The sequence below is a fragment of the Phascolarctobacterium succinatutens CAG:287 genome (assembly GCF_000434895.1).
In the GTDB taxonomy this organism is placed as follows: Bacteria; Bacillota; Negativicutes; order Acidaminococcales; family Acidaminococcaceae; genus Phascolarctobacterium_A; species Phascolarctobacterium_A succinatutens_A.
The window spans coordinates 1-53,126 of sequence record NZ_FR892828.1 but is presented as its reverse complement, the minus strand read 5'-3'; the positions used below and the strand labels follow the sequence as shown (position 1 = coordinate 53,126).

Genomic DNA, 53,126 nt, shown 5'->3' with positions numbered 1-53,126 from the left:
CATCGCCCATTTTATCCAAGCCCTCCTTCTCTTCTCTAAAGTATCTAATTTTTTCGGCAACAATTATTTATATATTATAATAACAAACGTAAAATGCAAAGTCAAATAACTGCACATCATACTTTTTGTGTTAAATAGCTGTTCTTGTATACAAAAAGGCGGCGCAAACGTGCCGCCGTAAAACTATACGCCTGCAAAAATTACAGATACGAAATCGGTATAACCTTATCATTATCTTTCAACGCAACTATTCTATCATACGTGCAAATAACACCGCCACTGCCACGCTTAACTCCAGGGATAGAATCCAACACAGAAAAGGCTTTGATGTCTGCTGCTTTAGGATCAGCATGTTTTTTCATTTCCAAAGGATGGAGCACTCCATTACATTCGATAAGTAAATCTATTTCCTTTTGCTCCTTATCTCTATAAAAATATAAAGGCGGCTCTGCTATCCCCTTATTGTAATAACTCTTAACTATTTCAGCAATGACAAACGTTTCAAAAAACGCTCCTGCCATGGCTCCGTTTTTCAGCACATCAGCATTGGTCCATTTCGTCAGATAGGCTGCCAAACCAGTATCCATGAAATAAAGCTTCGGCGTTTTGACCACCCTTTTTAACACATTATTCGCATATGGACGCAACAAATACACTATATTGCAAGTAACAAGAATAGATAGCCAGCGTTCGGCGGTTGATACACTAATTCCCACATTCTTGGCAAGTGACGAAATATTAAGCAACTGGCCGGTAATACTTGCTACAGCAATCATGAACGTAATGAATTTCACTTCATCACCAACCTGTGTCAATTCACGCACATCACGTTCAATATAAGTTTTTACATAAGAAGCGTAGAAAATCTGCCAGTCATAATCCTCATTAAGCAATAAATCCGGCATGCTGCCCCTATGAATTACTTTCCATAAATCTTCATAGGTTATAGGCTTTAGTTCCTTTTTGCGTGCAGTAAAATACTCTTCAACTGGCAAAAATGCATCATTAAATTTAATCTGCTGATACTCACGCAGCGAAAGCCCCAAAAGATTAAGAATGCCTAAGCGACCGGCAAGCGATTCGCCCACATTCTTCATCAGTTTAAACTGTTGTGACCCGGAAAGGTAAAACATCCCTTTGCCGTTCTGTTCATCTACCTGCATTTTAATATAAGGAAACAGATTAGGCGCATACTGGATTTCATCCACAAAAACCGGTGGAGTATTATCTTTAAAAAAAGTAGCCGGCTGCTCAACTGCAGCATGAAGCTGCATGGGATCATCTAAGCTTATGTAATTAGCACTGTTGGCGAACCTGCGTAGCAAAGTTGTTTTACCAACCTGACGCGGACCTGTTACCAAAACTGCGCCAAACATTTTTGAAGCTTTTTCAAGTATGCTTTCCAAGTGACGATGAATATACATAAGGTGCTCCTTTCGACTAATTTATTTTTTAATAATATATTAGCCGTTTTTTTCTAAGAACGCAAGTTTTTTTAGAAAAAAAGGCGGCGCAAGCGCGCCGCCATAGGTGTTAAGTATTATTAAAACTTATAGGTGTAAGTAAGCAGGAAGCTTGTCGGAACAGCATAATAATCAGAACCAGAATGGTTCAAATTATCTTGTCTGTTAAGCAAGTTATCAATGGTTAAAGTGATGTCGCTGTTCTTATCAGGGCTATAAGTGGTATTTAAGGTAGTAAGGAAATAAGGTTTAGTCTTAGAAGAATGCGAACTGCTTGGAGTATTAACACGATCAGCCAGATAACTGCCAGTTAAGCTAGTTCTCAGTTTATCTTTAGCATAGGTAATACCGCCATTAAGCTGCCAACGACCAAATTTTCTATCCCAGTAAGTTTTGCCTGTTTTAGCTTTAACCTTAGGATCCCCGTAATTTACGCCATAATTGTAAGAGAAGCCATTGTCCCCTTGAATATCACAAGTAAGCTCTACACCAGTATTTTTAAAATCTTCGTTTTTATACTTGTATTCAGCCTTGCTTGGAGTCCATGTAGCAGAAATATTATCTTTTATATCAATATGATACAATGCTGCTTTCCAGCTATGGCTATCAGATACTTTTTTCCAACCCAATTCGTAGTTTTTACCTGTTTGTGGTTTTAAATCAGGATTCGGTTTTGCAGTTTCACTGGCGCCATTCATCTGAGCATAAGTCGGCATAATGAAAGATTCTGTATAGCTTGCATAAATTGTCTGATCATCATCTAATTTATGGATGTATTGTACTGCACCACTAAAGTTGTTATAGTTTTGATCTCTAAACGCATTAGTTGTCCAAGTTTCACGCGCACCAAAAATCATAGAATTTTTATCATCAAACTTTTGATCCCACTGACCGAAAACTGCCCAAATATCACGACTTAATGACCCACCACTGAATACTGATTTCTCATACATTTCATGTTGATAATCTACACCAAGAACTGCTTGAGCTTTTTCTCCAATTTTCCAATTACGTTGCAAATCTGTACCAACTGTAGAATTTCTCTCTTTAGTATGATACATACTAAATTCCTTTGCACCACCACTTGTCGTACTTGTATTGTAGAAAGTCGGACCTTCTGATTCTACGTTATTGATATTATAGTAAATACTAGCTTTATAGTCATCATCCTTATAATTTAATTGAATGTTATTTTGTTTTGTTGTATATAGTCGACCATTAAACTGATCATCGATTTTCGCATCACCCTTTTCAACATCAACAAATATTCTCTCATAGTTAACTTGAGACTCATAGTAATTATAAGCTAAGCTAAGTCTATCATTAAAATTATACCCTAAATTAACGCTCTGTTTCTTAATATCATCCGCATCAGTTCTTGTTTTACCTTTCAAAACTGGTTTTTTGCTAGGATAATTAACATCACTTATGCTACGATAATTAACTCTTCCCATTTTTTCCAAAGAGTAACCAGCAGTAAATTTTTCGTCGCCAACATTTACTCTATAATTCTGATGGCTTCTGTTACCATAACCTACGCTAATTTTATTACTGCCTTTTTTCTTAGTAATGATATTAACAACGCCACCCATTGCCTCAGAACCATAAAGTACAGAGCCACCACTCTTTACAATTTCGATACGCTCAATACTGTCCGTAGGAATAGATTCCAAATTATATTTACCACGCCAAGAAATAGGATTACCATTGACTAATACCAATGTACCATTACTGATACCACGAATATTAACCTCATTAATCATTGTACCCATCGAAGTACCCAAAGGGCCAAAGGATTTGTACTCAATACCTGCTTGTTTGCCTAAAACTTCAGCAATACTATTGGAACCAGAATCCTCCAATTGTTTTGAAGTAATTACAGTTGTACTTGCAGGAACATCGACATCACGTTTCTCCGTTCTCGTCGCCGTTACAACCATCTGGTCCAGCGAATACTCCTGCAGCTCTTCAGCAAATACGTTTGTGCCCCCCCATATTACACTACCGGTAATGAGGGCCGTCATCAATAAACCCTTGGAAAAATTACTCTTCATGTTTACTCATACTCCTAAAAAATATATTTTGACCACTCTTCCCCTGCCCAGTCTTGCATGGTCACAGGCTACTAAGTGCATCAAGCAAAATTGTAAGCTATACGGCAATATAGCTATAAAAAAGCGCCCTTGCTTTTATAATCAGCAAAGGCGCAAGTTACTCTTCTGATATTATATAGAAAGCTTCTTTGTAAAGTTATATTTCGCTTTAGGAATCTCTCTTTTTGCATGTCTATAGTATACTACACAAGTCTTATGTATTCAATATATATTCTTATTATTAAACTAAATTCTACTAGGAAATTTTTCTTTCAACCACAAAAACAGTATTGGCAGCACCAACAGCGTAAACACCGTTGATGTTATCATACCGCCGATGATAACCCACGCCATGCTCACGCGCGTTTCCGAGCCTGCGCTCAGCGAAAGCGCTGTCGGCAGCATACCCACCACCATCGTCAGTGCTGTCATAAAGATAGGCTTCAGACGAGTTTTGCCTGCTTCGATTACCGCAGCCTTCGCCGTCATGCCTTCATGCATCAGCGTCAGCGTATAGTCCAAAAGCAACGTGCCGTTTTTCGCTACCAAACCATCCATAACCAGAATACCGATGAGTGAATACAAATTGATTGTATTATGCGTCAGCAGCAAACAGAAGATGGCACCGATAATGCCCAGCGGCAGCGAGAACATACGGATGAACGGCGTAAATACCGATTCATAAAGCACTGCCAGAAGCAGGTATATCAATAGCAGTGACAGCGACAATGCCATAGCCATTTCGGCAAAGGAATCGTTCATCGTGGTCGCCTGACCGGAAAAAGCATAGCTACTCTTAAGACCTGCGGCATTGAGCTTCTGCGTCAGCTCCTTGACTACCTCGTTCAGCGGTCTGTCCGTCAGATTACACTGGATGTTGATGATGCGCTCCTTATTCACGCGACGGATAGTAATCGGGCCTACGCCCTCTTCTACGTCGGCAAGGTCGCCAAGAAAGACGCTTCCTCTGCCTGTCTGCACCGGAATAGCGCGCACGTCTTCAATATCATAGCCACTGCCGCCGGCAAAGCGTACTGCAATATCGGTGTCATTGCCATGGTTTTGCACATCGTTCGCCAGAACGCCGGCGCTGCGTCCGCCAATAGCGGCGTTAAAGGACTGCGCCACGTCATTGACTGTCGCGTGATAATATTTCAGCTTGTCGCGGTCTACCGTCACCTTCAGCTCTGGCATGCCCTTTACATAGGAATTTTTGATATCCTTCAGGCCTGCAGTCGAAGCAAAAATCTGCTCCACCTTAGCGGAATCAGCCACAAGCTGATCCATATCGCTGCCCTTAAGCTCCACCTGTACTGGCGAGCGCACGAGGTTGCGACCGCCCGAAACACCGGTAACGGATGACTGAATCTCATTGACGCGCACCTTGATTTCACCCATGTTCTGCTTGGCGAAGCTGCGGATGCCCTGTGCTACCTGCCACACGTCCCTGCTGCGCTCGTCGCTGCTTTTGAGCGCGATAACCAGCTTGCCCATGCTCTGCGTGGTCGTTACATTAGTCATATAATGCTCGATTTCCGGCACCTTGGCCAAATAATTCTCAAACAGCAGCAAGGCCTCGTTGGTTTGGTCAGCGTTAAAGCCTGTAGGCAGCTCAATATTCACCTGAATCGCGCTTTCGTCGGTACGCGGCATGTATTCCGAGCCAACTATACCGAGCGGTACCAGCGCCACCGCCACCGCGAAGGCTGCCAGCACTCCCAGCACCAGCTTCTTCGGCTTTTCTATGCATTTGCGCAGCAGAACATCATATTTGGCGATTGTCTGCGCTTCCAAAGCATCCAGCCTGCTCCACAGGTTGCCCTTAGGCTCCTCTACGCCGTTTTTATAAAAGCGCGAAGCCAGCATCGGTGTCAGCGTAAAGGATACGACAAGCGACATCAGCGTAGCAAAAACAATCGTCATGCCAAACTGCTTGAAGAACTGGCCTGTCGCGCTCTGCATAAAGGCAATCGGCAAAAACACCACCACGTCACAAAGCGTCATAGCGATTGCCGCCATACCGATCTCATTGCGGCCTTCCTCCGCTGCCACATCGGCGCTTTTGCCCATCGCCAGAAAGCGATGGATATTTTCCAGCACCACAATCGAGTCATCGACAAGAATACCGATACACAGCGCCATACCCATAAGTGACATCATATTGAAGGTAAAGCCTGCCAGATACATCAGGAAGAAGGTTGCAATAAGTGAGGTCGGAATGGCAATCATAACTGCCATAGAGGACTTCCAGCCACGCAGGAACAGATACAAAACAAGTCCCGTGGTAACAAGTCCTTCGAGCAGCGTTTTTAGCGTATTGCTCAGGGAATCGCGCACGAAATGCGACTGGTCATAGACAACAGTGAAAACGTAGTCAGGATAATCCTTGCGCAACGTTTCCAGCTGCTGCAGCACGCCGTCTGCTGTGTCGACGATATTGGCACCGCTGGCCTTGTATACCTCCAGTGATACCGCCTCGTTACCGTCAACACGGCTATAGGCCACAGCACGCTTATCCTTGGCCTGCACGTTGGCCACCTGCCCCAGCTCGATGTATCTGCCGCCTGCACCCTTAAGCTGCAGATGCTGAATCTCCTCCGGAGCCTTATACTGCGCCTGCAGACGCACGGTTTTTTCCAAAGCATCGGTATAGACGGAGCCGGAAGAAACAATAACGTTTTCCTTGCGCACCGCTGTAATAATATCCTGCAGCGTCAGTCCGTAATAATTGAGCTTATCCTTATCAACCTCGATTGCGATTTCCTTGGCACGTCCGCCGGTAACGTCAACATCGGCTACGCCGGCTGCCTGCTGCAAGCGCTCCTTAAAGCTGCTGTCTGCCAAGGCAAAAATATCGTCCAGATTATCCTTAGACGTTGCTGCAATCTGGATAATCGGATATTCTTCGGAAGAACGTTTGAGCACTGCAGGCTCATCAATATCCTCCGGCAGATTTTTACGAATACGGCTGACCTTTTTGGTTGCCTCAATCGCTACCATATCAGCATCAGCCTGACTGTCCAGCTCGACAAAAATCTCCGCACGTCCGGGACGTGTAGCGGAACGCACCTGCTTAAAGTGCGAAATTGAGGACAGCTCGTCCTCAATCGGCTTCGTCACCTGCTGTTCAACGGATTCCGTACTGGCGCCGGGATAGTTGACAATGACGCTGATAAATTTAGAGTCTACGTCCGGCAACAGCTCCACGCCAATGCGAAAGAAGCTGATAAGACCGAGGACGCAGACTAATATGTAAATCATGCAGATACCGATAGGCCGTTTAATAGAAAAGCGTGTAATATTCATTACTTCGCCTCCTCCTTGGCCACCTCAACCACCATGCCGTCACGCAGACGCGCAAGATTATCAAGGATAACCGTTTCGCCTATCTTCACACCCTGCACTATTTCAATACTTTCATTATTACTTGCACCGGTAGTAACAGGCTTTTTCAGAGCTTTATTACCCTTGCCCAGCACATAGACAAAATATTTGCCATCCCGTTCGAGAACGGCATTTTTAGGTAAATATATAGTGGATGGCTTTTGCAGAAAACGCAATTCACCCTTGACAAACAAGCCTGCCTTTACGTTGGAGCCAGGCTCATCCAGCCTGATGCGGAGGGTAAATTTGTTTGTTTCCCTGCTTCTTACAGGGCTCACATAAACAACAGTACCCCGGCATATTTCGCCAATCGCCTCCAGCTTCAGCTCGACCTGCGTGCCAACGGTCACAGAAGCAGCCTCGGCCTCTGTAATATCGCAGTCCACTGTAAAACCACTGTCATCTAAAAGGGTAAGCAGCCTGCTCCCTGCAGGCGCATAGCCACCCACTTCTGCATCGCGGTAGGTAATAATACCTGCGCGTGGTGCCTTAAAAATCAGATCGTGATACTTGTTTTGCGCAATAATGTACTCATGCTCGCGTCTGGCAGCAATCTGCTCCTGACGGTAAACCTGCGACGGTGTGCCATCATAGCTTTCCTGCTGCGCCAAAGCATCGTACTGCGCTTTTTTATTAGCCAGCGTCTGCTCCATGCTGTCCAGCTCGGACCTGGAAACAGCGCCCTGCGCATACAGCTTGCGGTAACGCTCCGCATTGACCTGCGCCAGCTTATAATCTGCCTCATAACGGGTAAGGCTGGTGCTGTAGCTCACGTCCGTTGTTGCCGCATTAGCTCCGGCCTCGGCATAGCGTGCCTTGGCCTTGAGCATTTCGGCGCGGGCATCATCAAGATGCTGCACCAGGAGGATATCTCCGGCCTGCACCTTGCTACCCAAATCCACATTAATCTCATCGACGATACCGGCATACTTGTTGACAATATCAATCTGTGCCTTGGCCTTGAGCTGTCCAAAAAGATTAATGCTTTTATACAATGGTCGCCTGCTCACTACCTGCGTGTGCACAATAGGTTTCATTACTGCTTTTTTTGACGTAGACTGGTTGGAGAGATGCCTGAGGCCCAGTGTCAAGGTAATGCCTATCACACAGATAGCAAGCAGACTAAGGAGTTTGTGTTGTAATATATAGTTTTTTGCCTGAGTAAAATCGGGGCGCAGCATTATTTCGCTGCTGCTTGCGCATCAGCAGCCACTGCCTGTTGGCAGACTTCCAGCATAGCCTCAGCAAAGCTGCCTGCCGGAACCGGAACAAACTTCAGCTCTTTGGCCTGATGGCTCAGCAGAGTTTTCTTGCTGCCATATACATCCATGCCCTCTACGCCGTAGGTTTTATCCTGCAGATTAAAAGTCATAACGATTTCGCAGTACTGCACCTTCTCTTTTTTAGCCAGAGAAGCCTTGTATTTTTCATTGAGCTTTTTCAGTATATCCTTATCAGTGAAGACGGTTTTGGTCAGCACAGTGACAATATTTTTATCTGCTACACCGTTAGTAACCTTGCTGAAGGTCAGGGAATCCATATCGTAAGCATAAATGCCAACGTTGTTTTCTACAACGATAGACCAACGTGCCTGCTCCTGCTCTTCTTCGCTCGGTTTAGGCATCATGCTGATTTCCCAGTTCATACCCTCCTGAGTTGCAGGCTTTTTGTCTGCATCAGCAGCAAATGCGGTTGCGCAGCAAAATAAGGTCATTAATAAAATAAGCAATTTTTTCATAAAAGCTCCACTCCTTTGTATGCTAATATATCTATTAGTATACTATACTCTTATCTTTAATTCAAATTTCTTACAATACGAATTATATTTTCTTTAGACAGCTTCTGCAGCGTATAATAATTGGCCTGCATAGCGGCGGCAACCTTCTTTGCCAAGCCCAGCTTGATAAAATCGCTTTCCGTATCAATCACTACAGAGGTAATTTTAGCCTTGGCGATTTTTTCAGCAATGCTGATTGCTGCAGCTACAGGATCCTTTTCACCCTCATGCACGGCATTCGCACGTCCGTCGGTAACAACAATCAGAATCGGCTCCAGCTCGCTGTCACGCTTGTTCAGCATGGCCAACGTCTGCAGCGACAGCGCCAAGCCGTCTGCCAGCGGCGTTTTACCACCGGTCGGCATTTCTGCCAGACGCTTCTGCGCCAGGTCCACACTGCGGGTAATCGGCAGCAGCATATCCGCCTTATCACGACGGAAAGCAATCATACCTACGCGGTCACGCTTTTGGTACGCCTCCTGCAGCATGTAGAAGATGGCACCCTTAACGGCGCGCATACGCTCACGTGCACCCATGGAGCCGCTGGCATCCACTGCAAACAGGAAGGTGTTGCCGATGCGTTTTTCGCGCACCTTCTGACGTAAATCCTCCTCCTTGATGTTCAGCGCACAGCCGTTATCCTCACGCAAACGCTGAAACGGCGCTGCAGCACGGATGGTTGCGTCAAAGGCCAAGTCCGTAACCTTGCTCTTGGGCTGTTCGGCGCGCACATAACGTCCCTGCTTCAGGTCAGTCTTGGTCACGCTGCGTTTGCCGCTGCCACGGCGCACATTGCGGTCCTTGCCCAAATCCAGCAGCATCTTCGGCAAGCGGAAGCTTTTGTCGATATCGGCAAGCTGCTCCTCCGGTGCCAGATTACTGTTATTGTGCTCCTGCTGCTGCTCGTCCTCGTCGCTTTCGTCGTCCTCGTCCTCATCGTCGGAAGCATCGTCATCTTCGTCATCATCGCCGTTATCCAAGGGCGGTGGTGGTGGCGGCAGCTGGTTATCTTCGTTGTCCTCGTCGTTATTTTCATCGTCAGGATTATCTTCGTTGTCCTGCTCGTTTTCATCTTCGTTTTGGTTATCGTCCTGTTGCTCCTGCTCCTCGGGCTGTTGCTCGGGCGGCTTGCGCATACGGTGCGGCAGCACGAACTGCGCTGCCTCCTCCACGTCCTTCGGCAGCACGTAAGCGCGCCCCGCCATGGCGGCGATAGCGCGCGCAGCCTCGAGCAGATAAATTTCCGCACGATGGCCGGCACAAAAGGCCTGAGAGCACAGCTGAGCGACAAGCATCAGCATCGCATCGCTCACCTCAACCTGCGGCAGCAGCTCACGCGCTGCCTTAACCTTCGCTGCCAAGGCAGCGGTTTCTTCCGCATACTGCTCACAAAACGCAAGGGTATTGTTACTATATGCTAAGGCACGTTGGATAACCTCCACGCGCTGACCGATATCCTGCAGTGCCTGCATATCTGCGTACATGCCGAAGCGGTCCAGAATATGTCCGGGCAGAGTGCCCTCCTCCGGATTCATCGTAGCAATAACGGTCGTGCGCACCTCATGGCTGCAGCTGATACCGTCACGCTCTACATTATTTATACCTGCGCTGTTAGCATCCAATGCCGCTGTCAGCAGCTCCTGACGCAGCAGATTAGCTTCATCAATATAAAGAATGTTATCCGTAGCACGCGCCAAAATGCCCGGGGAAAAGCGTTTTTCACCCAAGCTCACGGCAGCCTCCAGGTCAATGCTGCCAAAAAGCATATCCTCTGTTACATTCAGCGGCAGCGTCAGCATCCTTTGCGCACCAATCAAACTCTGCACACTGCGGGCCAGCACGGATTTTGCCGTACCCTTGGCACCGCCTATGAGCAGGCCGCCTGCTCTGCGGTTGACCAGAGCAATGAGCAAGGCCTTTTTTGCCTCCTCCTGCCCCACCACCGCAGCAAAGGGATAAAGATTATTTTTCAGCATAGTCAACGCTCCTTAGGCTTCGGCAGCCAAAAAGCTCTCTACCTTATTCCAATCCAGCTCGCCCTCTTCAAACGGGCGGCGGCGCATACGGTGCGGCAGCACCAGCTTAGCTGCTTCCTTCAAATCATCAAGGTTAGCCTGCTTGCGACCATTGAAGGCAGCCAGAGTCAGCGCTGTTTTGATCACAGTAATATCTGCACGGTGACCGTCTACGCCCAGCTCAACAGAAAGCTTAGCTACGGTTTCCAGCAGCTTATCGTCAATGGTCACCTCCGGCAGCAGTTTGCCAGCAGCGATAATTTTTTCTGCCAGCTCCTCCTGCGCTTCCTTATAGCCTGCAATAAAGCTCTCAGCATCGTTTTCATAAGCCAGACGGCGTTTGATTACCTCTACGCGCTGCAGCGGGTCATGTTCGCCGGTCACAACAACGCTCAGACCAAAGCGGTCCAAAAGCTGCGGGCGGATGTCACCCTCTTCGGGGTTCATAGTGCCAACCAGCACAAAGCGTGCGGGGTGGGAATAGGAAACGCCCTCGCGTTCAACGGTGTTTACGCCCATAGCAGCGGCATCCAGCAGAACGTCAACAACATGGTCATCCAACAGGTTGATTTCATCTACATATAAAATATTGCGGTTAGCCTGCGCCAAAATACCTGGTTCAAACTTTTTCTCACCATGCTTAATCGCATGCTCAATATCCAGAGTGCCGACAACGCGGTCCTCGGTTGCACTTACAGGCAACTCAACCACGCGCATGTTGATGGTTTCCTCCGGCAAGGTGCCCTCTGCCTGCAGCTTGGCAGTGCAGTCATCGCACAGCTGGCTGCTGTGCGGGTCACAGTGGAAGCGACAGCCGTGCACAGCCGCCATCGGCGGCAGCAGCTCGGCAAGAGCGCGCACAGCGGTGGATTTGGCCGTGCCCTTTTCACCTTTAATCAAAACACCGCCCAAGGCCGGGTTAATAACATTCAAAATCAGGGACAGCTTCATTTCCTCCTGTCCTACAATCGCAGTAAAAGGATATACAGCAGTACGTTTCATTTATATTCCTCCGTTTATTAAAAAGAGCTATCAATAAAATATGTATCTAATTATACAGTGTCTACTAGGTATACACGCAAGCGATTTAGGGAAAAAATTTATGCATCGCCGCGTTCTTCGATTTCGCCTTCGATATTCAGCAACAACTCCTGCAGTGACTGCTTAGTCTGCGACTTGGCGTTCCACAGCCGGCGCTGCTCCGCCTCCAGCAAAACCTCCGTCAGTCTGCGCAAAGCCCAAGGATTAACCTCAGCAAACCATTTTTGCATATCTTTGTCCAAAGCGTACTTTTCCGCAAACTTTTCATACATCCAGTCCTCCATAACAGCGCTGGTAGCATCCCATTGGAAGCAATTGGCAACATATGTTGCCAAATCGCCTGCTCCCTTATAGCCAAACTCCTTCATGCCCCGTATATATTTGGGATTAATCGCTTCGCCTCTGAACAGGCGCTTGACCTCCTCTGCCAGCGTGCGAATCACCACATGCTGACGGTCAGAGCTGTCACTGCAATAGTTTTTCGGCATCTTGCCGCTGAAATTACGCACTGCAGCAATCATGCCGCCGCGGTAAGCGTTATAATCATCGGAATTCAACAAGTTAGACTCGCGGTTATCAATATTGCTTACAGTAACCTCCAGCTTTGCCATCCGCTCTGTAAACAGCTGCGGCCTGTACTGACCTTTTTCGCCCTCGCCATAGACATGTGCACCCCAACGCACATACACATCAGCAATATCGCCCAGGTCATCCCAATTGCGGGAAGCCAAAAGTGCGCTCACGCCCGCGCCATGCGCTCCCGGCGGGTCGCCGAAAATGCGGTAGGATGCCTGCCGCCAGGCCAGCTCCTTATCCACGCCCTCGCTTTCTAATCGCTGAGATTCCTCCACCACATGCTTGCGCACAAAGTTGTCTTCAAAGCTCTCATCCAGTGCTGCCACCTGCTGCACTGCCTTATCCAGCCAGCAAACTGCTCCCGGCAGCGTATCACGGAACAGACTACTGATGCGTCCGGTAACATCAACACGTGGACGCTTCAGCTCATCAAGCGGAATAATCTCGATGCCTGTCACCTTCAGGGTTCCCTTTTGCCAGATGGGGCGCACGCCCATCAGGCGCATAAATTCCGCCATACACTGACCATTAGAGCGCATGTTATAGGTTGCCCACAGCAAAATACCAACACTTTCGGGATAACGCCCTTCCTCCGCCACAAACTTGTTAATTACGTCCTCTGCCATCTGCGAACCGATTTTCCACGCTACGGGCGTAGGCAGGAGCTGCGGATCAACGCCGTAAAAATTGCGTCCGGTCGGCAAAATCTCGGCACCTCCGCTCGTAGGCGCACCGCCGGCGCTAGGCTCAATATATTCTGACTGCAGCGCACGAATACAGTTGCTGCGTTCCCAGGTAGTATGCGCCAGACTGGGATACAGCTTATCGCAGATAAAGCCGGCAATTTTAATTATCTTCTGCTGTACAGCTTCATCCCAGCATTTTACGCACTCCAACGCCCGCAATTTATCTTCGTGGACTACGAAACCATCATTTTGCAGCAGACGGATAATCTCCAAGCATTGGCCGTTAATTTTATCAAGCAGCATACCGTAGCTCAAAATACCGTCCGGCAACAGCTTACTACTGTTGTCAATCAGCTCATAATAATCATAGCCGTAAGCCTGCGCCAAGGTTTTGGGCAGTGACGGCATATCAGGATTTTCCAAGCGCACCAACGCATAAAGATATTCCGTAAGCTTTTCGCCCTGCGGCGGATTACCCATGATATGCAGTCCGGTAGTCATCTGCATATTCTTCAAATCCGTCAGATATGTGTGCAGATGACCTACATAATCGTCAAAATCAGCGGCATCCTCCTCACGTACCTCGTCTGTAAGGTCGGCAGCAGCAGCTTTCTCTCTGATTTGTGCCATCGGCTCGCTCAAATCGGCATCCTTATCAGCCTTAAAGTGCACATATTCCTCCAAAGCCTTTTCCAACTCCGCCAGCTCATCATACACACCGCTGATGCTAAGCGGCGCCGAGAGATAACTGATGAGGCAGGCCGCACTGCGGCGTTTGGCCTGTATGCCCTCGCCTGTATCCACAACCCAATAGGGATAAACATTAGGTAAATCGCCGGTACAGATATCGGGATAGCATTCATCACCCATCGCTACACCCTTGCCCGGAAGCCATTCTAAACTGCCGTGCGTACCAATATGCATCATAGCATCTGCGCCCCAGATATCGCGCAGCCAGTGATAAAAGCCCAAATAATGGTGTGTCGGCGCGCAGTCTGGCGAATGATAGATTTTATCCGGATCCTCGCCAAATCCGCGCGGCGGTTGCATCGTAATAAAAATATTGCCATTCATCGTTCCGGGAATCAACAGAAAATCATCATAAAAGAAAACATCACCTGGCGCTTCGCCCCAATCCTGCTCCAAGCGTTGCTGTACCTTTTCCGGCAGTGTCTTATAATAATCGCGGTATGCACTGACGAGGAGCTTGGCATCGGCATTATCAATCTGCTTTTCGCTCATGTAGTCCCTGTCATTCGTCGCACCGGCAATCAGCTCGTCAATAAACTCCTGCCTGTCCGCCGGAATATGGTCAACGACATAACCTGCATCCCGCAAATCCTGCAGCAGCAGGCGCACGCTTTCAATACTGTCTATCGCCGAACAGCTGCCAATGTTGGAATTGGTCGACGGATGGTTGTGAAAAACAATAGCAATTTTCTTTTCTGCGTTCGGCTTGATGCGCAAAAGTGCCAGCTTTTTGGCTTTGCGCACCAACATATTCATGCGCTCCGCAATCGTCTGCGTAACCTGCTTGCCCTCAGCATCACGCTCCATCGTCGTCACAGGGCAGCTATGGATAATACCATCAAATTCCGGCAGACTCACACTGTACGCCACCTCTACGGCACTCATGCCGTCAAAGTTTTCATACCATTCCTGATATGAACGGTACAAGGTATAGGCCTGCAGTACCGTGATATTGAGCTTGGTCAAATCATCAAGTGCGCAGGCACGGATGCTGAACAGTGAAAATTTTATAGTGTTGATGAAAACATCAGCATAGCATTTGCCGTCCGCGCAAACATACTTGCTTAAGGCTTCTTTAAAGCCGCCGCAGCCGCTTGCGGCGTCAGGCGAGCTTGTGGAGAAGAAGCATAAGGCGTTGCAGCCCTGCGCTTCAATCTCTCTGATAACAGTATCGGCAAAAACATTGTTGCCCCATAACCAGTCACTGCGGAAGAAGACAACAGCCAGCGTCGGTTTGCCTGCTATGCAAAAATCGCGGCTATATTCTTCTACATCATCGTATACCTTGCCTGCACGAGGATGATAAATGCCATCCCACGGCAAAAGCTCGGGAGCAGGCGCATTACATCCTGCCTGCAAAAACTGCTGCGCCAGCCACAGCCACAAATTTGTCCAGTTCTGCAGGCCGCCGAATTTGTAGTAATCATTAATGCGCCGCAGTTCCTCCTCAGACAAACCTCCATGCAGCACATCCTCCGGATTACCGGTCATCAGATAAACGTGCTTCTTCTTATTGGCCAGCAGATATGATGAAGATTCCGACAGAAACTTAGTGCTCAGGCCAGTTCCCATCCAGGGGAAAATGACAACCTCCGCCTGCTGCAGCTGCTTTTCCATATCCCTCGTCCATTCTGTATCGCTTGGGACATACAGCACCTGTCCTGTGACAGCTTTCTGCGTCTGCTGCGCCAGCTTCAATGCATCCTGCAGATAGGCTGCAGTCTGCTCCATATTGGTGAGAAATAAAATTTGTTGCATTCTTTCACCTCCGAAAATTATCGATACTCCTATGCTTTCATAAAAATGAGGACGAACAACCATCGCCCTCACAATAAAATAATATTACGCTATATAGTTCTCATACAGTCAAGCACTTCAGACTTATTTGCTAATATCCCTTAAGAAAAACTTCCTCTTCATCAGTAAATATATTTCCATAAGCAAGATTGGCAATCTTCTTAATCGCCCATACGCAGTTTTGATTGGAAGCATATAAATACTTGTCCTTCAAATAGCAAACATGATTATTCTTGACCGCCTCCAGATTAGCCAACGCAGGATCCTCCAAAAATTCCTTTTTATACCCGTCCTTATTATCATGCTTAAGCTCCCAGGACAGTGAAAGCAGAAAGTAATCTGGGTTAGCACGTAGCATTACTTCTTTGTCCATCAGCTGACCATTGAGCACCCCTATCTCTGCAGGTGCATTTTTCACCCCGGCAAAGTGGCACATATCATCAAAAAAAGAGCCCTTACCACCGTAATTATGGTTCATTTTAGAAACAAGCATCACACTTTTTGGCTTCATGCTAGCGCTATCAACCTTGCTTTTGATATAGTCAAGCTGTGTCTGCATTCTCTGCTGTAGCTTTTCCGCACGCTCTGATTCCCCCACAGCCTGACCTATCTCCTGAATCTGCTTTTTTATCTCTTCCACATTATTCGCATTGCTCACCACGTATACAGGTATCCCCATGGCGCGATAGGTCTGTATGCGGTTTTCACCTGTGCTTTCACGGGCGATGATTAAATCCGGCTTGAGCGCCAGAACCTGCTCTGAAGAAAAATCATAGTTTAATTTTGTAGGCTTTTTGATTGCCTCAGTACTGATATAAGATACCGAAGCATCATACATTGATTTAGAAAGTGCAACAACACGCTCTTCATCAACAAGTCCCATTACAATATTATCCAGATTAAAATGCGTAGTCATAATACGCTGGGGCTTTTGCGCAAATTTTATTACAGTCCCCTGCGAATCAACTACCTGATAGGCTGCCCCGCTTGTTTTTTCAACATACTGCTTTTGACAGCCTGCTGTGCAAAATGCCAGCAGCAGTAAAAGCAGCAGTAAATTCTTCCACATTCTTTCACCTCATTTTCCTGTTATATGAAAAAGCAGGACGGAATATGTCCGCCCCACTTTTTCGGGAGTGTTAGCTGCCTTAATCTATCAGAAACTATACTCTACTCCTAATTCAAAGTTTCTGCCCGGTGCTGAGAACCATTTATCGTTAGGATTCAATTCATAGCTTGTCTCAGTATACATTCTATTAAATATATTGTTAACCCTACCAAAAATATTTATTGTTTTTGTCGGTTTGTAGTTAACAACACTATCCCAAACCCAATATGTTCTAAACGATTTACCAATTGTTTGGTTTTTAGATCTGTTCTGAGCTTTGCCAACGGTCAAACGACCTGCTAAATCTACATCAAATTTACTGCTGTTGTAATTCATACCTAAATTAAAGTTACTTCTTGGCATTGCACCATTTCTGTTAGGTGCTTTGCCGGCATCTGGCTTAATATATAAATAGTTATAACCAACATTAGCACTGAAACCATTTCCTAAGATTTTGCTTAATCTTAAAGAAGCACCTCTTGCATGTTCTTGAGCAATATTTACATATTGTCCTTTTGGATGAGTTGCAGTAGGTGTAGCATCATAAGCCATAGCATCATTTGAGTCGCGTTTAAAAACATTTAAGCTACCAGTAGTTGTATCATCAATAATGAAATTCATACCAGCTTCTAACGAGGTACCACGTTCTGCTCTTAAATCAGGATTACCATAAACAGCGCTATACAAATGAGCTATGTAAGGTGCTGTAAAGAAACGTTTATAACCGAAATAAGCATTAATTTTATCGCTAGGACTATAACCCAAAACAAAGCTAGGTGTATTCGCACGTCCGTATCTAGATTGGTCGTCCATTCTTAAGCCGCTAGTGAATTTCCATTTATCATTAAATGTCCATTCATCTTGCACAAAAAATGATTTGTTGCTAATTTTCACACCGCTTGTGTTAGCGGATTTATTTTTATACAAATTAACTTTATCCCTATAATAATCAATGCCACTTACTATAGTATGTTTACCATCTTTGTAAGTTAATTGATCACTAAAACCCTCTGTAGTAAAGTCATTGACTTTAAAATAATCCTTTTCCTGTCCCTTGTTTCTATTTCTAAAATAAGATAAGTTGTTTTCTAAATTATTATTTACTTTTTGATTATAAACAGTCTCAAAACGTGAATTATCTCTTGTACCAGGTGTAATGTCAGGTGCACTCCAACCGCTATTAGTGATAACATAATCAGATTTATATGTCATATAATTTACAAATAACTCTGCATTATCATTAAAACGTTTCCCTATTTTATATGTATTATTTGTAGCATCTAACTTATCTACAATTTTTCTACCCCATCCGTCTTTATAGTCTCCCGTACGTTTCTTTTGAGCAGAAATATTCCAATAAAACCCATCTTTACTACCACTATGCGAGAAGTTATATTGTTCTCTATCATAACTGCCTGTTATAGCCGTTATTTTACTTTTTGACTCACCATCTTTAATTTTTCTTGTGATAATATTAATAACACCACCTTGAGCATCAGAACCATACAAAGTAGACGCAGAACTCTTTAAAATTTCTACTTTTTCAACACCTTCCATATTGCTAATTTCGGCTAAAGCCATTTTTCCCGCAGTACCGCAACTACCATTAATATTTGCGCGTTGTCCATCAATTAAAACAACAACATTAGAAGAGCCATTAATATAAAGGTTATTAGAAATAGAACCCTCTCCATTAGAACCATAATGTGCAATAAATACCCCAGGAATATCTCTCAAAGCTTGGCTAATATTGTCAAAATGACGTTCTTCTATCTGCTTGCGTGTAATTACTTGAATATTTGCATTTGCTTTAAATTCTTCTTCACTTGTGCGGCTTGCAGTAACAACCATCGTATCCAAAGAATACTCCTGCAGATTATCAGCAGCAAAAGCGGTTGTACCCCAAACTACACTTGTACTCATAAGTACTGACATCAATACCGCATTACTTAATGCCTTGACTTTGTTCATTGTTGATTTCCAATCCTTTCATAGCCATCGTTTTATTTTTTGTTTCCGTCCAGACACACCTAGTCTTTCATAGTCCTGTGCTATCTATTGAAACATGCATCAGTGTAAACTATAAAGTGTTCATATAGTCAAGGATTTTTATTTTATTATTTTTCTTTCTGAGAGCCATTCCGCTTTTATAATAAATCCGTCCTGCCTGGCATTGCATACTACATTATTATTTTCTCACATATCTCTGCTTGGAGCTTTTAGGCTTATCCGGTAGCGTCAAAGCAATTTTGCCGTCATCAATCAACGGCTGCACAATTTTCGACATGGAATAATAGCGCGAAAAGCCCAGAAAAGCAATAATCTCTTGTCTGGAGCGCGGCACTGCGCAGAATGCCAACAATCGTTCTTCAACGCTGTCCGCCTGATTGCTACTATATTGCACCTGCTCCTCATGTACAGCGCCAACGCCAGAAGCAGGCATATCATACACCTGGGCAATTTTACTCTTAAAGGTAACTACAAACTCGCCATGACGTACAGCAAAAACCGGCGGCGGCAGCTGTGCCTTTTCCAGCTCGTGATAAATAGTCGGAATGCCGCTGTAACGGTTTTCGGTAACATGCAGCAGCTCCAAAATATTTGCCAAAGCACTGTTACGTGTATCCGGACGTACTTTGCCTAATGAATCAATCGTCAGCTTGCCATATAAGCCACCGCTGGAAATAATCTCCAGACGATTACGATATATTTCCAGACGCACAGGCACGTTTTCCGAGTGAATACTGTAATCGCGATGTACCAATGCATTAAGAATCGCCTCACGCACTGCCTTTAAAGGATACTCATCTCTGTCTGCACGCTTGCCCTTATCATCAATAATCGTACTGTGGCGGCTGTTGCGGTTCACAAAATCAACCGTGGGTTTTTGTGGGAAAAAAAAAAACCACCCGCCTCGTCTACCATTTCATCTATCGTGCCGGTAATACGCTCATTATCAATAAAGCGCTCGCCCTGTAATCCCGGCTCGCCCATTACATTGCCGGGCAAAGCAACAGCCGTAATGCAAAGCTGTGGAAAAGCTCCCTGCGGATATTTAGAAAAACACAGCTCGCCCGCTAACGTCGGCTGTCCGTTTACCGTAACACCCATCAGCTCCAGGATTTCTTCATCACTGACATGCTTAGCAAGATTTTTGCGGTCTTTTTTTACTGCCTGCAAAAAGCAAGCCAGCTTTTCTTCATCAAAAAAGCTTCTGCGTGCACCCGTTGCTTCGCGAATATCGTCTCGGATACGCTTGCGGAAGGCATCATAGCTGTAAATTTCATATTCACTCATCGGTTCATCAGCATCGCCCACACGTATATAAGCGCCTTTCAATCTGCCTGTACCACGATAAAAACACGGTCTTTCTGCGACATCAAGCCCCGGAATCTCTGCCGAAACTACAACCTTGTCATCTATTTCGCAAACAGTAAATAAAGCACGCACGCACGGCGACATCTGATTACACTGTTCCGTTACCTTTTTCTGCAAATCCTGCGCATCATAAACGCCGACAACCTCAAATCCTTTGCCTTCATCTATGCCGAACACGATAACGCCGCCCTCGTCCTGATTAGCAAAACTCGACAATGTATCGTATAAACGTGTAGGACAGCCCTTATTAGCAGATTTAAGTTCTACTGTTTGCATTTCGCATTGCAGGCGTTGTATCTTGTCAACAAGCTTGCGTAAGTCTTCAGTTTGCATACTTTTTCTTCCTTTCCGTTGCTACTTATCTATAGTTTAGCAACTTTTTGACAACTAGTCAATATGTTTTGCAACCATTTTGGCAACTGTTGCATAAAAAAGTCGGCAAGCAGCATTTCACCGCTCACCGACGTCATTGATAATTTTATTTACTATATACAGCGTCTGCCAAATCCTCTACAGCGTTGACAATATACTGCGACACGCACAGCACATGCTTCGCCGGCACTGTATAGACCTTTCTGTTTTTCACTGCGTCCGTAGTCTGGTAACTGGAATTGTTCAGCAGCTCCTCCTCCATCTGCTTCGGATCATGCTGACCGTCATAATTCCAGCCTGCGAGTAAAAACACCTCCGGATTGAGCTGAACCACGGCCTCCTGATTGACGATACCAGGCTTATCATAATGCAGCTCCTCCAAGGCATTGCGCACCTGCGCATATTTGCAGACATCGTTAAACGAAGCCTCCGGACTGTAGTAGGCACCGTTACTGCGCATAAAAACTATACGCTTCTGTTTTTCCTTAGGAATTTTGCCTATTTTATCCTGCACCTTCTTCAGATGCTCGTCCATCGCGGTAACCATCATTTCGCCGCGTTCCTTTTCGCCAACGGCCTCGCCCAAAAAGCGTATGCACTCACGTACATCTTCAAAGCTTTTGGGAGTTTTATAGACATAAACCTGCAGGTTCATATCGCGTAGCGACTGAATTACCTCCGGCTTAACAAAATCCGGTATCAATATTAAATCAGGGTGCAACGCCATAATTGCCTCCGAGCTTTGGCCATCTACTCTGCTTCCCACACTCTGCGCCCGCTCTACAATATTGGATATCCCCGGGTCGTCCACCAGACGTGAGAAGGCAGCAATGCGGCTGCTTGGTACAAGGTCAATGAGGATTTCATCAGTGCTTATAGACATAGATATAATGCGCTGGGGCTTTTCTTTAAAATACAGCTTATGCCCCTGCGAATCCGTAACAGTATAGGCCGCAGTACTGTTCGATTTTTGCGCACTATCACTGCTGCAGCCTGCAACTATTAAAAGTATACTCAAACACAGCAGCAGTGCTGTTATTATCTTTTGATATTTTTGTTTCGACATATTTTCTTCATCCTTTATTTTCTTTCAGTATAGCTATTATAGCACGAACATCAGCTTTCGACATAAGCAAGTTATAGCAGTTTGGCATATGAGAAAGGCAGAACAGATTTTGCTCTGCTCTGCCTTTCTCAAAGGAGTTAAGTGTATATGAATAAGGTTAGGGGCTGATTAGAAGGTGTATTCTACGCCTACTTGGAAGTTACGTCCCGGTGCAGGATACCAGTTGGAACTAGAATCAAGCGGAGTCATATTATAGCATTGATCGGTATACAGCTTATTAAAGAGGTTGTTTACTTTAAAGAATGCTTTAATATTATCTGTAGCTTTATAGTTTACATTCAAATCGCACAGCCAGAAAGATTTAAAGCTGTCAGGAACGGTACTTTGAGTTACCATACGGCCAGGACGTTTTACAATAGCTTTAGCAAACATATTTACATTCAGTTTATCTAAAGTATAATCTGCACCGATTTTCCATTCACCTCTGGGAATATAGCCATCACGGTTGCTGTTTTTCTTTGCAGTTTCCGGAGCTATATCAATATGCGTGTAATTTACATAGGAAGAAAATTTATCACTAAATTTCTTATTTAAGCCAAAATTCCAACCATAGGTATTCTCGCTGGCAATATTAGCATAATGACCTGTTGCACCATTGTAAGCAATCATATTAGAAGCCTTTGTTTTAAAGTAGCTCAATGTTGCGGTAAAGTCATTACCAAGCTGTTGCTTAATACCGATTTCCTTGGTATTACCATCTGCTGCTTTTAATGACGGGTCACCATATTTAGAATACAATTCCGCAATTTTAGGTGCGACAAAAAACTCTTTGTAAGACGCGTATACATTGGTTTTATCATTATCATAGCCAATAGTCACACTCTTAGAAGTATTACTGCCGAACTGAGAAGTTTTAGTGTATCTCAAACCAGGGGTAATATTGAAGAATTTCGCAAACTTGAATTCATCCTGAATAAAGAATGCCTTGTTATCAATGCTTTTTCCGCTAAATTTATTAGAACCGCCAGAAGCAGAATAATCATTAACAGTATCTTTGTAATAATCATAGCCGGCAATCAATGTATTATTGTCAACTTTGTAGGTCAACTGGTCAGTAAAGCCAACAGTTTTTAAGTCCATCAGCCAAATGCTTTTCGGCTTATTATAGCTGTCATTAAGGTTATTAGTATTGCGATATATAACCATGCTGTTGCTTAATTCATCAGTCAGTTTTTGCTGCCATGCCAAAGATAATTTATCAATATCCTTTTTACCTTTATTTCTGTCGGCAAGCTGTGGTAACAAACCGCCATTAGCAGGTCTTTCATAATCGGATTTATATTTGCTATATTTTAATGTAACATCAGCATTATCACCAAATTTATGACCTAAAGTCAGCTTATAATCCTTGCTGTCAACTTTGTGAGAAATCTTATCCCCATCAGCATCTTTGAAATCTTTCGCCAAGTTTTTCTGAGCAGCAACCATCCAATAGGTTCCGTCTACATTACCTTGGTTCATGAATCTGTAGGTCTGACGATTATAGCTACCACCAATTGCACTTATAGAAGTACGTACACCATTCTCCGTTTGCTTTCTTGTGATAATGTTAATAACACCGCCAACAGCATCAGCACCATACAGAGTCGAAGCAGAACCTTTCAGTATTTCAATTCTTTCTACAGTATCCAGATTTGCGTATTCAGACGGAGATAAAGCACCGGAGGTAGAACCATTAACGTTGGCACGCATACCATCAACCAAAACTACTAAGTTTGAAGAACCATTAATATACAGTCTGTTAGAGGAATAGTTTTCACCAGTAACACCATAATTTTGTAAGGTGACACCTGGTACATCCTTTAATGCATCACCTAAGTCAGTATAATGCTTTTTCTCTAAATCTTCACGTGTAATAACTGTAACATCAGCTTGCGTATCAAACGCCTTTTGTTCAACTCTGCTTGCAGTTACAACTAATTCTCCCAGTAAATATTCTGGTGTTTCTTCAGCAGCTAACGCCGTCCCCCCCCAGAGCACGCTTGTGCTCATGAGCATTGACATCAAAATAGCATTACTTAATAACTTTGTTTTTTCCATTTACTCATGCATCCTTTCTAAAAAACAGTTAGTTTTAAAACAGCTAATCTTTCGTAGTCCTGTTCTATTACTAAACCTGTATCATTTTAAACTATATACCGTTCATACAGTCAAGGGAAAATTTATTCTCCTCGTTCCTCCAATTCCCCCTCCATCGACAGAAACAACTCTTGCAAGGCCTGCTTTGTTTCCGGCTTAGCCTGCCACATACCACGCTGCTCCGCCTCCAGCAAAACTTCTGTAATACGGTGCAGCGCCCACGGATTTACCTCCTGCATCCATTTCTGCATATCCTTATCCAAGGCATACTTGGCAGCATATTTTTCATACATCCAGTTTTCCATAATATCGCTGGTTGCATCCCATTGATAGCTCACCGCAACATACGTTGCCAAATCGCCGGCGCCTTTATAGCCATGCTTTTTCATGCCTTCAATATATTTAGGATTCATAGCTTCACCACGAAACCAACGTTTAAGCTCTTCCGTAAGGCTACGCAGCTGTACCTTGCTCCGGTCAGAGCTATCGCTGACGTAATTGCGCGGCATACTGCCCTTGTAACTGCGTACTGCTGCAATCATACCGCCGCGATAATTATTATAATCATCACCGCTGAGCATAGAAGATTCCCTGTGGTCAACATTTTGCACTGTGATATCTATCTGCGCCATACGCTTTTTAAAGACCTCCGGCATATAGGTGCCTTCACTGCCCTTACCATAGGCATGTGCACCCCATCTGGTATATACTGCAGCAATATCATCAATCGTTTCCCAATTTTTCGCTTCTAAAACAGCACCTGTACCGGCGCCATGTGCTCCCGGAGGATCACCGAACACGCGATACGAAGCCTGTCTCCAGGCCGCCTGCTTATCCAAGCCTGATTTTTCCAGCTCGCCTGCTTCCTCCAGCACATGCTTACGCACAAAGTTCAGCTCAGTCGGCTCATCCAGAGATGCTATTCTCTGCGCAGCATCATCTAGCCAGATAACACTTCCGGGCATACTGTCCCTAAAGAGACCACTAATACGTCCTGTTACATCTACACGCGGACGCTGCAGCTCCTCCAAAGGAATCACCTCTAAGTCAACAACGCGTTGGCTTCCAGGCTGCCACACAGGACGTAAGCCCATCAGATATAAGAATTCGGCAACGCATTGTCCGTGATTACGCAAATTACTCGTAGCCCACAAAATTATACCGACGCTTTCCGGATAACGTCCTTCTTCTTCGATAAATCTGCCGATAACATCCTCTGCCATCTGCTTACCGATTTCCCAGGCAGGCTTCGTCGGCAGGCATCGTGGGTCGATACTGTAAAAATTGCGTCCCGTAGGCAGCAAATCAGCGCCGCCGCTTGTAGGCGCACCGCTGGGACAAGGGTCAATATATTTGCCGTTTAATGCGTTTAAAGTATTTTCCTGCTCCAAGGCAGTCATAAGCAGACTGGGGGCAATATGCTCGCAGATATACGTCAGAGATTGCAGCAGCTTATCCCGCATTTCCCCCTGTAAATACTTCGCCCAGGATAAGTTAAACACTGCTTCAATTTTAGTAGCATCAAAAGAATTTTTTTGCAAAATCAAGATAGCTTCTCTTGCCTGCTCGCGTATTTTATCCAAAAGCATACCATAGGTCATGCTGCCATCAGCCAGCATCTGCTCGCTGTGCTCCATCAGCTCATAGTAATCATGCCCATGCATTGCAGCAAGGTTTTTCATCAATGACGGCACCTTACCGTTATCCAGCTTCGTCAACGCCAACAGATATTCTACCAGCTCTTCTCCTTCCGGAGGCACGCCCAAAACATGCAGGCCTGTACTGATCTGCATATTCTTTAAATCCGTAATAAAGTTATGCAGCTTGCCAATATAATCATCAAAGTCCTCTGCTTCACTTTCCGGAACATCCTTGTCAAGATTACATTCTGCAGCTTTGCTGCGAATCATTTCTTTGATGCTGTCCATACCCGCAGCGGCAGCATCATCATTTTTAAAATGACAATATTCCTCCAACAGGTTTTCCAAATCTGCCAATTCTTCGTATGTACCGGAAATGCTCATAGGAGCGGACAAATAGCTTATCAGGCAGGCAGCACTGCGGCGCTTAGCCTGAATGCCTTCACCGGTACAGGTAATCCAATAGGGATAGATGTTAGGAATATCACCTGTGCAGATATCAGGGTAGCAGGCATTACTCATAGCATTACCCTTTCCCGGCAACCACTCCAGATTACCATGCGTTCCCACGTGAATCATGGCATCCGCGCCCCAAATATCACGCAACCAATGATAAAAGCCAAGATAATGATGTGTCGGTGCGCAATCCGGCGAATGATAAATTTTTCCCGGATCATCACCAAAGCCACGCGGAGGCTGTACAGTAATGAATATATTACCGTTAAGCATACCTGGAACAATCAACACGTCACCATAACGAAAAACCTCGCCCGGTGCTTCACCCCAATCACGCAAAAGCTGCTCCTGTGTTTTTACCGGAAGCTGCTCAAAAAAAACTTTTATAGTCCATCTTTTCCAGCTTGCCGTCTGCCTTTTCCAATAATGCCTCAGAGATAAAGCGTCTGTCATTTGTAGCATGTGCTGTTATATCATTAATAAACGACTGACTGTCTGTCGGTATATTATCAAGCCTATAGCCTTGCTTTTGCATTTCCTCCAACAATAGGCGTACGCTTTCAATCGAATCCAGACTGGCAGCGCTGCCGATATTGGAATTGGTCGGCGGATAATTATGAAAAACTATCGCTATTTTTTTATCACAAGGCTTTTTATAACGCAACGAGGCCAGCTTGCGCGCCTTTCTTGCCAGCATATCAATGCGGTCTGCAAGCGGCATGCGATAATGTGTACCGTCCTCACGTTCCTCATTGGTGGAAACTGGCACGGAATGCAGAGCACCATCAAATTCAGGCATGCACACAGCATAGGAAACCTCATTCGGTGTAAGGCCTACCATGCTCTGCTGCCACCACTTATAAGGCATATAGGTATTTACTACCTGCAGCACAGGCACACCAAGCTGCTGCAAATCCTGCAGCTTTAAAAATCCTGTAACTGTCAATGAAAATACAAAGGGATTAATAAGAACATCTATACAGGGCTTACCATCTTGATAAAAAAACCTTTCAAATGCTGTGTCTAAGCTTACTGCACCAGTCTGTTCATTAGGCATGGTAGTGCTAAATACAGCAATAACATTACAGTTTTGTGCTTCCACCGCCTTGATAATTTCATTTTGATATGCAAGACGCTGCCAAAGCCAATCCTCACGCGAAAAAATAAAACCTACAGTAGGCTTGCTGCTGTCATAATGCTTTGCCAGATAAGCCTCAAGCTCAACAAACTCATTCTTAAAATCCGGATGATAAATTCCGCACCAAGGCAGTTGTTCCGGCAGCTTATAAGCTATCATTTGCTGCGTAAAGGCATCAACAAGATATAAGCACAGATTCTGATAATTCTTCAGACCACCGCAGGCCAGATATTGCTTCAGCAGGCTCTTTTGCTCCTCCTGCAGGCCGTAATCCATCTTATCATCCCCGGGGTCAATGATATCAAAAAGATGGCGCAGCTTCTTTTGCTGTAAAAAGGCAGAAGCTTTTTTCAGATAATCACAGCTCAAACCTGTACCCATCCAGGTACAAAAGAAAAAGTCAGCATACTGCAGTTTCTGCTGCCAATAGCCGTTCCACTGCTCACTGTCATTTATTTGAATTACTTCGACAGCGTCACTGATTTCTTTGTTCTCCATGGTGTTTAAAGCATCGCGCATACCAACATAATGGGGTTCCATGTTAGTCACAAAAATGATGTTTGCCACTTTCCTGCTCCTCTCAGCTTACTTAAAATATTCAGGATATACCAGCTTATCAATTGCCAAAATACTGTCAGCGACATATTGACTTACGCAATACATATCCTGACCGGACAACGTCACCAGATTTTTATTTTGAATTGCTTTTACGCTTTGCAAAGACTGGTCATTGAGCAGTTCTTTTTCTGTTTCCAAGGTATGCGTAGGTGCACCGTTCCATCCCGGCATGATAATGACATCAGGATTGGACTGGACAATAAATTCCTTTGAAACAGTAGTATTCTGTCCTGTCTGTAATTGCTCCATGCAGTTATCAACCTGAGCATATCGGCAGATATCGGCAAAAAGCGAACCCTTAGTACCAATCACTCCATGTCCTGACATCACAACAACCTTTTTCTGCTGGTTAATGTTTGCAGCCTTGATAACAGATTGTGCCTTAGCGATTTTTGCATCATATTCTTTAATTACCGCTTCGCCCTGCTGCTTAGCATCCACAACATCAGCAATCTCGCGAACAGCTTTTTTTATATCTGCCACTGTATACGGTGTTTTATAAACATATACGCTAATACCCATATCGCGGATGGTCTGAATGCTATCAGGTGTCCACCAGTCTCCCAAAATGACAAGGTCGGGCTTTAAGGCCATGATACGCTCTACGCTCGGCGTTCCTTTAATGCGCTCTTTAACAGCCTTGCTTTTTTCCACGACATGCGAAATTCCTGCATCATCACAAAGATAGCTTACAGAAGCTATACGCTCCGGCTCCACTAAACCAAGCAAAATTTCATCACAGCTGATGGAGAAGGAAACTATCCGCATAGGATGTGCAGGTACCTTTACCTCATAGCCCTTGGCGTCCTTGACAACTCTCGTTCCGTTGTTTTCCGGCTTATCATTGCCGCATCCTAGGCAAGAGCAACATGCTATAATTACACAAATAAAAATTACTGCTAACTTTTTCACTGTCATTCACCTTAAATATCTGCCAAATTTATTATTACAAATTCTGTAGACAAAACTTGTTTCTTTGCTTCATCAAAATCTATAATCAGCACTGCTTCACATCCTTCATAGGTAAAAAGTACTTCCCCATTGCAGAGAACAGCACTTTGCGCATGGCTGCAATCCATGCCTTCTGTCCCCGTCTGATTACAGATAAGCACAGGAATACCATTTGCCGAACGGCTCAAACGCTTCCACGCCTCTTCCGGAGGTCCTGCATGACCTCCAGGCGGCCAGGCAGCAACAACTACAGCAAGCTCCGCTCCCTGCCTAGCAATTTTTTCTCCATGCTCGGCAAAATAAGCATCCGCACAGACCATAACACCGGTATTGATACCTTCTAAATTCCAAACCTCAAATTTTTCTCCGGGATGTGCCCAGTTTTCCGTTATCCACGGCACAACCTTCGTTTTATCGTGACGATTATAATATGTTCCGTCCGGCGAAATAATTGCGCAGCTGTTACGCGGAATTTTTTCGTCGATAAAACCACAGCCCAAAAACAACCTTTGCTTGTATTGCCTGCATGCCTCCATAAACTCCTGTAAAAGCTTATTTTGCAGCGAAGCAAGCTGAAACTGCTTATCGCTGCGCATCATATAATAACCCTGCAACGCCATTTCCGGCGTCAGTACCCAGCTTGCTCCCTGCTGTGCCGCCAGCTTCATCCCCTGTAAAATTTTCTTTGCATTATCCGCTTGCGATCCACAGCAATATGCAAAATGCAAAAAAGCTATTTTCAAATTCAAGCCCCCTCTCCAAAAACGTCTGTATATAGGTGTGGTGGCATAAGCGTTATGTGTGCCTATGCCACCACTGGTGTATGAGAAAAAAGATTATAAGCTATTAGAAGGTATATTCTACACCTGCAACAAAGTTACGGCCCGGTTGTGAATACCAGCCAACTCCTCAACTACAGAACAACTCTTGACAAACGCTATGTCAAGCATTTTGATAATATATAGAACAAAAACCCTAATTGTTCTGCTTATCATTAAGAAGAATTTTAAAGTATGTACCTATAGTATAGTCAAGCATTATTTTTACAGGTGAATTTATGAATAAATTATCAGAAACATATTTTACAATCGGAGAATTTGCCTCTCTGTTCAAGCTATCGAAGCAAACATTATTCTATTACGAACGAAATAACATCCTTAAGCCATCCTATATTGAAGAAAACGGCTATCGTTATTACTCATTAGAGCAATATTTTATTTTTGATATTATTATCAACATGCGTAAACTAGGAATTCCCTTGAAAGAAATTGCTGATTATATTAAAAACCTCATGAATTTCTTCTGCTGACTTTCCTGCTGCCTTAGCAGTCTCTACATGCTTCATCGCCATTTTATAGCGATAACCGGCGTGTGGTGTGTTAGGTAAAACATATTCGGGGTGTGACATATTTTATCTTCTCCTCTCTGCTATAAATCTCGGACAAGTGTATTTTATGACATATACCTATAGTAGAGTAAAGGACTTTTTTCATAAAACTATTTCGGATAATATTGAGTCAAAACCGCCAAACGTAAAAATTCTCTTTTATAACACATTGCAATAATATGCAAATTCAATGTCTTGAAATAATTATTCCCTTCTCTCTAACTTCACTATTCTCCCGATAAATGTTATAATAAACATAACTATTACGCAACGTATTGTGTTAAAGAACCAAGGTGATACTTTATGAGCAAAAATCCTAAGCTATACTATACTGCAGGCGAGCTGGCAGATCTTTTTGAGCTGCCGAAGCAAACCTTGCTTTACTACGATAAAATGGGCGTTCTGTCCCCGGAATTCATTTCTGAAAACAACTATCGCCATTACTCTCTCAAACAGTATTTGATTTTAGAGGTCATTTTGAACATGCGCAAGCTGGGAATACCTATATCTAAAATCAAGGAGTATCTGGAAGAACGCAGCATTGACAGCCTGCAGGCTCTCTTACAAGCTAAAGACCGTGAATGTGAAGAAATTATTGCACATAACGAAAAAATACGCAAAAATATTCACGTTGTTTTTCAGCAACTGGATAAAATCCGCGAAAGCCGGCTTGATCAGATAACCGTCACCTTCCGCCGTAGCAAGCGATTCCTGCTAAGTCCTGTGCCGCCGGAATGCAGCGGCGACGAAAGCATTAAAATCCTTGCCAGACATAATCTGAAGGTTTTTTCCAAAGAGCATTTCAAGGAAAAGGCTGTCGGCTGGCTGGCAGACAAGGATTGCTTCTTAGCAGGCGAATACAGTCGTCCGCTGGCCTACTTTTCCAGTGTTAACCCCGATTACCTTGGCAAAATGGAGTGCTACACCCGCCCTGCAGGACTCTATATGACGCAACGCTTTCAGGGTACCTTCCGTGAGCATGTACAGGAGTTGGCGGAGTTTTTTAAAGCTTATATGCAGTGTAATAAGCTGCACGCCGTAGACAATCTTTATATTATGCCGTTGAAAAATCATTGGATGACACCTGAGCCTGAAGAATATATCTACCAGATTTCCCTACGGGTTGAGCCTGATGAAAATTAAAAACTGCACCATCCAGTATCGTTTCCGATACTAAGCGGTGCAGTTTTTTCTATTATGCTTTCTACTTCACCCTTAAATGCTGCACGCCCTGCATAGCGAATGCTTCGCCGTAGGCAGCATGGGCGATTTCCTGTACGCCGAAAACAACGTCCTGCGAGCAGTTGTAGATATAGCCTTCATTGGGATAAAAAAGCTGCTTGCTTTTGATGGCGCGCATGGTCTGCAGCGATGGATCCTCTAAAAATTCCTGATTATATTTTTTGATATCAAAATTGCCATGGTCGTTATACACCGGCATTATCAGTAAATCCGGATCAATCTTCACCAGCATTTCCTTAGTAACCTGCTGGCCGTTTTTGATTCCTGCAGCCGAAACGCCGTTGATAACGCCTGCTTCCTTACACATATCGTCAAAAATGCAGCCTTCGCCGCCATAGGAGCTCATTAGCGAAACAAGCACGATTTTCTTCTTCTGCTGCAGCTTGAGCGCCTCTACCTGCTGCTTAACCTGCGCCAGCTTGCTGTCCATCAGCTTTACCAGCTCTTCTCCCTTACTGTCGGCGTGCATGGCTTTGGCGATAGTGCGCACGTTTTGCCTGATATCCTCAATAGTCGCCGGTCCTTTCAGTACGATAACATTCATGCCCAAATTACGCAAATTTTCGACACGGTTCATGTCGCTCCAATCGTAGGCAAAGACTACATCCGGCTTCAGCGCCAGCACCTCTTCTGCCGAAGGGTTTTTGATTTTGTGCTGAATTTTTTTAGCCTGCTCTACAAGGTTGGAGCTTACCGGATCATCGGCCAGATAATTGACGGCAACCAATTTATCTTCCATGCCCAAGCCCATGACTATGCCATCACTGCTGAGCGCCAGCGTCAGCACCTTTTGCGGTGCCTGCTTGAACGTGGTAACTGTTCCATGCTCATCGGTTACTTTATAGCTTCCGTCTGCGGCAGCGTCTTTTCCGCCGCTGCCTTGTCCGCAGCCTGTGACTAAAAGCAGCAGCAACAGCAGTAAACAAAAAAATTTCTTCATGCTTTATGCCTCTATTCTCATCGTTTTATTTCAGCGGTATTGACTTATATGCGGCAATACCGACAATACAACAATTTATATTATAAAGTATATAGCGCTATGATAGTCAAGAGTAAAGAAAAGCAAAAAAGAAAATAAACGCTTGTTTTTATTTCATTTGTATGTTATAATTATTTCAGTTGCATGGGTAGCCGTTTTCCAACGGAGGTCATGCCTGGTTGTGAGAACCAGTGGCGTTTGTCGAGCTTTCGGCAAACGCCTTTTTTTTATCGCTTCACGCTTCATGCTGCATTCCGCGCCATAGGCAGACTTATCCTCGAAGCCATACCAACGTGCGAAGCAACCGCCGCCGCACAATTTAAAATCGTCGCATTGGCGGCAAAAATCCATTGATTCGGCAATCACCTGCTTAGTTTTTTCTACTAAAGAAGGTTCTAAGCCAGTATATACATTACCAAGGTAAAAATCTGCATTGCCTACCAGCGAGGAGCAGGCGTAAATATCACCCTTGGCATCTACAAAGGCTGCTTCGCCGTTCATGGCGTAGCAATGGCCGAAGGTCAGACTGCAATCCTTACACAAAAGCTGCGCGCGCTCCTGCTGTGCAATCGCTATGCGCATTCCTGTGAGCTTCGCCAGCTCATCGCAGCGCGCAAAAACACGCTGCATAGCCTGTTGCATCGCTGCAGGCGCAGGCGGCTGCAGATTGCGTCCGCGTCCCTGCCCACGCAGAATATCAAAGCCTATTTTACGGATGTTGCCCAAAAAGTAGGCAAAATCCACAATGCCTTCCAGCGTATCTACGTTTTCCGACGTCACTACGCAGGTTACGCCGCAGGCAATATTATTGCGGCGTAAAACCTCAATACCCTTCAAAATCTCACCGGTCGCACCATAGCCGTTCTTTTTCAGCCTCAGCTTGTCATTGACTGCCGGTCTGCCGTCAAGGCTCACGCCGATAGCAACCTTATTTTTATAGAGATACTTGGCAATCTTATCAGTAAGCAGAGAACCGTTAGTCTGCAGCTGCAGTACGGCAGGCAGTTTTTCCTGATGCACATAATCTACCACTGCCTTCAGGCAATCAAAGTTCAGCAGCGGCTCGCCGCCGCTGAACTGAATTACGAAACGTTCACCGCCGTCCGCTGCCAGCTTAACTGCTGCCAGCGCTGTTTCCGGTGACATCATACTGCGGTCATGCTCAGAGGCATAGCAATAACGGCAGGCAAAGTTGCACTGGCCGGTCAGGCTCAGCACTAACATTTTAATGCTCATCTGCTCTCTCCTCCAGCTCGCCCTCCATATCAAGGTAGAGCTTTTGCAGCTCCTCCTTGGTCTCCGGCTTAGCCTGCCACAGTCCGCGCTGCTCTGCCTCCAGCAGAATTTCTGTCATGCGCTGCAGCGCCCAAGGGTTCACATCACGCAGCCATTCCTGCACAACCGGATCGAAGGTATATTTTTCAGCATATTTTTCGTACATCCAGTCTTCCATAACGGCGCTCGTCGCGTCCCACTGAAAGCTGTGAGCAATCATGTTGGCCATATCGGCAGCGCCCTTATAGCCATGCTGCATCATGCCCTTAATAAACTTGGGATTAATCGCCTCGCTACGGAACAGGCGCTTTGCCTCCTCCTGTACGCTGTGCATCGTCACACGCGTCCTGTCGGTGCTGTCACCGCAATAAGAGCGCGGCGCACTGCCCTTAATCGAACGCACTGCTGCAATCATGCCGCCATGATAAGCATTGTAGTCATCACTGCTGAGCATATTGGTTTCGTGGTTATCCTCGTTTTTAATCGTAATATCCAAACTGCCCATACGCTTGCGGAACTGCTGCGGCAGGAATTTGCCCTTTGTTTTACCGCCGTAGGCATGACCGCCCCAGCGCACGTAAACATCGGCAATATCATCAATGGTTTCCCAATTTTTGCTTTCCAAAAGCGCCGCAACGCCTGCGCCATATGTTCCCTGCGCATCGCCGAAGACGCGGAAGGCCGCCTGACGCCATGCAGCAGCGTGCTCCATGCCCTCCTGCTGCTCCAGCTCCCTGGTATCCTCCTGAATATGCTTGCGTACAAAGTTCAAATCATCAGGCTCATCCTGCTCCGCTGCCAACAGCACCGCCTTATCCATCACTTGCATTACCGACGGCATAGTATCGCGGAAGAGGCCGCTGATACGCGCCGTAACGTCAATACGCGGACGCTTGAGCTCCATCAGCGGAATGACCTCCAGGCCGTTGATACGCAGGCTGCCGCTCTGATACTTGGGACGAATACCCATGAGATAGAGGAATTCAGCAATGCACTGTCCGTGGCTGCGCATATTCGCGCCGGACCAGAACACCATACCGATATTTTCGGGATAATGGCCTTCCTCCGCAATGAAGCGCTCTACCACCTGGTCGCCCAACGTTTGACCGATTTCCCATGCCGCCGGGGTTGGCAGGCAACGCGGGTCCACACCGTAGAAGTTGCGTCCTGTCGGCAGCAAATCAGCGCCGCCGCTGGAGGGAGCACCGCTCGGACCAGGCTCGATATATTCGCCCTCAAAGCCACGCAGCATATTGGTAATTTCCTGCTTCGTCAAAAGCAGATTGGGATAAAGTGTATCTACTATATAGTTGCAGACCACTTCCAGCTTTTCTCTGCTTTCCGCCGGTGCCTGCTGCACCCAGGGCAGCTGCAGAGCATCAGCAACCGCATCCTTAACAAAGCCTTGCTGCTGCAGGCAGCGAATCAGCTCGCGGCACTGATTGGCGATACGGTCGATTAGCATACCGTAGGTAATATTCAGCGGCTCATATATCAGGCTGCTGTTTTCCAGCAGATAGTAATAATCAAAGCCATACAGAGCTGCTATTGCCTGTGTCAGACTGGGGATATTGCCGTTATCAAGACGCAGCAGCAGCCACAGATAATCCTCCAGCTGCTGGTCCTCCGGCGGCTGTCCCATAATATGCAGGCCTGTATGCACCTCCATATTCTTCAAATCCGTAATGTAATTATGCAGATTCATCACATATTCGTCGAAGGGCTTTTCTTCATCGTAAGTAACCTCATCCTGCAGGTTGGCCTCGGCAACCTTCGCCAGCACCAGCTCCTGCAAGCGCGGCAGATTATCCGGCTGCGTGCTGCTGAAGTGCACGTATTCGTCAATGAGCTTTTCCAGCTCCTCCAGCTCGTCATACACCCCCGCCTGTGTCTGCGGCGCCGGCAGATGCTCAATCAGGCAGGCAGCGCCGCGGCGCTTAGCCTGAATACCCTCACCCGTAATGGTGATGTTATAAGGATAAATGTTCGGCAAATCTCCCAGTGCCAAATCCGGGTAGCAGCTGCAGTCCAGGCCGGCGTTCTTGCCCGGCAGCCATTCCAAGCTGCCATGCGTACCGATATGCGCAACGGCATCTGCCTGCCACACATCGCGTACCCAACGGTAGAAGGCCAGATATTGATGCGTCGGTGCAACGTAAGGATCGTGGTAAATTTTCTCCGGGTCCTCGCCAAAGCCACGCGGCGGCTGCACGGTTACGAAAACATTGCCGTTCATCGTTCCCGGCACCAGGATATCGCCGTCATATTCCATGACAGCGCCAGGCGCTTCGCCCCAATCCTTCACCAGCTGCTCCTGCACCTTTTTATCCATCAGGGCAAAGAACTCTTTATATTCTGCTCCCTTCAGCTTGTTGGCAGCATCAACCTGCTTTTCCGTCAGCATGCTGCGGTCATTGGTGGCATTGGCTGTCAGCTGTTTGATAAATTCCTTCGTATCCTCAGGAATCCAATCTACCTTATAGCCACGCTCGCGCATTGCAGCCAGCACGCGACGGATGCTTTCGATTGTATCTAAGCCGACAGCACTGCCGATATTGGAATTACGCGGCGGATAGTTATGGAAAATAATAGCGATTTTTTTCTCGCTGTTAGCCTTATGGCGCAGCATTGCCCACTTCTTCGCCTTGGAGGCCATGCGCTTTACACGCTCCATATTAGGCAGATAGCGGACATCGCCGTTTTCCAGAATTTTTTTGTGTGCTATAGGCACGCCGTGAATAATACCATCAAATTCCGGCAGAGAAACGCTGATGGAAACCTCCATCGCGTTCATGCCTTCAAAGCTGTCCTTCCATTCCTCAAAGGGCGCAATTGTCGTATAGGCAGCCAAAACAGGTACGTTAAGCTTTTTCAGATAATCAAGATTAATCGAACCGCCGGTAGTCATGGAAAACTTCATGACATTCAGCAGCACGTCGATTGCAGGCACACCGTCTGCCGTACAGAAGAAGCTGTTGAAAACCTGCGTCAGACTGGGCATGCCCATTTCCTCAAGCGGCATGCCGTTGCTGAAAACGCAGACAGCGTTGACGCCCTGTGCCTCCAGCTCTTCTATCATCGCAGTCTGGTAGGTCAAATCGCCCCACACCCATTCGTCGCGATAAAAAAGAATACCGGCTGTCGGACGGCCGCTGACGCAAAAATCACGCTGGTATTCCGCTAAATCGGTATATACCTTTTTCGCCCTCGGGTGATAAATACCGCACCAGTGAATAGGATTCGGCTCATCGACTGTAATAGTCTCACCTTGCAGCAGCTGCTGCAGATATTGCCACAAATTGTAATAGTTGATTTCGCCGCCGAACATGCAATATTTTTTGATAACAGCAAGCTGCTCAGGTGTCAGTCCCTGCGCCAGCTCACCCTCCTTGCTGCCGGAAGCATCAATATAAAAGGGCAGGCGCAGCTGCTTCAGCAGGCTGACGCAGCGCTGCAGGAACGGTGTATCCAGACCTGTACCCATCCATTTCATAATGACCAGCTTAGAGCCGACAAGCTCCTTGTGCCATTTATCATCCCAAACCGTCGCATCTGTAATCCAACGGCAGGCGCAGGCATTATCCAGCTTGCCCTCCTGCTGCAGCTTTTCCATAGTCTGCTGCATCATACCCATGCGGCGGATAACATTCGTCAAGAAAATAACCTTCATAATTTCTACCTCATCTTAAAAGAACTGCTTCTGCATTCTGCGCAGCAGATACAGGAAGTACGGCGTACCTAAAAACGCCGTCATAATACCTACACGCACCTCTGCCGGCGGCATAATAACACGTCCCAGCGAATCGCAGAATACCAAAAAGGCTGCACCGCCAAGAGCGCTGGCAGGCAAAAGCACGCGATGGTCAGGACCAATCAGCATACGCATCATATGCGGAATAACAAGGCCGACAAACCCGATATTACCGCTGACGCAAACGGAGGTCGCAGTAGTCATGGCCGCTACGAAAAGCAGACCCATGCGGAAAGCAGTAACAGGCATACCAACAGCTTTGGCTTCCGTTTCGCCCAGCACCAGAATGTTCAGGTGACGTGCCAGCAGGCACATAATAATAATGCCGCACAGCACAGGTCCCACTGCCAGATATACGTGCTCCCAACGACGATAATCAAGACCGCCGACCATCCAGAAAAGATATTGCTGCAGCTTCTGCTCGTTCATAAATGTAAGCAGGCCGGAGGTAATGGCACCCAAAAGCATACCCACGGCAACACCTGCCAAAAGCAGCGTCATAACAGGTATTTTGCCGTTACGCATCGCCAAAAATACCGTCAGGCACACAGCGCAGATACTGCCGCAAAAAGCGAAGGCCGGCATAGCAAACATACTGCCGGAGGCTGCACCCAAAGCAATAGAAAGCACAGCACCGGTAGCAGCACCGGAGGAGATACCGATAAGACCGGGATCTGCCAACGGGTTGCTGAAGATGCCCTGCATTACAGCGCCGGAAATACCCAGCGCCGCACCAACAAGCACACCTACCAGCATACGCGGCAGACGGATATACCAGATAACGGCAAGCTGCTCCCTGCTGTAATCAGCATCCGTAAAGCCCGGCAGATTCAACTGAGAGCCGATAACTGCCAGCGCCTTGCCTACAGGCACATCTATCTGCCCGAAGGTCAGAGATACACAGGCAATAACAATTAAGAGAACTGCTAATAGAATAATAGCCAAAGGACTCCGTTCACGTTTAATAATCATCTACAAACACACTTCCTCAAAAAATTTCCGGATATACAGCATGCGCAATGTTTTCAATAGCATCGACAATATGCTGGCTGGCAACATAGCGGTATTTGTCCGAAACAAACTTAATCTGCTTGTTGCGTACAGCCTTAACATCGCGATAAGCGGGGTCATTCATTACGGCATAAGCATAACCCTGCACATCCTGTTTATTGTTGTAATTCCAGGTCGGCAGCATAAAAATATCCGGATTAATGCGTACCACCTGTTCCTTGCTGATAGCAGGCATACCATGCTCGCTCTTGTTTTCGTCGGCAACAATAGCCGCGCCGTTGATAACATGTGCCATCGTCAGCATGCTGTCGAGCAAATCTCCTCTACGCCCCATGGCAGAGGTAAAATTAAAGGCTACAGCAACGCGCCTTTCGCTTGACGGAATCTGACGCAAGCGTTTTTGCAGCTGCTGCAGGTGCGTATCCATCTTCTGCACCATCAGCTCCCCCTGCTGCTTTTCGCCTACCGCTACAGCTATACCGCGGATTTTGTCGCACATCTCCTTGTAATTATGCGGACTGCGCGCAATATATACAGGCACGCCCAAGCCCTCCAGACTGCGGACCAAGTCGCTTGAAGTAGCAGTCGAAACAACAACAAGGTCAGGCTGCAATGCGTAAACCGCTTCCGTATTTTCCGGCACCTTGCGTCCCACAGTATAGGCCTGCTCCTTGGTAATAAAGCTGATTTCACTGTCACCCGCCCAACGGCTGTAGGCCATAATACGTTTTATGTCAACTAAATCAGTAAGGATTTCATCCGTACCATATGTAAGCGAAACTATCCGCTGCGGCTTATGCTCAAAGTGCAGCGTCCTTCCGGCATCGTCCGTAACGCTATAGGCCACATCCGCCGCCGGCGAAGCAGGAACATCGGCAGCCTGCTGCTTACTGCATCCTGCAGTAAATACCAAAAGCAACAGGCTTATAATCATCAATAGCTTTTTCATAGACCACCTACTCTACTTTATTCTTTTTCCTGCGGATAAAGCAATTCCACAGTCGCTCCAGCATGTAAGCACTGCCCTGCAGGCCTACCATCGGCTGCTTGGTAATAAACACCTCATCATTCGTAGGATAGCAGATATTGCAGGCATCAAAGCTGCACTGCTTTCTGCGGTAAAGAACCGAGCTTTCGCTGCTGCTCGTCAGCAGCAGTACATTGTCACAGGTTTTAAAATATTCGCTGATGGCAGCATCGTCCACGCCAACAGTATAAATCGCCTCTGCAGTGTTGCAGGCAGGCGCATCTTTGAGCGGTTGCTGGCAGATGACCGTCAAACTGCCGATATCAGTCCATTCGGTGCGTAGCGTCTGTGCGAGGCACAGCGCCTGTGTAGCAGGCGCGCTGACGAGCACGTTATCAAACCACATGCTGCCCCAAAGTGCGATGGCTTCATTATTACGGCTCAGCAGATAATTATCCTGCGCCTGTGCTTCTGCCATCACCTTGTCCAACGCGGGAGCCGGCAGCTTCGCATTTATCTGCTGCAGCCAGCGCAACGTTCCCTGCACACCATAAGGCAGGCCGGCAAAAATATACGGCGTGCCGTATTGCTTCTGCAGATATTCGGCAAGCGGCAACCCCAGCTCCGCATTCGTAACAATGTTCAGCGAAGCCTCCGGCAGCTTCTGCAGCTCCTCCAACGTGCATTCGCAGCCGGGAGTGCACAGCACCTCATAGCCTGCAAGCTGCAGTAAGCGTTTTAATTCCTGCGTATCGGCAGCACCCTGCAGATAAAATTCCGATTGTCCTAAAATACTGACAGCCAAGGGCTTTGCTGTCGCAGTCTGCGGCAACAGCTGCGCAAACAGCTTCTTGGCAGCCTTGGCGTAGCCTTCGGCAAAGCCGCCGACCATACCGCCGCTGTCCAATGTAACCACTGGGAACGGCAGCTCCAGCTTGCGCGCCATGCCTGCCAGATCATCACCGATTAAGCTCAGCGAGCAGCTGCTTTCCAAAAGCAGCACCGAAGGCTTATGACCATCCTCCAGCATGCGCCGCAGCTCCTGCGTCACATATTCCTCGGAACCGTAAATAACAGCGTTATTATCAGGCTGCGAGCCGTAAAAGCGCGTATACATATCAGGGCGCGCCTTTTCCAGATGGCGTAAAGCATAAAAATAACACCACAATGGTCCGTTAATCAAAACCTCACTCTTATCAATAGCAGCAAAAAAGGCACCTGCACCTGTCAGCGCACAGGTATCCACACGCTCGCAGATATTGCCCCAACCTTGCTTTTCAGACATAGCGCACGCCTCCCTTCAGCCTGCTGCACAGGCTCTGATATATTCCTTGCATCATCTTTACCTCACCGGCAACGGCAACCTGCGGCAGCATCGGCAGGAAAATCTGACGTGCTTCCTTATTCTGCAGCTCATGCGTTGTCAACACGATATCTGCCTCTGCAACCAGCTTTTCACCCTCCGCCGTAGTATAAACAGGTACATCGCTGTTTTCCTGCACAACCTTCAGCATCGCTTCGCGCTCATCACCGTCATAGGAATCCAAGAGAATAATGCCTGTAAGATTCAAGCGCAAAAGCCTGATGGTCTGCAGGATATTCCCCGGATGAAAATATCTTAGGATACGGCCGATGCACAGCACTGTTTTTTTGCCTTCCGTTACCGGCAGAAAATGCTGCAGCTGCTCACTTAAGCGCTGCTGCTCCAGCCTCAGCACCTGCTGTGCCAACTGCTCACGTCCCAGCATACGGCCGATGCTGATAATCCAGTCCTGTGTTTCCTGCCAGCCTACAGGATAAATATCGGCCAGATAATGTGTGCCGTATTTTTCCTGCAGCTGCTCTGCAACCTTACGCAAGCCGATATGCGTCTGCCCGCGGCCGCCAAGCACAATAGCATATTCGGCAGCCGCCACCTTTTCCAGCTCATCCATAGCCATATAGCCGGGGAACTGACCGATGACCTTCACACCGAATTCCTGCAGAATCCGCGTAACCTCTTTCGCATAATGGCCCCACGGGCCGCCGTTATCACCTAAAAGCAATACACTGTCCTTTTGCTTGGCGCAAGGCTTGACGAAGCGCTCCAACAGCTTCTGCGTAATTTCAAAATAACCGTCATAATATTCCGCACCCAAAAAGCCGCAGCATTCAACAGTAAGGATAGGAACATTGTATTCCTCCTCCACCTCGCGTGCCACGGATTCCACATCGTCACCGATAACACCGGCAACGCAGGAATTGGCAATCATCAGGCATTTGGGTTTATATGTTTCTATAGCAAAGTGCAGACATTTTTCCAAACGTGCCGCACCGCCGAAAATAGCATCCTTTTCCTGCATCTGGCTGCTCAGCAGCGGCACGGAGCCCCACTGCTCGCGCTCATTTTCGGACAAAGTGCGGTATTGCGAGTTAATATCCATCGTGCGTGCTACATGAGCGCAGGCACGCGGGCTGTGAAAGACTACCACAGCGCCGTCCATATAGGCAACGGCGCGCCACACGCCCGGCATGCTGCAGCTGCAGCTTTTGCGTGCACTGTAAAAGCGTCTTGTTTTAATTGCCATATTCGGCCACCAGCTTTTCAAGCTCCTCAAAACTCATCGGCGTAGGAATAGCCATGTTTTCATTATGCCAGATATCATGCGCCAGCTTGCGATAAACACCGGCCTGAGCGCTTTCCGGTGCATATTGCAGCACTGTCTGGCGATTGTTTTCTGCCTTGTTGACAATAACGTCACGCGGAATAAAGGCAATAAGCTGGGTGTGCAGGCGTTTGGCGAATTCCTGCAGCAGCTGCTGTTCGTTAGGTGTATTACGGCCGTTGCCGATAATGCCGCCCAGACGCACGCCACCGCGCATAGCAAAGCGCTTAACGCCCTTGGCGATGTTGTTGGCAGCATACAGGCTCATCAGCTCGCCGGAAGAAACAATATATATATCGGTTGCGTAGCCCTCGCGGATAGGCACAGCAAAGCCACCGCAGACTACGTCACCTAAAACGTCATACATAATCAGGTCCTCGTCCGTCAGCACCTCCAGCGAACGCAGCTTTTCCAGCGCCACGATAATGCCGCGGCCTGCACAGCCTACACCAGGCTCAGGACCGCCGGCCTCCACACATTTAATGCCATTGTAGCCTGTATGAACAATATCCTCTGCCGCAACCTCATCATTATCGCGCACCATGTCCAGCACAGTCTGGCTGCAGATGCGTCCCAGCAGCAGTCTGGTAGAATCATTTTTCGGGTCGCAGCCGATTTGGCAAACCTTAAGTCCTTCTTCACTGAATGCAGCCGACAGATTTGAAGTTGTTGTGGACTTGCCGATACCGCCCTTACCATAAATCGCAATTTTTTTCATTAGACATTGACCTCCATCCTATACTCAAAAACTTCTATTTCAACTAGCAGGAAAAATATGATATAATTTACTAGATAAAAAGAAGTGATATTACTCCTTTTAATATTAAACTATATACTAGTATTATAGTCAAGCTTATGAGGAACAATTATGATTAACAAAGACAAGAGAAAGTACTTTACTGCCGGTGAACTGGCGGCAATTTTTAATATATCCAAGCAATCTTTGCTCTACTATGACAAGGTTAACCTGCTTTCACCGGACTTTGTCAGTGAAAATGGCTACCGCAATTATTCTATCCAGCAATTTCTTGATTTGGAGATAATAGTTAACCTGCGTGCGCTGGATATCAGCATCGCCAACATCAAAAAATATCTGGAAAACCGCAGCAAAGAAAATTTTCTGCAGCTGCTGCAGGAAAAAACAGCCGAATGTCAGGCCATTATCCGCAACAATCAGGAAATCTGCGACACCATTGAACGCATCAAGGACGATATGCACGTCAAGGAGCTCAATCCATGTCGCCACCTGACGCTCAGCTGGCAAAATGACCGTCTGTTGCGCCTGACGCCGCTTGCGGAAAGTGATGACGGCAAAAGCCGTATTACCAAATTTGCCCGCCATGGACAAAGACGCGCGCATCACAAGGGAGCACTGCCTAATCATGCAGGCTGGGTTTTAGACCAGGAAAGCTTTTTTAAAAAGCATGAATTTCAACGTTCACAGGCATATTTTTCCTGCGTCACCAGCGCCACCAAGCATCGGCAGTCCATCAAACTGACGCTGCCTGCCGGTCTGTATCTGGAAATTATTTTTTCGGGTACCTTTTGCGAGAACGCTGAAAAATTATCCCAGCGCATCGAACGCTTTATGCAGGCCAATGATTTGGAGCCTGTCGGCAATATCTATATCCTGCCCTTGGAAAACCATTGGTTCTCCTGTGACTGTGAGCAGTATGTCAACAAAATCTTTCTGAAGGTTATAGACAAGAATATGCCCTCACTGACGTAAAAAGCTGCCGCATCGACTGATGCGACAGCTCTTTTGGTTCCGCTTGCATATAACAAAAAATAGTGCTAAAATATTAATAGAAAAAGGTGCTGCCGATAGACGGCTAGCCGCATTTAATGGTTTCTTTATAAAAAATAACCGCTACTGGGCAAAAGTGGGCGGTTATTTTTTACTATGTAAATTCCCTAACGCGAAACCAAGAGCAAAACAGCCAACGCCGAAGCTCATAATCCCTAAAAAGGTATCTATGGTCAACATGGGTAATCACCCCTCACGGTGAGATTTCCAGCAAAGCCGGATTTCTATAGCATCGGAGGGTCACAGTCCCTCCGTAGAGGGCTAACCGCCTACCGTTTTTGGCAGCACTGCAAACATTATATCATATTTCATTAAATAGCAAAACTGAATTTCGCTTTGAATATTACAAAAAAGCTGCCGCATCGACTGATGCGACAGCTCTTTTTGTACTTATTTGTGGTGGCAATGACCACTGGTTTCACCGTTCATGATTTTACGGAAGGTTTCATGCGCTTCATCTGCGCTCTTGCCGCTTTCCAGTGCTTTTTTCATATGTACCATTGCAGTGCGATATTTAGCATGTGCTTCATCCTGCGGAATGGACTCGATGTCCATCGGGTTGAACTCCATTACCTTTTTGAAGATAGCATGGATTTCGTCGCTGGATTTGCCAGCCTTTTTAGCAGCCTCTACGTGCTTCATAGCACTTTCATAACGATGCTTGCCGTGCGGATCGGTCGGAATTTCAAATTTCGGATGCATATTATTCACCTCACTTCCTTTGATTACAACCATAATATACACTATATTCCCGCTATAAGGTCAAGCGTATATTTTGTCTTTATCACATGATATCAGCTCTCTTTTGTAGTCTGCTGCAGACGGTGTACGATAATTTTGTTAAACTGCTTCTGCCAAGCCGCAAGCATAGCAACAAGCGTGCCTTCGTCGATTAACTCTGCTTCAACAACATATTGCTCAGCCAAAACCTTCAGCAGCTGCTGTCCTGCCATCTGCATTTCTTTAGCGCTGATAAGCTCCCACAAATACTGGTCTAAAAGATGCGCATACAGCGAAGTATATACCAGCATTATATCTTCTTTAGCCAGCTTTTCGGCTGCCAGCAGATATTCCGGCTTTACTACCGCAGCATCCTGTGCGCTGTAGGACTGCCACATATCGCCCGCCTTGATGTCAAAACGCTTGAGGCGGCGGAAAACATCGTGCTGCTTCGCCGGAGTCAGTCCGGACTGCTTGGCGAGCGCTTTTTTTACTGCGTTCTTCACAGCCTTGCCGATAAGCTCACCCAGCTTGGAATGCTTACCCGCGCCCTCCATATACAACTCGCTTTCACTGTTGGCAATGACAATCGTCTGGTCTGTACCTGAGCCGGTAGCGATACCATTAGAGTATTTACTGCCCTCCAGCAGCTCCTGAATGGCAGCAGTCTTGGCCTCGGTGCAGGTCACTAGGGCACGCGCCATTGTACCTTCCGGCATATCGCAGTCCAACAGCAGCATAATATTAATTGTTCCGTACTTCACCGGCTTAGGCTGCGGCTTGTAGTAATCAGCAGGGTCACCTGCGCGCCCGCCATTTGTTTCAATGCCGCCGGTTACGATGGCAGTTACAGTCAGCTCCTTAAAGCTCAGTGTTTCAACAACAGCGTTTTCCATGCTTGCCGCCGTACCCATGCCGCTCACCTTGTCCGGGTCCAGCGCCAGGCGCTTGGATACAAGGCGCATGTGCTCCACATAGGTATCCGCCAGCATTTCGCAGGGCATGCCTGCTCCCTGCTTGGCATCATAATTATATACGGCAGTGTAATCATCATGGTAACCGCCATTATATAGCGATGTGCTTAAGATTTTGCGCGCTCCTGAAAAATAGATAACGATGCTTTTATCGTAAAAATAAACCTTATCTCCTGTCGACAAGGTACATAAATGTTCCGACATAATCAGCCTCCTTGAATGTGTATAATACAGAAGATAGTTTACAGTATATAGTAGTAGTAGTGTCAAGTAATTCACTGTGAATTTTCTAATTGGGAAATTGCTTTAGAGCTGTTAAAAGTTCGGAAAGTGCTGCATATAGTGCTTCTACTATCAAGATTTTTGTAGCAAATTACTTTAGCACGCTAAAAAATCTCGTTTTATGTAGAAAATGCCACTTTAAAAATCTCGTTTTGTGTAGATTTTCGCTGTTAAAAAATCTCGTTTTGTGTTAAAATAGACGTAGAAAAAATCTCGTTTTGTGTAGAAAATGTTGTTTAAAAAATCGCGTTTTATGTTATATAAGGAGCTGAAGCCATGCGCAGAAAAATTTATGATAAATTAACGGAATGGAAAAAAAATAACGGCGAGTCCGCACTACTCATCAAAGGCGCCCGCCGTGTCGGAAAAAGCTATATTGTGGAGCAATTTGCTAAGGCTGAATATAAATCTTATATCTTAATCGACTTCAACCAAGCATCTAACGAAGTAAAGGATTTATTCGAGCATTTCCTTACCGACCTAGATACCTTCTTCCTCTATTTATCAAGCATTTATAATGTCAAGCTATACCCTCGCCAAACATTAATTATTTTAGACGAAGTACAGCTCTTCCCCCGCGCACGTTCTGCTATCAAATACCTTGTTGCCGACGGACGTTATGATTATATTGAAACAGGTTCATTAATATCCATAAAGAAAAATGTCAAAGATATTCTCATTCCCTCAGAAGAAGATCATCTGGAAATGTACCCTCTTGACTTTGAAGAATTTCTCTGGGCCCTAGGCAACGAAACGTTAATGAATGTAATTCGCGACTGCTTTGAAAAAAAGCGTCCTCTCGGTCAGGCTCTGCATCGCAAAGCTATGAACTATCTGCGCCAATACATCATCGTCGGCGGCATGCCACAAGCTGTTGACACCTTCATCAAGACCAATAATTTCGACAAAGTCGATAAGGCTAAGCGCAGGATTCTGAATTTATATCGTGACGATATCCGCAAGCACGCTGACAATTATGCGTTAGACGTAGAAGCTATTTTCGAGGAAATTCCTTCACAGCTCAAAAATCAGCACCAGCATTTCAAGCTTTCATCTATTAAGCAAGGCGCCCGTTTCAATGAATACAAAGACGCCATCTTCTGGCTCTCTGATGCCATGATAGCTAATAACTGCTATAATTCTACCGAACCTAATATAGGTTTGCGTTTAAATCTTGATAAACGACTGCTGAAATGCTATATGGCCGATACCGGTCTGCTCATCAGCCATGCCTTTGATGAAAACAATCTGGTCAGTGAAGAAATTTATAAAAAGCTCTTGTTCGACAAATTGGAGGTAAACAGAGGCATGATTGTGGAAAACACTGTAGCACAAATGCTTGTTGCCAGTGGTCACAAGCTCTACTTTTACGCCAATGCTTCCCGTGATGATGTAGCTTCACGTATGGAAATTGATTTTCTCATTGCCAAAAGTAAAATCAGCAATAGGCATAACATCTCCCCTATCGAAGTAAAGTCCAGCAAAAATTATACCTTATCCTCTATCCGCAAATTCATCAATAAATATACTGAACAGCTACACACGCCTTACGTCCTGCATACCAGCGACCTAAAGGAAGAAGACGGCATTGTATATTTGCCTCTTTATATGACGCCTTTACTTTAGTACGCTAAAAAATCTCGTTTTGTGTAGAAAATGCCATTTTAAAAATCTCGTTTTGTGTAGATTTTCGCTGTTAAAAAATCTCGTTTTGTGTTAATGCGTGCTCAGGAAAATTTTCTATCTACTACTAACAGCCCTGAAAAAATGCTATAATATAAGAAAATACGAATTACGATGTATATGCATAACGAACGAGAGGAGGCTATACTCCATGCAAAATAAATTACCTTTGCCTATCGGCGCATCGAATTACAAGCTCGTAAGCACGGAATACTATTATGTCGATAAAACGCTTCTGATTAAAGAGCTTCTCGACGAACGCGCTGTCATTACCCTCTTCACGCGCCCCAGACGTTTCGGCAAAACGCTGAATATGGACATGCTGCGCACATTCTTTGAAAAGACACCTGAAGATACCAGCAAATATTTCAAAGATAAAAAAATTTGGCAGGCAGGCGAAAAATACACAAGTCAGCAGGGAAAATATCCTATTATTTTTCTTTCTCTAAAGGACGTTAAATTTTCTAATTGGGAAATTGCTTTAGAGCTGTTAAAGGAAGTCATCAGAAATGAATATGCCAGACATCCAGAGCTAGAAAAAAGCACTGAACTCACTAAGGCTGACACAAACCTTTATCAAAAAATCGTCAATGACACTGCCTCTGATGCCAATTATCTTTTCAGTCTCGGCGCTCTCAGCAGAATGCTCCATGCACATCACAAGCTTGCGCCTATTATTATTATTGATGAATATGATACACCTATTCAGGAAGGCTATGTCAATAGCTATTATCAGCAGGTGGTTGAGTTTATCAGAATTCTTTTTTCCTCTGCACTCAAAGACAATCCCCATGTTACGTTGGCAGTTCTCACAGGCATTTTGCGCATCGCCAAAGAAAGTATTTTCAGCGGACTGAATAATATTCGTATATATTCAGTTCTTGATACTCAGTTCAGTAATTATTTTGGCTTTACTGCCGAGGAAGTACAGACTATGGCAGATTATTATCACGCTGTTGATAAGCTCTCAGAAATTCAACAATGGTACGATGGTTATAAGTTTGGCAATACGGAAATTTATAATCCTTGGTCTGTATTGTACTATTTCGGCAACAACTGTACAGCTCTACCCTATTGGGTGCAGACCTCTGGTAATGCAGTTATTCATGAGATATTGCAAAACCTCAACACCGATACCTGTGAAAGTTTAAGAGAATTATTAAATGGTATTACTTTAGACTCCATAATCAACACAAATATCATTTATCCTAATCTCAAGAACATGGAAAGTAACATTTTTAGCTTCCTGCTCATGACAGGCTATCTGAAATCCGTTAACACTACTATAGATGAGCAAGGTACGTATATCTGCCAGCTTGCTATTCCCAATAAAGAGGTTCAAAGCGTTTATTGCAATGAAATACTCTCCCTATTAAGTAACCATATCGGCGAAAATATCGTCCACACGCTTAACCAGGCATTAGTCACTAAAAATACTGCTTCCCTCAAAATAGCTTTAAAAACATTTCTCATGGAATCCATAAGCTATTACGACGGTTTGAAGGAAAACTATTATCACGGTTTGCTTCTAGGCATGAGTATTATTTTTTCTTCTGATTATTACCTTCTCTCCAATCGCGAGAGCGGTGAAGGACGCTATGATATCCAGTTACAGCCTAAAACTGCTGCTATGCCAGGCATCATTATTGAAATCAAGGCTGCTAAGGATGCGACGGAAGAAAAGCTGAAAGCTTTGGCAGCTAACGCCTTAGCGCAGATTGAAAGCAAAAAAAAAGTATCAAAACTATTTACAAATACGGCATTGCCTTCAGTGGCAAGAAAGTAGAAATCGCAACAAATTAAGCTTTAACACAAACAAAACAGCTCCGAAATGCACCACGCATTCCGGAGCTGTTTTGCTTTATGAAAGTTTATGAGTTTATTTGGAGTTTGCTGCAGCGCTGCACAAGCAGCGCCACAGCTTGTTATGAAAAATATTAGAGAGCTGAAATAAAATCAGAAGGTAACCTGCATACCAAGCACAAAGCTGCGGCCCGGCATGGAATACCAGTCACCGGGACGACCGGTTGCATAAATAACGTGGGTACGCTCGGAATACATCTTGTCAAACAGGTTGTTGACCTTAGCGTAGATATTGATATTCTTCGTAGGTGCATAGCTTGCACTCATATTAAAGATAGCATAATCATCTGCCGGCCAGCCGTTCGGGTAATTCGGATTTACACGACGGAAGAAGTAGTAGCCGTCCAATCCTGCCTTAACCTTGGCATAGTCGTAGTATACGGCGAAGGTAGCCAAATCCTTCGGGGAATAACCATAGCTATAGGTATCCTCATCTTCGTACTGGTAAAGATGTCCCCAACCGATATTGGCATTCCAGTGCTCACCCAGCTGTGTCATGAACTGTGCATTCCAGCCACGCGACATGCCTCTGGTATTTACATAGCCTGCAGCGGTAAGACCAATACCGCGTTCGGTTTTGGTTTCAAACCAATTAAAGGTAAAGATATTATAGTCATCAAAGCTCTTGCTGTAGCCGATGGTAGAAGTACGGCCGTAAGCGGGCTTCAAGGATGCGTTACCGTATTGTCTGTTAGTCAGCTGATACATGCTCGGCAGAATAAAGAAATCACTGCGACCTGCATAAAGAATATCCTTATCGGTAATATCCCAGCTCAGCTTGTAGCTCTTGGAGGTGTGGCTTTCCAAGGTTGCACCTGTCTGACCGCTGTTGCTGGGGCGGTCATAGCGCAAGCCGCCGGACAAGGTTACATGCGGAATAATTTTCCAGTCATCCTGTACATAGTAGGAGGTGTTCTTCATCTTGAAGTTTGCCGGCTTACCGCTTGTGCCAACCAACGCTTTAGCAGCGTTGTCCTTGCCGTGAGCATAATCAACGCCGAAAACTACGTTATGTCTGTTGGTGAGATATGTTACCTGATCACTGATAAAGTCATAGGTATAATCGGCATCGGCATTGAACAGAGTGTGATTATTCTGCGCATACTGACCTTCGGTGTTGCTACGGCGATAGGTAAAGCTGTTGCTCCACTTATCCGACAAGGTTAAATCATCCTTGAAGGTAATGGAATCGTTTTTATAATCGCCCCTATAGTTGTTATGGTAAATATAATCATAGCCGTTAAAATCGGATTTAGTCCTGTCATAGCTCAGGCTCAGCTTATGATCCGCATTGATATCATAATTTACCTTCAGGCCGACAGATTTGCTGTCAATATCGCTCTGCCATTTTTTACCGGAGCCATCCTTAAAGTCACCGCTGTGCTTATCATCATAATAAACATGGTAGCCCACCTTGCCCTGACGACCTTGGGTATTCAGCTTATATTGTTTGGTGCTGAAATTGCCAGCAGAAACATCAATGCTGGTTTTGTTATCGTTAATTTTGCGGGTAATGATATTGATAACACCGCCCTTGGCACCGCTGCCGTAAAGCGTACCGGCACCGCCGCGCAGTACTTCAACGCGTTCGATATTATCTGTATTATTGGTCAATGCCGCAAAGAAGTAACCGGAATCACTGCCCTGAAATTCGTTCACACGGACACCGTCAACCAGAACGACAACTTCCTTGCTGCCGTTGATACGGATACCGCTCATGTTGGCGTTCATACCGCCGTTGCCGCCGTAGTTCATGAACTGTACGCCGGGAACAGTACGCAATACCTCTTCCACGCTGCTCATATGCATCTGCTCGATATCCTTACGCGTAATAACGCTGATATCGGCCTTAGCTTCGGTGATTTTGGTCGGGATACGGCTTGCGGTTACAACCATAGAGTCAAGCGTAAACTCCATAGTATCCGCATCATCTGCCGTAGCATCGGCAGCAAAAGCATAACCGGCAAAGCTCATAGCCATTATGGAGCTTGCTGCTGCCAGACAAAATTTCTTTTTATAAGATTTTCTCATCATAGATATACCTTCTCAACAATCAAAAAATTATTTGCTCCAGATTTTTTCCATCAGAGCGGAATAATGCGTATCCAGATGTGCCTTCAGCTGGTCAACGAGAGCAAATACCAATGCCGGGTCGAATTTATCGTCACCTGCGGGAATGCTGAAGGTAAGAATTACGTTACCCTGCGGATTGATGCTGTATTTAAGCATATTGAATTCGTTGTTCAGCTCGTTCAGATAGCTTAAGGTTGCAGCCTTCTTTTCCTCGGTAAGAGTTACCAGATGTGCCTGCAGATAGGTGTAAACGGAATTGTTTACCACGATAAACAGCGGCAAGGTCTGGCCTTCAACCAGCAGTCTGGTGTTGACGAGCAGGTTTGCCTCGTTAATCTGCAGATATTGCAGACCGCTGATTTCATGCGCATCGGCAAATTCCTTTAAAGCGGTGAGCTTCTTCATTGCCAGGGTTTCTTCTGCCTTTTCTGCTGCAGCGGTTACTTCTGCTGTTTCTTCCTTAACTTCGGTATCTTTAATTTCTTCAGCCATTATTTTCTATCTCCTGTCACTGATTGTTTTATAGCTGGCAGGGGCTTAGCGCCCCCGCCAGGAAAATTATTTTAGAAAGTGAATCTCAAGCCTGCGTTAACCTTCCAATCCTGCTTGTAATCACCGGTCAAGGTCTTGGTTACATCACCGTAGAAGGAAACCTTATCGCTCAGGTCATAGGTACCGCCGACAGTCAGGTCGCACCAGGTGCCGTCGAGGTTGAACTCTCTGGTCATGCTTGCGGAGCTGTCGCTGAAGTGAGTATCAACGTTACCGGCAAACTCGTGGGACAGGCTCAGACGGGCAAAGTATCTGCCGTGATCGCTTGCCTGACCTGCTTCGATACCCAGTCTGCCGACAATGCTGGTGAAGGCATCCTGAGAAATATGGCCTTCCAGAGTGCCGGTGCTGTCAAAGTCGCAGCTGCCCAGTCTGCCGATGGTCAGCTGTGCCTGAGGCTCGAAGTAGCCTGCTGCTTCACTGCCGAAGCGTTTGCTGTACTGGCCGGAGAAGCTGAAGCCGTTAGCCTTGTAGTCACCCTTAACGGTTCTGCCAAGGATATCCTTGGTTTCGAAATCATTGGAAACTCTGCCAACCTTAGCAGTCAGATCAATGAATTCGTTATTGCTGATTTCCTTACTGCCGTAGAGGCCCAGAGTATAGGTCTTGGTGTCACCGCTGCCTGCATAGTAGGAATCATCGCCGGTCATGTAGTCAAAAGCTACGCCAACATTCCAGCCGTTAGCCAAGGTCTTGTCGTAGCCTACCTGACCTGCCCAGTAGCTGTTCTTGAAGGAGGTGTTGTTACCGGTATATTTATTCTGGCCACCCCAGGTTCTTGCCCAAACGCCCTGGTTATCTTCGCCGTATGCACCGGCACGAGCTCTGTAGGTGTCGGTTGCAGCATTACGCCAGCCAACCATACCGCTCATAATAGCAGCACGGGTATCCTTACTTACCGCATCCTCATCATACAGCAGCTTAATGCTCTGCTCTGCGGAATCCAGCTTGTAGGAGCCTTTGTTGCCGTCCCATTCAATATCGCCGCTCCAGCTTACATTGGAACCGGTAAGACCGCCGCCAAGCTGCAGCTCAGCCTTCAGGTTGCCGGGGTTCTTTTCTGCATCCTTGTAGATGAGCTTGTTGGCCAGTCCCTTGAATGCATCCTCAACGGAATCCTTATCAAAGGTGTTAATGCCGTTGGAGCCGGTTGCCATGATAACCTGGCTGCCGTCCTTAGCATTGTTGATTACAGTGTCGCCTGCTTTATAAACAATCTTCTTGTCGCCGGCTGCGCGGGTTACGGCATCTTCAAATTCATGGTCATAAATAACTCTGATGCTGCCGGACAGAGTATCGATAGTCAGATTGTTGCTGTCCTTCTGGTAAATCTGGCCTGCGTTATCAGCATTGGTACCGCCAACCAGGTTAGTAACAAAGCTGCCGTTGAATTTTTCACCCTGATATACGTTGGCCAGAGTACCCTGCTGCTCGTTGGTCCAGGTTGCACCGTTCTGCAGCCACAGA

37 protein-coding genes are annotated in these 53,126 nt (G+C 46.0%); 5 read left to right on the top strand and 32 right to left on the bottom strand.

Annotation, left to right across the window (positions count from 1 at the left end; translation table 11 throughout):
• Positions 1 to 200: 200 nt before the first annotated feature.
• The 18 genes from BN587_RS11025 to BN587_RS10945 form a co-directional block, all read right to left on the bottom strand.
• Entirely contained in the window at positions 201 to 1,424 is a 1,224-nt protein-coding gene (locus BN587_RS11025) for an ATP-binding protein (RefSeq protein WP_021721200.1), read from the bottom strand.
• Between the two features lie 119 nt (positions 1,425 to 1,543).
• Entirely contained in the window at positions 1,544 to 3,517 is a 1,974-nt protein-coding gene (locus BN587_RS11020; RefSeq protein ID WP_021721199.1) for a TonB-dependent receptor plug domain-containing protein, read from the bottom strand.
• 285 nt (positions 3,518 to 3,802) lie between these two features.
• Positions 3,803 to 6,862 carry an efflux RND transporter permease subunit gene (locus BN587_RS11015; protein ID WP_021721198.1) on the bottom strand — a complete coding sequence of 1,020 codons (3,060 nt, stop codon included), beginning with the start codon at positions 6,860 to 6,862 and terminating at the stop codon, positions 3,803 to 3,805.
• Positions 6,862 to 7,935: an efflux RND transporter periplasmic adaptor subunit gene (locus BN587_RS11010; protein WP_044484950.1), complete on the bottom strand. Its 1,074-nt coding sequence runs from the start codon at positions 7,933 to 7,935 to the stop codon at positions 6,862 to 6,864. Before BN587_RS11010 ends, BN587_RS11015 begins: the two co-directional genes overlap by 1 nt.
• A 185-nt stretch (positions 7,936 to 8,120) precedes the next feature.
• A complete protein-coding gene (locus tag BN587_RS11005) occupies positions 8,121 to 8,678 on the bottom strand; it encodes a hypothetical protein (RefSeq protein WP_021721196.1) in 558 nt (185 codons plus the stop codon).
• A gap of 56 nt (positions 8,679 to 8,734) precedes the next feature.
• Positions 8,735 to 10,693, bottom strand: a complete 1,959-nt coding sequence (locus tag BN587_RS11000; RefSeq protein ID WP_021721195.1) for a VWA domain-containing protein — start codon at positions 10,691 to 10,693, stop codon at positions 8,735 to 8,737.
• A gap of 12 nt (positions 10,694 to 10,705) precedes the next feature.
• The gene (locus BN587_RS10995; protein WP_021721194.1) at positions 10,706 to 11,734 is read right to left on the bottom strand and encodes an ATP-binding protein; all 1,029 of its coding nucleotides are present in this window, start codon (positions 11,732 to 11,734) and stop codon (positions 10,706 to 10,708) included.
• 98 nt (positions 11,735 to 11,832) lie between these two features.
• The gene (gene cobN, locus BN587_RS10990) at positions 11,833 to 15,543 is read right to left on the bottom strand and encodes a cobaltochelatase subunit CobN (RefSeq protein ID WP_021721193.1); all 3,711 of its coding nucleotides are present in this window, start codon (positions 15,541 to 15,543) and stop codon (positions 11,833 to 11,835) included.
• 130 nt (positions 15,544 to 15,673) lie between these two features.
• The gene (locus BN587_RS10985) at positions 15,674 to 16,651 is read right to left on the bottom strand and encodes an ABC transporter substrate-binding protein (protein ID WP_021721192.1); all 978 of its coding nucleotides are present in this window, start codon (positions 16,649 to 16,651) and stop codon (positions 15,674 to 15,676) included.
• A gap of 87 nt (positions 16,652 to 16,738) precedes the next feature.
• On the bottom strand, positions 16,739 to 18,661 hold the full coding sequence (locus BN587_RS10980; RefSeq protein ID WP_021721191.1) for a TonB-dependent receptor plug domain-containing protein: 1,923 nt from the start codon (positions 18,659 to 18,661) through the stop codon (positions 16,739 to 16,741).
• Positions 18,662 to 18,878: 217 nt separating this feature from the next.
• Entirely contained in the window at positions 18,879 to 19,559 is a 681-nt protein-coding gene (locus BN587_RS12135) for an ATP-binding protein (protein WP_021721190.1), read from the bottom strand.
• Positions 19,556 to 20,401 (bottom strand): AlbA family DNA-binding domain-containing protein, encoded by an 846-nt coding sequence (locus BN587_RS12130; protein WP_021721189.1) that lies wholly within the window; start codon positions 20,399 to 20,401, stop codon positions 19,556 to 19,558. Before BN587_RS12130 ends, BN587_RS12135 begins: the two co-directional genes overlap by 4 nt.
• Before the next feature lie 145 nt (positions 20,402 to 20,546).
• Positions 20,547 to 21,506 carry an ABC transporter substrate-binding protein gene (locus BN587_RS10965; RefSeq protein WP_021721188.1) on the bottom strand — a complete coding sequence of 320 codons (960 nt, stop codon included), beginning with the start codon at positions 21,504 to 21,506 and terminating at the stop codon, positions 20,547 to 20,549.
• Between the two features lie 168 nt (positions 21,507 to 21,674).
• Positions 21,675 to 23,606, bottom strand: coding sequence for a TonB-dependent receptor plug domain-containing protein (locus BN587_RS10960; RefSeq protein ID WP_021721187.1), 1,932 nt, complete (start codon positions 23,604 to 23,606; stop codon positions 21,675 to 21,677).
• A gap of 122 nt (positions 23,607 to 23,728) precedes the next feature.
• A complete protein-coding gene (locus tag BN587_RS10955) occupies positions 23,729 to 26,194 on the bottom strand; it encodes a cobaltochelatase subunit CobN (protein WP_303684979.1) in 2,466 nt (821 codons plus the stop codon).
• Entirely contained in the window at positions 26,112 to 27,446 is a 1,335-nt protein-coding gene (locus BN587_RS12125; RefSeq protein WP_021721185.1) for a cobaltochelatase subunit CobN, read from the bottom strand. Before BN587_RS12125 ends, BN587_RS10955 begins: the two co-directional genes overlap by 83 nt.
• An 18-nt stretch (positions 27,447 to 27,464) precedes the next feature.
• The gene (locus BN587_RS10950) at positions 27,465 to 28,409 is read right to left on the bottom strand and encodes an ABC transporter substrate-binding protein (RefSeq protein ID WP_044484948.1); all 945 of its coding nucleotides are present in this window, start codon (positions 28,407 to 28,409) and stop codon (positions 27,465 to 27,467) included.
• 11 nt (positions 28,410 to 28,420) lie between these two features.
• Positions 28,421 to 29,191, bottom strand: a complete 771-nt coding sequence (locus BN587_RS10945) for a carbon-nitrogen hydrolase family protein (RefSeq protein ID WP_021721183.1) — start codon at positions 29,189 to 29,191, stop codon at positions 28,421 to 28,423.
• A 314-nt stretch (positions 29,192 to 29,505) separates the two neighbouring features.
• On the opposite strand from BN587_RS10945, the gene BN587_RS12255 reads away from it, so the two are divergent.
• Complete coding sequence (locus tag BN587_RS12255; RefSeq protein WP_021721182.1) at positions 29,506 to 29,757, top strand: MerR family transcriptional regulator; 252 nt, start codon at positions 29,506 to 29,508, stop codon at positions 29,755 to 29,757.
• Here BN587_RS12255 and BN587_RS12120 read toward each other — a convergent pair.
• Positions 29,695 to 29,856 (bottom strand): hypothetical protein, encoded by a 162-nt coding sequence (locus tag BN587_RS12120; protein ID WP_021721181.1) that lies wholly within the window; start codon positions 29,854 to 29,856, stop codon positions 29,695 to 29,697. The genes BN587_RS12255 and BN587_RS12120 overlap by 63 nt on opposite strands.
• A gap of 282 nt (positions 29,857 to 30,138) precedes the next feature.
• Between BN587_RS12120 and BN587_RS10940 the strand changes: the two genes are divergently transcribed.
• The gene (locus tag BN587_RS10940; protein ID WP_021721180.1) at positions 30,139 to 30,978 is read left to right on the top strand and encodes a MerR family transcriptional regulator; all 840 of its coding nucleotides are present in this window, start codon (positions 30,139 to 30,141) and stop codon (positions 30,976 to 30,978) included.
• Positions 30,979 to 31,039: 61 nt separating this feature from the next.
• Here the strand turns inward: BN587_RS10940 and BN587_RS10935 are convergent, their stop codons facing one another.
• The 8 genes from BN587_RS10935 to BN587_RS10900 form a co-directional block, all read right to left on the bottom strand.
• On the bottom strand, positions 31,040 to 32,017 hold the full coding sequence (locus BN587_RS10935; protein ID WP_021721179.1) for an ABC transporter substrate-binding protein: 978 nt from the start codon (positions 32,015 to 32,017) through the stop codon (positions 31,040 to 31,042).
• Positions 32,018 to 32,170: 153 nt separating this feature from the next.
• Complete coding sequence (locus BN587_RS10930; RefSeq protein WP_021721178.1) at positions 32,171 to 33,292, bottom strand: radical SAM/SPASM domain-containing protein; 1,122 nt, start codon at positions 33,290 to 33,292, stop codon at positions 32,171 to 32,173.
• Complete coding sequence (cobN, locus tag BN587_RS10925) at positions 33,282 to 37,001, bottom strand: cobaltochelatase subunit CobN (RefSeq protein ID WP_021721177.1); 3,720 nt, start codon at positions 36,999 to 37,001, stop codon at positions 33,282 to 33,284. Before cobN (BN587_RS10925) ends, BN587_RS10930 begins: the two co-directional genes overlap by 11 nt.
• Positions 37,002 to 37,016: 15 nt before the next feature.
• Positions 37,017 to 38,054 (bottom strand): FecCD family ABC transporter permease, encoded by a 1,038-nt coding sequence (locus BN587_RS10920; protein ID WP_021721176.1) that lies wholly within the window; start codon positions 38,052 to 38,054, stop codon positions 37,017 to 37,019.
• A 16-nt stretch (positions 38,055 to 38,070) separates the two neighbouring features.
• The gene (locus tag BN587_RS10915; RefSeq protein WP_021721175.1) at positions 38,071 to 39,042 is read right to left on the bottom strand and encodes an ABC transporter substrate-binding protein; all 972 of its coding nucleotides are present in this window, start codon (positions 39,040 to 39,042) and stop codon (positions 38,071 to 38,073) included.
• A 7-nt stretch (positions 39,043 to 39,049) separates the two neighbouring features.
• Positions 39,050 to 40,345 (bottom strand): nitrogenase component 1, encoded by a 1,296-nt coding sequence (locus BN587_RS10910; RefSeq protein WP_021721174.1) that lies wholly within the window; start codon positions 40,343 to 40,345, stop codon positions 39,050 to 39,052.
• Positions 40,338 to 41,627 carry a nitrogenase component 1 gene (locus tag BN587_RS10905; protein ID WP_021721173.1) on the bottom strand — a complete coding sequence of 430 codons (1,290 nt, stop codon included), beginning with the start codon at positions 41,625 to 41,627 and terminating at the stop codon, positions 40,338 to 40,340. The genes BN587_RS10910 and BN587_RS10905 overlap by 8 nt, the downstream gene beginning before the upstream one ends.
• Complete coding sequence (locus BN587_RS10900) at positions 41,617 to 42,423, bottom strand: AAA family ATPase (RefSeq protein WP_021721172.1); 807 nt, start codon at positions 42,421 to 42,423, stop codon at positions 41,617 to 41,619. The genes BN587_RS10905 and BN587_RS10900 overlap by 11 nt, the downstream gene beginning before the upstream one ends.
• A gap of 150 nt (positions 42,424 to 42,573) precedes the next feature.
• On the opposite strand from BN587_RS10900, the gene BN587_RS11595 reads away from it, so the two are divergent.
• A complete protein-coding gene (locus BN587_RS11595) occupies positions 42,574 to 43,434 on the top strand; it encodes a MerR family transcriptional regulator (RefSeq protein WP_021721171.1) in 861 nt (286 codons plus the stop codon).
• Positions 43,435 to 43,902: 468 nt separating this feature from the next.
• Here the strand turns inward: BN587_RS11595 and BN587_RS10890 are convergent, their stop codons facing one another.
• Both BN587_RS10890 and BN587_RS10885 read right to left on the bottom strand, forming a co-directional pair.
• Positions 43,903 to 44,214, bottom strand: a complete 312-nt coding sequence (locus BN587_RS10890; protein ID WP_021721170.1) for a hypothetical protein — start codon at positions 44,212 to 44,214, stop codon at positions 43,903 to 43,905.
• A 92-nt stretch (positions 44,215 to 44,306) separates the two neighbouring features.
• Complete coding sequence (locus tag BN587_RS10885; protein ID WP_021721169.1) at positions 44,307 to 45,410, bottom strand: adenosylcobinamide amidohydrolase; 1,104 nt, start codon at positions 45,408 to 45,410, stop codon at positions 44,307 to 44,309.
• Positions 45,411 to 45,764: 354 nt separating this feature from the next.
• Here BN587_RS10885 and BN587_RS10880 point away from each other — a divergent pair, with 354 nt between their 5' ends.
• Together BN587_RS10880 and BN587_RS10875 are read left to right on the top strand one after the other, a co-directional pair.
• The gene (locus BN587_RS10880; protein ID WP_021721168.1) at positions 45,765 to 47,114 is read left to right on the top strand and encodes an ATP-binding protein; all 1,350 of its coding nucleotides are present in this window, start codon (positions 45,765 to 45,767) and stop codon (positions 47,112 to 47,114) included.
• A gap of 208 nt (positions 47,115 to 47,322) precedes the next feature.
• Positions 47,323 to 48,957, top strand: a complete 1,635-nt coding sequence (locus tag BN587_RS10875) for an AAA family ATPase (protein ID WP_021721167.1) — start codon at positions 47,323 to 47,325, stop codon at positions 48,955 to 48,957.
• A 170-nt stretch (positions 48,958 to 49,127) separates the two neighbouring features.
• On the opposite strand, the gene BN587_RS10870 is transcribed toward BN587_RS10875, so the two are convergent.
• The 3 genes from BN587_RS10870 to BN587_RS10860 all read right to left on the bottom strand — a co-directional run.
• The gene (locus BN587_RS10870; protein ID WP_021721166.1) at positions 49,128 to 51,068 is read right to left on the bottom strand and encodes a TonB-dependent receptor plug domain-containing protein; all 1,941 of its coding nucleotides are present in this window, start codon (positions 51,066 to 51,068) and stop codon (positions 49,128 to 49,130) included.
• A gap of 27 nt (positions 51,069 to 51,095) precedes the next feature.
• Positions 51,096 to 51,599 carry a YbjN domain-containing protein gene (locus BN587_RS10865; protein WP_021721165.1) on the bottom strand — a complete coding sequence of 168 codons (504 nt, stop codon included), beginning with the start codon at positions 51,597 to 51,599 and terminating at the stop codon, positions 51,096 to 51,098.
• 71 nt (positions 51,600 to 51,670) lie between these two features.
• Positions 51,671 to 53,126: autotransporter outer membrane beta-barrel domain-containing protein (locus BN587_RS10860; RefSeq protein WP_044484946.1), on the bottom strand; the 1,456-nt coding region annotated here is incomplete at its 5' end.

Bases quoted from the DNA above. Each gene is read 5' to 3' on its own strand.
- BN587_RS10875 (WP_021721167.1), top strand. From the start codon at position 47,323: ATGCAAAATAAATTACCTTTGCCTATCGGCGCATCGAATTACAAGCTC.
- BN587_RS10880 (WP_021721168.1), top strand. From the start codon at position 45,765: ATGCGCAGAAAAATTTATGATAAATTAACGGAATGGAAAAAAAATAAC.
- BN587_RS10955 (WP_303684979.1), bottom strand. From the start codon at position 26,194: ATGACAGACGCTTTATCTCTGAGGCATTATTGGAAAAGGCAGACGGCA.
- BN587_RS10900 (WP_021721172.1), bottom strand. From the start codon at position 42,423: ATGAAAAAAATTGCGATTTATGGTAAGGGCGGTATCGGCAAGTCCACA.
- BN587_RS11005 (WP_021721196.1), bottom strand. From the start codon at position 8,678: ATGAAAAAATTGCTTATTTTATTAATGACCTTATTTTGCTGCGCAACC.
- BN587_RS10885 (WP_021721169.1), bottom strand. From the start codon at position 45,410: ATGTCGGAACATTTATGTACCTTGTCGACAGGAGATAAGGTTTATTTT.
- BN587_RS11020 (WP_021721199.1), bottom strand. From the start codon at position 3,517: ATGAAGAGTAATTTTTCCAAGGGTTTATTGATGACGGCCCTCATTACC.
- BN587_RS10920 (WP_021721176.1), bottom strand. From the start codon at position 38,054: ATGATTATTAAACGTGAACGGAGTCCTTTGGCTATTATTCTATTAGCA.
- BN587_RS10980 (WP_021721191.1), bottom strand. From the start codon at position 18,661: ATGAACAAAGTCAAGGCATTAAGTAATGCGGTATTGATGTCAGTACTT.
- cobN (WP_021721193.1), bottom strand. From the start codon at position 15,543: ATGCAACAAATTTTATTTCTCACCAATATGGAGCAGACTGCAGCCTAT.
- BN587_RS10870 (WP_021721166.1), bottom strand. From the start codon at position 51,068: ATGATGAGAAAATCTTATAAAAAGAAATTTTGTCTGGCAGCAGCAAGC.
- BN587_RS10935 (WP_021721179.1), bottom strand. From the start codon at position 32,017: ATGAAGAAATTTTTTTGTTTACTGCTGTTGCTGCTGCTTTTAGTCACA.
- BN587_RS10890 (WP_021721170.1), bottom strand. From the start codon at position 44,214: ATGCATCCGAAATTTGAAATTCCGACCGATCCGCACGGCAAGCATCGT.
- BN587_RS10905 (WP_021721173.1), bottom strand. From the start codon at position 41,627: ATGGCAATTAAAACAAGACGCTTTTACAGTGCACGCAAAAGCTGCAGC.
- BN587_RS10940 (WP_021721180.1), top strand. From the start codon at position 30,139: ATGAGCAAAAATCCTAAGCTATACTATACTGCAGGCGAGCTGGCAGAT.
- BN587_RS11025 (WP_021721200.1), bottom strand. From the start codon at position 1,424: ATGTATATTCATCGTCACTTGGAAAGCATACTTGAAAAAGCTTCAAAA.
- BN587_RS10910 (WP_021721174.1), bottom strand. From the start codon at position 40,345: ATGTCTGAAAAGCAAGGTTGGGGCAATATCTGCGAGCGTGTGGATACC.
- BN587_RS12120 (WP_021721181.1), bottom strand. From the start codon at position 29,856: ATGTCACACCCCGAATATGTTTTACCTAACACACCACACGCCGGTTAT.
- BN587_RS10985 (WP_021721192.1), bottom strand. From the start codon at position 16,651: ATGTGGAAGAATTTACTGCTGCTTTTACTGCTGCTGGCATTTTGCACA.
- BN587_RS10930 (WP_021721178.1), bottom strand. From the start codon at position 33,292: ATGAGCATTAAAATGTTAGTGCTGAGCCTGACCGGCCAGTGCAACTTT.
- BN587_RS10965 (WP_021721188.1), bottom strand. From the start codon at position 21,506: ATGTCGAAACAAAAATATCAAAAGATAATAACAGCACTGCTGCTGTGT.
- BN587_RS12255 (WP_021721182.1), top strand. From the start codon at position 29,506: ATGAATAAATTATCAGAAACATATTTTACAATCGGAGAATTTGCCTCT.
- BN587_RS10865 (WP_021721165.1), bottom strand. From the start codon at position 51,599: ATGGCTGAAGAAATTAAAGATACCGAAGTTAAGGAAGAAACAGCAGAA.
- BN587_RS10915 (WP_021721175.1), bottom strand. From the start codon at position 39,042: ATGAAAAAGCTATTGATGATTATAAGCCTGTTGCTTTTGGTATTTACT.
- BN587_RS11595 (WP_021721171.1), top strand. From the start codon at position 42,574: ATGATTAACAAAGACAAGAGAAAGTACTTTACTGCCGGTGAACTGGCG.
- BN587_RS10995 (WP_021721194.1), bottom strand. From the start codon at position 11,734: ATGAAACGTACTGCTGTATATCCTTTTACTGCGATTGTAGGACAGGAG.
- BN587_RS11015 (WP_021721198.1), bottom strand. From the start codon at position 6,862: ATGAATATTACACGCTTTTCTATTAAACGGCCTATCGGTATCTGCATG.
- cobN (WP_021721177.1), bottom strand. From the start codon at position 37,001: ATGAAGGTTATTTTCTTGACGAATGTTATCCGCCGCATGGGTATGATG.
- BN587_RS11000 (WP_021721195.1), bottom strand. From the start codon at position 10,693: ATGCTGAAAAATAATCTTTATCCCTTTGCTGCGGTGGTGGGGCAGGAG.
- BN587_RS12130 (WP_021721189.1), bottom strand. From the start codon at position 20,401: ATGCAAACTGAAGACTTACGCAAGCTTGTTGACAAGATACAACGCCTG.
- BN587_RS10960 (WP_021721187.1), bottom strand. From the start codon at position 23,606: ATGGAAAAAACAAAGTTATTAAGTAATGCTATTTTGATGTCAATGCTC.